Source organism: Vibrio cholerae ATCC 14035, from assembly GCF_000621645.1.
GTDB lineage: Bacteria > Pseudomonadota > Gammaproteobacteria > Enterobacterales > Vibrionaceae > Vibrio > Vibrio cholerae.
The window spans coordinates 1-57,671 of sequence record NZ_JHXR01000003.1; the positions used below are offsets into that span (position 1 = coordinate 1).

At 48.5% G+C, this 57,671-nt stretch carries 51 protein-coding genes, 1 tRNA gene, 2 rRNA genes and 1 other RNA gene (1 of these 55 running past the window's edge); 37 read left to right on the top strand and 18 right to left on the bottom strand.

Going from position 1 to position 57,671, the window contains the following annotated elements:
- Positions 1 to 184 precede the first annotated feature (184 nt).
- From rrf (T411_RS0103515) to rrf (T411_RS0103525), 3 genes are all read left to right on the top strand, one after another.
- A 5S ribosomal RNA gene (gene rrf / locus T411_RS0103515) occupies positions 185 to 300 on the top strand.
- Between the two features lie 48 nt (positions 301 to 348).
- Positions 349 to 424, top strand: a tRNA-Thr gene (locus tag T411_RS0103520).
- 42 nt (positions 425 to 466) lie between these two features.
- Positions 467 to 582: ribosomal RNA gene (rrf, locus tag T411_RS0103525) — 5S ribosomal RNA — on the top strand.
- A 58-nt stretch (positions 583 to 640) separates the two neighbouring features.
- Here rrf (T411_RS0103525) and T411_RS0103530 read toward each other — a convergent pair.
- The 5 genes from T411_RS0103530 to leuA all read right to left on the bottom strand — a co-directional run bounded on the left by T411_RS0103530 (position 641) and on the right by leuA (position 6,365).
- On the bottom strand, positions 641 to 1,432 hold the full coding sequence (locus T411_RS0103530) for a DUF547 domain-containing protein (RefSeq protein WP_000853568.1): 792 nt from the start codon (positions 1,430 to 1,432) through the stop codon (positions 641 to 643).
- Between the two features lie 100 nt (positions 1,433 to 1,532).
- A complete protein-coding gene (gene leuD / locus T411_RS0103535; protein WP_000012771.1) occupies positions 1,533 to 2,135 on the bottom strand; it encodes a 3-isopropylmalate dehydratase small subunit in 603 nt (200 codons plus the stop codon).
- Between the two features lie 15 nt (positions 2,136 to 2,150).
- Positions 2,151 to 3,554, bottom strand: coding sequence for a 3-isopropylmalate dehydratase large subunit (gene leuC, locus T411_RS0103540; protein WP_000030317.1), 1,404 nt, complete (start codon positions 3,552 to 3,554; stop codon positions 2,151 to 2,153).
- Between the two features lie 57 nt (positions 3,555 to 3,611).
- On the bottom strand, positions 3,612 to 4,703 hold the full coding sequence (leuB, locus tag T411_RS0103545; protein ID WP_000132138.1) for a 3-isopropylmalate dehydrogenase: 1,092 nt from the start codon (positions 4,701 to 4,703) through the stop codon (positions 3,612 to 3,614).
- A 111-nt stretch (positions 4,704 to 4,814) separates the two neighbouring features.
- Positions 4,815 to 6,365 (bottom strand): 2-isopropylmalate synthase, encoded by a 1,551-nt coding sequence (leuA, locus tag T411_RS0103550; RefSeq protein ID WP_001064847.1) that lies wholly within the window; start codon positions 6,363 to 6,365, stop codon positions 4,815 to 4,817.
- Between the two features lie 382 nt (positions 6,366 to 6,747).
- On the opposite strand from leuA, the gene T411_RS0103555 reads away from it, so the two are divergent.
- From T411_RS0103555 to ilvN, 7 genes are all read left to right on the top strand, one after another.
- Complete coding sequence (locus tag T411_RS0103555) at positions 6,748 to 7,383, top strand: TetR/AcrR family transcriptional regulator (RefSeq protein ID WP_000175326.1); 636 nt, start codon at positions 6,748 to 6,750, stop codon at positions 7,381 to 7,383.
- 129 nt (positions 7,384 to 7,512) lie between these two features.
- Positions 7,513 to 8,046, top strand: a complete 534-nt coding sequence (locus T411_RS0103560) for a phosphatase PAP2 family protein (RefSeq protein ID WP_001882150.1) — start codon at positions 7,513 to 7,515, stop codon at positions 8,044 to 8,046.
- Positions 8,043 to 9,131, top strand: coding sequence for an MJ1255/VC2487 family glycosyltransferase (locus T411_RS0103565; protein WP_001890261.1), 1,089 nt, complete (start codon positions 8,043 to 8,045; stop codon positions 9,129 to 9,131). Before T411_RS0103560 ends, T411_RS0103565 begins: the two co-directional genes overlap by 4 nt.
- A gap of 305 nt (positions 9,132 to 9,436) precedes the next feature.
- Positions 9,437 to 10,396, top strand: coding sequence for a transcriptional regulator LeuO (leuO, locus tag T411_RS0103570; protein ID WP_000884663.1), 960 nt, complete (start codon positions 9,437 to 9,439; stop codon positions 10,394 to 10,396).
- A 176-nt stretch (positions 10,397 to 10,572) separates the two neighbouring features.
- Complete coding sequence (locus T411_RS0103575) at positions 10,573 to 12,378, top strand: AMP-dependent synthetase/ligase (protein ID WP_000182819.1); 1,806 nt, start codon at positions 10,573 to 10,575, stop codon at positions 12,376 to 12,378.
- A 484-nt stretch (positions 12,379 to 12,862) separates the two neighbouring features.
- Positions 12,863 to 14,584: an acetolactate synthase 3 large subunit gene (locus T411_RS0103580; RefSeq protein ID WP_000425587.1), complete on the top strand. Its 1,722-nt coding sequence runs from the start codon at positions 12,863 to 12,865 to the stop codon at positions 14,582 to 14,584.
- A gap of 1 nt (position 14,585) precedes the next feature.
- On the top strand, positions 14,586 to 15,080 hold the full coding sequence (gene ilvN / locus T411_RS0103585; protein ID WP_001215918.1) for an acetolactate synthase small subunit: 495 nt from the start codon (positions 14,586 to 14,588) through the stop codon (positions 15,078 to 15,080).
- Positions 15,081 to 15,311: 231 nt separating this feature from the next.
- On the opposite strand, the gene serA is transcribed toward ilvN, so the two are convergent.
- The 5 genes from serA to T411_RS0103605 form a co-directional block, all read right to left on the bottom strand.
- On the bottom strand, positions 15,312 to 16,541 hold the full coding sequence (gene serA, locus T411_RS0103590; RefSeq protein ID WP_001151639.1) for a phosphoglycerate dehydrogenase: 1,230 nt from the start codon (positions 16,539 to 16,541) through the stop codon (positions 15,312 to 15,314).
- A 253-nt stretch (positions 16,542 to 16,794) separates the two neighbouring features.
- Complete coding sequence (rpiA, locus tag T411_RS0103595; RefSeq protein WP_000189749.1) at positions 16,795 to 17,451, bottom strand: ribose-5-phosphate isomerase RpiA; 657 nt, start codon at positions 17,449 to 17,451, stop codon at positions 16,795 to 16,797.
- Positions 17,452 to 17,560: 109 nt separating this feature from the next.
- On the bottom strand, positions 17,561 to 18,145 hold the full coding sequence (locus T411_RS0103600; RefSeq protein WP_000132452.1) for a 5-formyltetrahydrofolate cyclo-ligase: 585 nt from the start codon (positions 18,143 to 18,145) through the stop codon (positions 17,561 to 17,563).
- 3 nt (positions 18,146 to 18,148) lie between these two features.
- Positions 18,149 to 18,332, bottom strand: a non-coding RNA gene (gene ssrS / locus T411_RS1000000119990) — 6S RNA.
- 12 nt (positions 18,333 to 18,344) lie between these two features.
- Positions 18,345 to 18,653 carry a cell division protein ZapA gene (locus T411_RS0103605; protein ID WP_000070442.1) on the bottom strand — a complete coding sequence of 103 codons (309 nt, stop codon included), beginning with the start codon at positions 18,651 to 18,653 and terminating at the stop codon, positions 18,345 to 18,347.
- Between the two features lie 241 nt (positions 18,654 to 18,894).
- Between T411_RS0103605 and T411_RS0103610 the strand changes: the two genes are divergently transcribed.
- The 3 genes from T411_RS0103610 to T411_RS0103620 are packed head-to-tail and all read left to right on the top strand — an operon-like array spanning position 18,895 to position 21,940.
- The gene (locus tag T411_RS0103610) at positions 18,895 to 19,470 is read left to right on the top strand and encodes a YecA/YgfB family protein (protein ID WP_000042175.1); all 576 of its coding nucleotides are present in this window, start codon (positions 18,895 to 18,897) and stop codon (positions 19,468 to 19,470) included.
- Between the two features lie 20 nt (positions 19,471 to 19,490).
- Positions 19,491 to 20,699, top strand: a complete 1,209-nt coding sequence (gene ubiH / locus T411_RS0103615; protein ID WP_000132411.1) for a 2-octaprenyl-6-methoxyphenyl hydroxylase — start codon at positions 19,491 to 19,493, stop codon at positions 20,697 to 20,699.
- Positions 20,700 to 20,710: 11 nt separating this feature from the next.
- Positions 20,711 to 21,940: an FAD-dependent 2-octaprenylphenol hydroxylase gene (locus tag T411_RS0103620; protein WP_000983782.1), complete on the top strand. Its 1,230-nt coding sequence runs from the start codon at positions 20,711 to 20,713 to the stop codon at positions 21,938 to 21,940.
- A 100-nt stretch (positions 21,941 to 22,040) separates the two neighbouring features.
- Here T411_RS0103620 and T411_RS0103625 read toward each other — a convergent pair whose 3' ends face one another.
- Both T411_RS0103625 and ygfZ read right to left on the bottom strand, forming a co-directional pair.
- Positions 22,041 to 22,247: a DUF1107 domain-containing protein gene (locus T411_RS0103625; RefSeq protein WP_001235990.1), complete on the bottom strand. Its 207-nt coding sequence runs from the start codon at positions 22,245 to 22,247 to the stop codon at positions 22,041 to 22,043.
- 633 nt (positions 22,248 to 22,880) lie between these two features.
- Positions 22,881 to 23,852: a tRNA-modifying protein YgfZ gene (gene ygfZ / locus T411_RS0103630; protein WP_000384072.1), complete on the bottom strand. Its 972-nt coding sequence runs from the start codon at positions 23,850 to 23,852 to the stop codon at positions 22,881 to 22,883.
- 152 nt (positions 23,853 to 24,004) lie between these two features.
- Between ygfZ and T411_RS0103635 the strand changes: the two genes are divergently transcribed.
- Together T411_RS0103635 and T411_RS0103640 are read left to right on the top strand one after the other, a co-directional pair.
- Complete coding sequence (locus T411_RS0103635) at positions 24,005 to 24,265, top strand: FAD assembly factor SdhE (protein ID WP_000287742.1); 261 nt, start codon at positions 24,005 to 24,007, stop codon at positions 24,263 to 24,265.
- Positions 24,266 to 24,314: 49 nt separating this feature from the next.
- Positions 24,315 to 24,659, top strand: coding sequence for a hypothetical protein (locus T411_RS0103640; RefSeq protein WP_000925739.1), 345 nt, complete (start codon positions 24,315 to 24,317; stop codon positions 24,657 to 24,659).
- 24 nt (positions 24,660 to 24,683) lie between these two features.
- Here the strand turns inward: T411_RS0103640 and nadB are convergent, their stop codons facing one another.
- A complete protein-coding gene (gene nadB / locus T411_RS0103645; protein WP_001918879.1) occupies positions 24,684 to 26,291 on the bottom strand; it encodes an L-aspartate oxidase in 1,608 nt (535 codons plus the stop codon).
- Between the two features lie 505 nt (positions 26,292 to 26,796).
- On the opposite strand from nadB, the gene rpoE reads away from it, so the two are divergent.
- The 14 genes from rpoE (at position 26,797) to T411_RS0103715 (ending at position 39,166) form a co-directional block, all read left to right on the top strand.
- Positions 26,797 to 27,369 (top strand): RNA polymerase sigma factor RpoE, encoded by a 573-nt coding sequence (gene rpoE / locus T411_RS0103650; protein ID WP_001005346.1) that lies wholly within the window; start codon positions 26,797 to 26,799, stop codon positions 27,367 to 27,369.
- 31 nt (positions 27,370 to 27,400) lie between these two features.
- Positions 27,401 to 28,021, top strand: a complete 621-nt coding sequence (locus T411_RS0103655) for a sigma-E factor negative regulatory protein (RefSeq protein WP_000763844.1) — start codon at positions 27,401 to 27,403, stop codon at positions 28,019 to 28,021.
- Positions 28,018 to 28,968, top strand: coding sequence for a sigma-E factor regulatory protein RseB (gene rseB, locus T411_RS0103660; RefSeq protein WP_000734777.1), 951 nt, complete (start codon positions 28,018 to 28,020; stop codon positions 28,966 to 28,968). Before T411_RS0103655 ends, rseB begins: the two co-directional genes overlap by 4 nt.
- On the top strand, positions 28,965 to 29,435 hold the full coding sequence (locus T411_RS0103665) for a SoxR reducing system RseC family protein (protein ID WP_000988005.1): 471 nt from the start codon (positions 28,965 to 28,967) through the stop codon (positions 29,433 to 29,435). Before rseB ends, T411_RS0103665 begins: the two co-directional genes overlap by 4 nt.
- Positions 29,436 to 29,547: 112 nt before the next feature.
- Positions 29,548 to 31,341, top strand: a complete 1,794-nt coding sequence (lepA, locus tag T411_RS0103670) for a translation elongation factor 4 (protein ID WP_000680632.1) — start codon at positions 29,548 to 29,550, stop codon at positions 31,339 to 31,341.
- Between the two features lie 91 nt (positions 31,342 to 31,432).
- Positions 31,433 to 32,329: a signal peptidase I gene (gene lepB / locus T411_RS0103675; protein WP_000024072.1), complete on the top strand. Its 897-nt coding sequence runs from the start codon at positions 31,433 to 31,435 to the stop codon at positions 32,327 to 32,329.
- A 31-nt stretch (positions 32,330 to 32,360) separates the two neighbouring features.
- The gene (gene rnc / locus T411_RS0103680; RefSeq protein ID WP_001885893.1) at positions 32,361 to 33,038 is read left to right on the top strand and encodes a ribonuclease III; all 678 of its coding nucleotides are present in this window, start codon (positions 32,361 to 32,363) and stop codon (positions 33,036 to 33,038) included.
- Positions 33,031 to 34,005, top strand: a complete 975-nt coding sequence (gene era / locus T411_RS0103685) for a GTPase Era (protein WP_000774936.1) — start codon at positions 33,031 to 33,033, stop codon at positions 34,003 to 34,005. Before rnc ends, era begins: the two co-directional genes overlap by 8 nt.
- 69 nt (positions 34,006 to 34,074) lie before the next feature.
- Positions 34,075 to 34,800, top strand: a complete 726-nt coding sequence (gene recO / locus T411_RS0103690; RefSeq protein WP_001279493.1) for a DNA repair protein RecO — start codon at positions 34,075 to 34,077, stop codon at positions 34,798 to 34,800.
- The gene (gene pdxJ / locus T411_RS0103695) at positions 34,797 to 35,528 is read left to right on the top strand and encodes a pyridoxine 5'-phosphate synthase (RefSeq protein ID WP_000095365.1); all 732 of its coding nucleotides are present in this window, start codon (positions 34,797 to 34,799) and stop codon (positions 35,526 to 35,528) included. Before recO ends, pdxJ begins: the two co-directional genes overlap by 4 nt.
- Before the next feature lie 3 nt (positions 35,529 to 35,531).
- Positions 35,532 to 35,912 carry a holo-ACP synthase gene (gene acpS / locus T411_RS0103700; protein WP_000635065.1) on the top strand — a complete coding sequence of 127 codons (381 nt, stop codon included), beginning with the start codon at positions 35,532 to 35,534 and terminating at the stop codon, positions 35,910 to 35,912.
- A 256-nt stretch (positions 35,913 to 36,168) separates the two neighbouring features.
- Positions 36,169 to 37,461: a hypothetical protein gene (locus T411_RS0103705; protein ID WP_000621298.1), complete on the top strand. Its 1,293-nt coding sequence runs from the start codon at positions 36,169 to 36,171 to the stop codon at positions 37,459 to 37,461.
- 9 nt (positions 37,462 to 37,470) lie between these two features.
- The gene (locus tag T411_RS0103710; protein WP_001271116.1) at positions 37,471 to 37,881 is read left to right on the top strand and encodes a hypothetical protein; all 411 of its coding nucleotides are present in this window, start codon (positions 37,471 to 37,473) and stop codon (positions 37,879 to 37,881) included.
- Positions 37,874 to 39,166, top strand: coding sequence for a GGDEF domain-containing protein (locus T411_RS0103715; RefSeq protein ID WP_000132105.1), 1,293 nt, complete (start codon positions 37,874 to 37,876; stop codon positions 39,164 to 39,166). Before T411_RS0103710 ends, T411_RS0103715 begins: the two co-directional genes overlap by 8 nt.
- On the opposite strand, the gene barA is transcribed toward T411_RS0103715, so the two are convergent.
- Complete coding sequence (gene barA, locus T411_RS0103720) at positions 39,154 to 41,937, bottom strand: two-component sensor histidine kinase BarA (protein ID WP_000194270.1); 2,784 nt, start codon at positions 41,935 to 41,937, stop codon at positions 39,154 to 39,156. The genes T411_RS0103715 and barA overlap by 13 nt on opposite strands.
- Positions 41,938 to 42,108: 171 nt before the next feature.
- On the opposite strand from barA, the gene rlmD reads away from it, so the two are divergent.
- From rlmD to eno, 5 genes are all read left to right on the top strand, one after another.
- A complete protein-coding gene (gene rlmD / locus T411_RS0103725) occupies positions 42,109 to 43,431 on the top strand; it encodes a 23S rRNA (uracil(1939)-C(5))-methyltransferase RlmD (RefSeq protein WP_000090453.1) in 1,323 nt (440 codons plus the stop codon).
- 63 nt (positions 43,432 to 43,494) lie between these two features.
- On the top strand, positions 43,495 to 45,711 hold the full coding sequence (relA, locus tag T411_RS0103730) for a GTP diphosphokinase (RefSeq protein ID WP_000226858.1): 2,217 nt from the start codon (positions 43,495 to 43,497) through the stop codon (positions 45,709 to 45,711).
- 99 nt (positions 45,712 to 45,810) lie between these two features.
- A complete protein-coding gene (gene mazG, locus T411_RS0103735) occupies positions 45,811 to 46,626 on the top strand; it encodes a nucleoside triphosphate pyrophosphohydrolase (protein ID WP_000019246.1) in 816 nt (271 codons plus the stop codon).
- Positions 46,627 to 46,900: 274 nt separating this feature from the next.
- Entirely contained in the window at positions 46,901 to 48,538 is a 1,638-nt protein-coding gene (gene pyrG / locus T411_RS0103740) for a CTP synthase (protein ID WP_000210846.1), read from the top strand.
- A 78-nt stretch (positions 48,539 to 48,616) separates the two neighbouring features.
- Positions 48,617 to 49,918, top strand: coding sequence for a phosphopyruvate hydratase (gene eno / locus T411_RS0103745; protein ID WP_000036741.1), 1,302 nt, complete (start codon positions 48,617 to 48,619; stop codon positions 49,916 to 49,918).
- Positions 49,919 to 50,019: 101 nt separating this feature from the next.
- Here eno and T411_RS0103750 read toward each other — a convergent pair whose 3' ends face one another.
- Positions 50,020 to 51,231 carry a multifunctional CCA addition/repair protein gene (locus T411_RS0103750; RefSeq protein ID WP_001167849.1) on the bottom strand — a complete coding sequence of 404 codons (1,212 nt, stop codon included), beginning with the start codon at positions 51,229 to 51,231 and terminating at the stop codon, positions 50,020 to 50,022.
- 92 nt (positions 51,232 to 51,323) lie between these two features.
- Between T411_RS0103750 and T411_RS0103755 the strand changes: the two genes are divergently transcribed.
- Positions 51,324 to 52,913 carry an AAA family ATPase gene (locus T411_RS0103755; RefSeq protein WP_000281100.1) on the top strand — a complete coding sequence of 530 codons (1,590 nt, stop codon included), beginning with the start codon at positions 51,324 to 51,326 and terminating at the stop codon, positions 52,911 to 52,913.
- A complete protein-coding gene (locus tag T411_RS0103760) occupies positions 52,913 to 53,683 on the top strand; it encodes a general secretion pathway protein GspB (protein ID WP_000049003.1) in 771 nt (256 codons plus the stop codon). Before T411_RS0103755 ends, T411_RS0103760 begins: the two co-directional genes overlap by 1 nt.
- Before the next feature lie 91 nt (positions 53,684 to 53,774).
- Here T411_RS0103760 and T411_RS0103765 read toward each other — a convergent pair whose 3' ends face one another.
- The 3 genes from T411_RS0103765 to T411_RS0103775 form a co-directional block, all read right to left on the bottom strand.
- The gene (locus tag T411_RS0103765) at positions 53,775 to 54,383 is read right to left on the bottom strand and encodes a TIGR04211 family SH3 domain-containing protein (protein WP_000733229.1); all 609 of its coding nucleotides are present in this window, start codon (positions 54,381 to 54,383) and stop codon (positions 53,775 to 53,777) included.
- Between the two features lie 166 nt (positions 54,384 to 54,549).
- Positions 54,550 to 55,812, bottom strand: a complete 1,263-nt coding sequence (locus T411_RS0103770; protein WP_000404204.1) for an inorganic phosphate transporter — start codon at positions 55,810 to 55,812, stop codon at positions 54,550 to 54,552.
- A 142-nt stretch (positions 55,813 to 55,954) separates the two neighbouring features.
- Positions 55,955 to 56,635: a TIGR00153 family protein gene (locus T411_RS0103775; RefSeq protein ID WP_001911782.1), complete on the bottom strand. Its 681-nt coding sequence runs from the start codon at positions 56,633 to 56,635 to the stop codon at positions 55,955 to 55,957.
- Positions 56,636 to 56,840: 205 nt separating this feature from the next.
- Between T411_RS0103775 and T411_RS0103780 the strand changes: the two genes are divergently transcribed.
- On the top strand, positions 56,841 to 57,671 hold the 5' portion of the coding sequence (locus T411_RS0103780; protein ID WP_000447083.1) for a CYTH and CHAD domain-containing protein. The gene runs 687 nt beyond the window's last position; 831 of the gene's 1,518 nt are visible here — the first part of the coding sequence; its start codon is at positions 56,841 to 56,843; its stop codon lies beyond the right edge, outside the window.

Genomic DNA, 57,671 nt, shown 5'->3' on the forward strand with positions numbered 1-57,671 from the left:
AAGCGTTGTGAGGCGTTGAGCTAACCTGTACTAATTGCCCGTGAGGCTTAACCATACAACACCCAAGGGGTTTTGTAGTGGACTCAAAGCTAAGCGCATAAGAATGTGTGTGAGAACGAAGACAGCTTTCCAGAATTGTTGGTTATCACTTTTTAAGAAAAAGTGAAATCAAAAACAGAATTTGCTTGGCGACCATAGCGTTTTGGACCCACCTGATTCCATCCCGAACTCAGAAGTGAAACGAAACAGCGTCGATGGTAGTGTGGGGTCTCCCCATGTGAGAGTAGAACATCGCCAGGCTTTAATTTAAGAAACACGTTACTTATAACGTGTTTTAAATTTTTGTGTGCTGATATGGCTCAGTCGGTAGAGCGCATCCTTGGTAAGGATGAGGTCCCCAGTTCGATTCTGGGTATCAGCACCATCTATTTCGATGCTTAGCTCAAAGCTGACATCACAAAATTTGTTTGGCGACCATAGCACTTTGGACCCACCTGATTCCATCCCGAACTCAGAAGTGAAACGAAGTAGCGCCGATGGTAGTGTGGGGTTTCCCCATGTGAGAGTAGGACATCGCCAGGCTTGATTTACGAAGCCGCTGTAGATATACAGCGGCTTTTTGCATTTCACTTTTTCTAGTTTATTTCTTTTCTTTCGTATCGTTCAGTTTCCAATCATATTGGTAGTCGATTTTTCCTGAATAAAGGGATAGCTCAGGACGATACTGCGCAAGGTGAATAAGAAGCTCTTTTTTATTACCAAAATCAACGGCAAACCAGTCATAAATAGAGGAGAGGATTAAGGTGTCATTGTTCAATGTTGCTCCCTTACTGCTGTTGATAAAGGTATGTGCTGCGTTACTAAGTAGTCGTTCTGTGTTTTGTGCAGTAAAAGCTTGGGATTGCAGATTTGGGCAGCCTAGGCTGGCACAATTGACCGCATAATGGGTTCGTGGATCCTTCCAGATAGGGCGTAAAATTCGATGCTCGATGTCATTGAGGGTTAGGGTTTGTCCTGCCACAGTAAAAACTTTCTCATCCCACGGCCCAAAACTGAATAGGCCCCCTAGTTTGGTTATGGACGCGACTGGGTAGTTATCCAAAATTAATTTCACTGTCAGAGCGTTGTAGAGATTAACCCAATAAGCATATTGCTCTTGGCGGTTAAATTCTCTTGGATCCAATTTTGAAAGTTGATCTAAGTAATCATTGAGTAGCGTTTTATCTTCCTTTGTTACTTCTGCATAACGAAAGAGGGCGTTCTCTCCCACTTGGACAAGATTGCGATCGAGGATGCTTTGCCAAGCTTGGTGAGAGACGCTTGCCGTATTACTGTCGTTGCTCGCTTGCCAATAAGCCCAAAGCTCCGCCTTTGGCGCTGCGTATACTATGTTGGAAAAAATCAGAATAAAGAAAGCGAAGAGTGTTTTCATATCAGAGTAACCTTATCGTGAGATTGTGATTAGCTAGACCCGATGGCAACGCATTTTCTTTCGCGATAAAAAAGGCTGCCATTTGGCAGCCTAGAAATGCTTATTTTAAGAAGCTCGGTATCTTGGCTTCATACTCCGCAATTTTTGCTTCGTGCTGTAGAGTCAGGCCGATATTGTCTAAGCCATTAAGTAGACAATGGCGACGGAAATCGTCAATCTCGAAATGGTAGGTTTTACCATTCGCGGTTACGCTCAGCGCTTCTAAATCGACGGTAATAGTTGCTCCTTCCGTATCATGAACATAGGTAAAGAGCTCATCCACTTCTTGCTCGGTTAAACGAACGGGCACCATCTGGTTGTTGATCGAGTTACCATAGAAAATATCGGCAAAGCTTGGAGCAATCATCACTCTGATGCCGTAATCCGCTAATGCCCAAGGGGCGTGTTCGCGCGAGGAGCCGCAACCAAAGTTCTCTCTTGCGAGCAAAATGCTAGCGTCTTGGTAGCGAGGTTGGTTCATCACAAATTCTGGGTTGGCTTTTTCACCTGCATCGTCCAAAAATCGCCAGTCGTGGAACAGATGTTTGCCAAAGCCAGTGCGATTCACTTTTTGCAAAAACTGCTTTGGAATGATCGCATCGGTATCGACGTTGGCGGCATCAAGAGGAACGACTAAGCCGGTGTGTTGCTGAAATCCTGACATGGGGTTCTCCTTGAATTAAAACTGACGAATATCGACGAAGTGACCAGCAATCGCTGCAGCGGCTGCCATTGCTGGGCTAACTAAATGAGTGCGACCATCACGTCCCTGACGTCCCTCAAAGTTGCGGTTTGAGGTAGACGCGCAGCGTTCTCCTGGCCCTAAGCGGTCATTGTTCATGGCTAAACACATTGAGCAACCCGGTAAGCGCCATTCAAATCCTGCTTCAATAAAGATCTTATCTAAGCCTTCCGCTTCGGCTTGCGCTTTCACTTGTTCGGATCCGGGCACGATCAATGCTTGGACATGAGAGGCGACTTTTTTCCCTTTGGCTACCGCTGCCGCAGCGCGCATATCTTCGATGCGCGAGTTGGTGCATGAACCGACGAACACTTTATCGACCTTATAATCGGAGAGCATTTTGCCGGCTTCAAGTCCCATGTAAGCCAGAGCTTTTTCTGCTGAGCTGCGTTCAACAGGATCGGCAAACTGGCTAGGTGATGGGATTGGCTCATCAACGGCAATCACTTGGCCTGGGTTGGTACCCCAAGTCACTTGCGGTTTGATTTCACTGGCTTCAAGCGTCACGACGGCATCGAACTGTGCATCCTCATCGGTTTTTAATGTTTGCCAATAGTCGACAGCAGCATCCCAATCACTGCCTTGTGGGGCAAACTTGCGGCCTTTGATGTAGTTGAATGTAGTTGCATCAGGGGCAATCAAGCCTGCTTTCGCACCAAGTTCAATCGCCATGTTACACACGGTCATGCGACCTTCCATGGAGAGATCGCGAATCGCTTCTCCACAAAATTCCACGACATAGCCTGTACCGCCAGCGGCAGTTGTTTTACCAATGATCGCCAGTACGATGTCTTTAGCGGTGATGCCGGGAGCCACTTTGCCCCGCACTTCGATTTTCATCGTCTTAGCGCGGCCTTGCTTTAGGGTTTGGGTAGCCAGTACGTGTTCTACTTCTGAGGTGCCTATCCCAAAGGCAAGCGAGCCGAATGCACCGTGAGTTGCGGTGTGTGAATCACCACATACAATCGTCATGCCGGGGAGGGTAATACCAAGCTCAGGTCCCATCACATGCACAATGCCTTGGTACTTGTGGTTAATGTCGTACAGCGTGACGCCAAACTCTTCGCAGTTTTTGGAAAGCGTTTGCATCTGGATGCGCGCCATTTCACCTGAGGCATTGATGTCTTTAGTAGTGGTGGAGACGTTGTGATCCATGGTCGCAAAAGTTTTGCTAACTTGGCGTACCGGGCGACCTTTTTCACGCAAGCCATCAAAGGCTTGTGGAGAGGTCACTTCATGGACTAGATGACGATCGATGTACAGAATCGGCGTTTCACCCGGTGCGGCCACCACCACATGGGCATCGTAAATTTTTTCGTAAAGAGTTTTGGCTTTTGACATTGCTTCTTCCTTGAGCTCAGAGAGCTAAAGAGGAGTGGGGTAACCCCACTCTCAAACTTATGAATTCAAAATATAGCTTGCGATTTTATCGCCCATTGCTGAGGTCGATAGGGCTGGTTTACTGCCTGCGAGATCCGCCGTCAGTTCACCTGCTGCTAATGCTTGGCTAACCGCGTTTTCAATATCACGCGCTGCCGCTTCTTCACCTAAGCTGTAACGCAGCATGAGTGCCGCAGATAAGATCTGCGCGACAGGGTTGGCGATGTTTTTGCCTGCGATATCTGGCGCGCTGCCGCCCGCTGGTTCGTACAAGCCAAACTTGCTCTCATTCATACTGGCCGAAGGGAGCATGCCCATGGAGCCTGTGATCATCGCGCATTCATCAGAAAGGATGTCGCCAAAAATGTTCGAGCAGAGCATCACATCGAACTGTGCTGGATCTTTGATAAGTTGCATGGTGGCATTATCGATGTACATGTGTGAAAGCGAGACATCGGGATACTCTTTGGCAATTTCGCTGACCACTTCGCGCCACAGTATTGAGCTTTGCAGCACGTTAGCTTTGTCGATAGAGCAGACTTTCTTACGACGCAAGCGAGCCGACTCAAAGGCGATTCGCGCGATACGTTCAATTTCAAAACGGTGGTAAACCTCAGTATCGAACGCTTTTTCATGAGCGCCTTCACCTTCACGGCCTTTGGGTTGACCAAAGTAAATGCCGCCAGTCAGCTCACGTACCACCACAATATCGAAACCGCGAGCAGAGATATCAGCACGTAGGGGCGAAAAGGCTTCCAGACCTTGGTGGATCTGCGCGGGGCGCAAATTACAAAACAGTTGGAAGTGCTTACGCAGTGGTAGCAAAGCACCGCGTTCAGGTTGCTCGTTAGGTGGCAGATGTTCCCATTTTGGCCCTCCGACGGAACCAAACAAGACCGCATCCGCTTCTTCACAGGCACGCAGAGTGCTTTCTGGCAGTGGGCAACCATGGTTATCAATCGCAATACCACCAACATCGTGCTCTTCACGACTGAAACGAATGCCGTGTTTTTGCTCAATCGCATCCAACACTTTGTGGGCTTGTGCCATCACTTCCGGGCCGATACCGTCGCCGGGTAATACGGCAATTTTGTAATCTCTGTCTGTCATGCGAGTCCTTTATGATCGATTTTTAAGTTGTGTTTGTGTCGCCTAAGGTTCTTGAATACTGAAGCTACTCAGGGTTAGCAGTAACTTCAGTAGAGCTAAGGAGTATGAGCATTAAACCGTAGCGACGCTTTTTTTCTGTTTAATCTGGGCGATTTGATCCGCGCGATGAATGCTATTGATAACATGCAACAAGGCTTGACCGGAAGCTTCAACGATGTCGGTTGAGACGCCGGTACCGTGATATTTACGTCCTTTGTAGTTGGCGATGATATCCGCTTGACCAAGACCATCTTCACCTTCGCCTTTGGCGGTGAGATCGAATTTATCGAGTACAATCTCATACCCTGTGATGCGATAGATACACTGATATAACGCATCGACTGGACCATTACCAACAGCGGCTTCGCATTTTTCTTCACCGCCACACAGCAACTTAATACTGGTGGTGGCCATCACGCTACCCGATTGCACGCTCAAGTAATTGAGTTTGTAGAAGTCATCTTCTTCACGCAAATTAGAGAAATGCATCAAGGCCTCTAAATCGTAATCAAACACTTGGCCTTTGCGATCTGCCAGCTTCAAGAAGTCTTCATACAAGGCATCCAAATTGTATTCATTTTCGTTGTAGCCCATTGAATCCATATGGCTTTTCACTGCGGCACGCCCACTACGACTAGTGAGGTTCAGTGCTTGGTTTTTGAGGCCTATCGATTCGGGGGTCATGATTTCGTAGGTATTTTTGTTTTTGAGCATGCCATCTTGGTGAATGCCCGAAGAGTGGCTAAACGCATTGGCTCCGACAATCGCTTTGTTGCTTTGAATCGGCATGTTGCATAGCTGGCTGACAAGCTTGCTGGTACGGCTGATCTCGTCGTGTTTAATGCCTGTGGTTACCCCGAGCAACTCTTGACGGGTTTTGATGATCATCGCGATCTCTTCCAATGCGCAGTTACCCGCACGTTCGCCAATACCGTTGATGGTTCCCTCTACTTGACGAGCTCCCGCTTGAATAGCGGCAATCGAGTTGGCTACCGACATGCCTAAGTCGTCATGACAATGCACGGAGATGATCGCTTTATCGATATTGGGCACTCGGTTAAACAGCGTTTGAATAATGCCGCCAAATTCGCTCGGCACTGTGTAGCCGACCGTATCTGGAATATTGATGGTACGCGCACCGGCATTGATCGCGGCTTCGACCATACGGCACAAGTTATCGATAGGTGTGCGGCCAGCATCTTCACAAGAGAACTCCACATCATCCGTATATTGACGCGCATGTTTCACCGCTTTGACTGCCATTGCGACGACATCGTCATAGCTGCGGCGCAATTTGTCTTGTACATGGATAGTGGATGTGGAGATAAAAGTGTGAATACGAAAGGCTTCGGCGACTTTCAAGGCTTCTGCCGCGGCATCAATGTCTTTCGCAACGGCTCGCGAAAGGGCACAAACACGGCTATTTTTGATGTTTTTAGCGATGGTTTGTACCGATTCAAAATCGCCCGGAGAGGAAACAGGGAAACCTGCTTCGATAATATCTACCCCTAAGCGCTCCAGTGCGTAGGCGATTTGCAGTTTCTCTTTTACCGTCAGGCTGGCAGACAAAGCCTGCTCTCCATCGCGTAATGTGGTATCGAATATAATCACCTGATTGTTCATGTTTGCTTCCTCGCACTGAGAGTTAACGGCTAACTTCCTGAATATTGTTGTAAAAATCGGCTATAAAAAAACCCGCATCAGCTGCGGGTTTTTTATCTTGTGTGGTGTTTTTCGTCCACAGCCTACCCGCGTGATGGTTCCACGATCAGTAGTAGGCCTAGCAGGAGAGAAAAACGCATTGTCATCTGTAACAATCCACACAATTAAGTTAACAGATTAGTACCGTACTCGACACAATGCGTCAACCCCAAAGTTGATTTTTTATTCATCTTGATAAGTATTTGAGCGTAACACTGAGAAACGAGCAGTTGAAAAGGCAGGTAATTTGAAGAAAAAGTATCCGAGTATTTATAATTCATCGAATGATGAATAAGGAACTCTGATGACATTACGTAAAGTCGGCCGACCAAGCCAACAGACTCAAGCTCGTGACCAGTTGATCATGCATGCCCGTGAGCTTTTCTCTGTCATGCCTTATGACAAAGTATCGACACGTTTGATTGCGAGCAAAGCGGGCGTCGATATCAGTTTAATTCGCTATTATTTTGCGAATAAAGCTGGCTTATTTGAGACCATGTTGCGTGAAACTTTGCTACCGATGAAAGCGCAGCTCGGGTTGTTGGTTGCTGAGAGTAGTCACCAAAATCTGACCGATTTAATGCGTACTTATTATCGAGAAATGTTCAAAATACCGTATTTCCCACGTTTGATTATGCAGGTGATGAATACGCCTGGTAGCGATATGAAAAAGCAGTTGATTGAGAAAGTGGTTCTCGATATTACGCGTCCGATTCAGGAAACTTTGTTTGAGAAGCTGATTGAGCGAGGCGTGATTCGAGAAGGTATGGATCCGCAACTGTGCAAAATTTCTTACCTAAGTTTAATGATTTTTCCTTTTATCGCTCCGCCAGCCCTACTTAAGATTCATGGGGTTGAATTATCACAAACCTTCCTTGAAAGCTTGGTTGAGCACAACATTCAGCTAATGGAACAAGGGTTTATAACGAGAATGGGATAAGCTCTCAACATAGAGTGCATACCTAGGCTGACCGCTCGCTTGTCACCATTTCGACAAACAATTTTCACCTGACTGTCATTTGCTGCCGATAAGATCAAAGCATCACCTCACCAGAAGGAAGGATGTGTGATGAGAGCTATGGAACCGATCGCTAAACTCGATTTAGCTTTTTCATTACTCTGCTTACAGCATAAGTACAATACGCGAGTCGCGAGGCTCAGTAAGTCAATTTCTCATACAGGAGATGGGCATCTTTACGCGCTGATGGGCATTTTAGCTTGGTGGTTAGATGAGACTCATGGGCTGCTGTTTCTCGCGGTTGGCCTGCTTGCGTTTGCTATTGAATTACCGATTTATTGGTTGCTGAAAAACAGTTTTCAGCGCCGACGTCCACAAGAACTTTCTGCCTTAGTCACGGCTTATATCACGCCGAGCGATCGCTACAGCTTACCGTCGGGACATACCGCTGCCGCCTTCGTCATGGCGACATTAATTGGTTATATCTATCCTCATTGGTATGCCGTCGCACTTTGTTGGGCAGGTTTAATTGGCTTGGCGCGAGTGTTATTAGGCGTGCATTTTCTAAGTGATGTGATCGCTGGAGCTTTGCTTGGCATGGGCAGCGCAACCTATGCAATGAGCGTAATGGAGAAAAGCATTTGAAAATACTGTATGGCGTTCAAGGAACCGGGAATGGGCATATTGCGCGTTCAAGAGCCATGTGTGCGGCACTTAAGCAGCAGCAAGTTGATGTGGATTATCTGTTCTCAGGACGTCCTGTTGAGAACTATTTTTCAATGGAATGCTTTGGTGATTTTGCGACTCGACGAGGGCTGACCTTTGCCACCGAAAATGGCCACGTCAATTACGTTAAAACGTTACGTAAGAATAATCTGTTGCAGTTTTGGAATGAGGTGAAGCGCTTAGATCTTTCTGGTTATGACCTGATTTTAAACGATTTTGAGCCAGTGACGGCTTGGGCTGCCAAATTACAAAATATTCCCTGTATTGGAATTAGTCATCAGAATGCCTTCTTGTATCCAGTGCCATTAAAAGGTGCTTCTTGGCTGGATAAAGCGATCTTGCGGCATTTTGCGCCAGCCCAGTACCATTTAGGTTTACATTGGTACCATTTTGAACAGCCTATTTTGCCTCCCATTATTTATGCGCCGGAGCAGCCGCTGAGTCAGCAGAACTTTATATTAGTCTACCTTCCATTTGAAAATGTGAATGAAATCTGTGAGTTACTGTATAGATTTACCAATATTCACTTCATTTGTTATCACCCCGAGGTGCCAGAAAACGAGTTGACGGAAAATGTCGAACTGCGTCGTTTGCATCATGGTGATTTTCAGCATCATTTACACCAATGCAGCGGAGTGATCACCAGTGGTGGTTTTGAGTTGCCTTCGGAAGCTTTAGCGTTAGGCAAAAAATTATTAATGAAGCCATTGGCTGGCCAATTTGAACAGGTGAGTAATGCGGCAACCCTTGAAACACTTGGGCTGGCAAGTGTGATGGAGTTTCTTGACCCTGCCTGCTTACGTCTGTGGCTTGATGAGAAACAGGCTGAGCGAGTGATCTATCCCGATGTGGCTCACTTTTTAGTTGAATGGATTCTCAAGGGGAAATGGGAAAATAGTGAAGTACTTTGTCAGCAACTTTGGCAAAAAGTCGATTTCCCCAGTTACGCAATTTTGGGTAATGAACTGACTAACTCAATGAGTCCTTCGTTAAAACATTTTTAACGTGAATATTAGTGTTCAGTAAAGGATGTATCTATTGTTCAAATTAATAATTAATAAAAACCCATTAAAAATGCATTTTTATAGATTTTTATAAAAATTAATCGTATTGATTATTAAGGCTTTTTTAAAGTAATGACTAAAATAAACTGACTTTTTGTCAATGCTATTGCATAGCTTCGAATGATTAGCCGATATTACTCGCCATCCACCAAATATCTGGGCGGTAAATATTACAAACAGCGCTTATCTTTCCACTGGCGATTTATGCATATTTATCGCTAGTGACGACACTGTGAGGCATGCAAATGTTAGATAAAAAAGACGCAATGAGTGCCATTGCGAGTTACCGCATGGAAAGCACCCTCCGAGGCGTAGACCTCAATCTGTTAACCGTTTTTGATGCAGTAATGCAAGAGCAAAACATTACGCGAGCGGCACACAACTTAGGTATGTCACAGCCTGCGGTCAGTAATGCCGTGGCGCGTTTAAAAGTGATGTTCAATGATGAGTTGTTTATGCGCCAAGGGCGTGGCATTCAGCCAACCCAGCGTGCTCGCCAACTGTTTGGCCCGATCCGTCAAGCTTTGCAATTGATCCGTAACGAGCTACCGAGTTCAGTTTTCACACCGGAAACCTCAACGCGTCTGTTTAAGCTCGCGATCTGCAGTCCTTGCGATTTACGCTTTGCTCCTCAGATCATGGCATCGATTGATGAATTAGCACCGAGTGTACAATTGCATTTGGATGCAGAGTTTGATCGCCAAATCGCAGAGCGCATGCGTTATCAAGAAATTGATTTTGTGATTGATTACGCTCGATTTGATGATCAAGGTTTTTCAAGCACTGAGATTTTCCAAGATGAGTTGGTGGTGGTGGCATCAAAACTTCACCCTCATATCCAAGGAAGTATCACGGCCGAACAATTGAGTGCGGAAAAACACGCAAAATTGTCCAAAGTGCATGGGCAGCGTAGTTTCTCTGAACTGGCGTACCGTGATTTTGATTGCCAGTCTTATTACGAAGGCACCAGCCTGAGCAATGTGTTGTATGTGGTCGGTCAGTCTGAACTGGTGACCGTTGCTCCACGTTGGATGGCGGAAAATGCGGCCAATCGTGATGAGTTGCAAATCCTCGCTTTCCCATTTGCTGAGTCCAAAATCTCGGGTTATCTGAGTTGGCATGAGTCGAGTGAAAAAGACAAAGGCCATATCTGGCTGCGTGACCAACTGATGGTGATTTGTGGCGAAGTGGTCGCGAATCGCTGATCCTTTGTTCATTCTACGTTTCTAAAGCCTTGGGCAGTAAAAACTGTCCAAGGCTTTTTTGTTACAGAATGAGTTTTAATCGATAACTTTGACGTTAGTCAGTTGTGTTTTGGCCTTTGAAATGTACACTTGTGCGCTGAAAAAAGGCTTACAGGTGTAAGCTACAGGTAAGAGATATGACGAACTTAGATTTCCACATCGTTAAACGGATCCGCCAACGTATTGCCCAAGGGGGTGATAACGCCGCGCTAAAACATAAACAAAACGGCCAATGGCAAGCAATCAATTGGCACCAGTTTGGTGAACAATTGGATGAACTCTCGATGGCGTTGTTAGCTCAAGGCATCGGTGTACAGGACAAAATTGCGATTTTTTCCAACAACATGCCACGTTGGACGATTGCTGATTTTGCCGCCTTACAGATCCGTGCGGTAACGGTTCCTATCTATCCTACCAATACGCCAGAGCAGGCGGCTTACATCTTACAGAATGCGGATGTGAAAGTGGTTTTTGTGGGTGAGCAGGCACAATTTGATGCTGCACTCAGCCAATTTGAACAATGCCCAGAGCTGCGTCTGATTGTGGCTATGAATGCCAATATCGACCTCAAACAAGCCAGTTGTGCGATGCATTGGGATGAGTTTGTTGCTCAAAGTCACCATCAAGATCGAGCGCCGTTGGATGCCTTAATTGAGCAGGCCAACTATGACGATCTGTTTACCCTCATTTATACCTCCGGCACTACCGGAACGCCGAAAGGGGTGATGCTGGATTATCGTAATATCGGTGCTCAGCTAGAGGGACACGATCAGCGCCTGAATCTGACTCAAGAGGATGTCTCACTCTGTTTCCTGCCACTTTCTCATGTCTTTGAGCGAGCATGGACGGCGTATGTGCTTTATAAAGGTGCGACCAACTGTTACTTGCAGGACGTGGCTCATGTGCGTGAAGCTTTAGCTGAAGTCCGTCCAACCGTGATGTGTGCCGTACCGCGCTTTTATGAAAAGATCTTCTCAGCAATCCATGAAAAAGTCGTTAAAGCGCCGTTGGTACGCAAGGTTCTTTTTACTTGGGCTGTCAATATGGGGGCGAAAATGGCGGTGTGCCGTCAGCAGCAGCGCCAACCTTCTTGGATGCTTAAACAGAGCCATCAATTCGCTGACAAGCTGGTGTTAAGTAAGCTGCGCGCTTTGCTTGGGGGAAGAATCAATTTCATGCCTTGTGGTGGCGCTAAGTTGGATGAAACCATTGGCCGCTTTTTCCATGCGATTGGTATTAACGTCAAGCTTGGTTATGGCATGACCGAAACCACGGCCACGGTTTCTTGTTGGGATGACCACTGTTTTAACCCAGATTCGATTGGGCTTTCTATGCCGGGAGCTCAAGTCAAAATTGGCGAGAACAATGAAATTCTGGTTCGTGGTCCTATGGTGATGCGTGGCTACTACAAGCTCGATAAAGAAACCACCGAAAGTTTTGATGAGCAGGGTTTTCTGAAAACGGGTGATGCGGGTCATATTGATGAAAATGGTAATTTATTTATTACCGATCGCATCAAGGAACTGATGAAAACCTCAGGTGGTAAATATATTGCGCCGCAGGTGATTGAAGGGGCGATTGGTAAAGATCATTTCATAGAACAGATCGCGGTGATTGCCGATACGCGCAAGTTTGTCTCGGCTTTGATTGTGCCTTGCTTTGATTCATTGGAAGAGTATGCCAAAGAACTGAACATTAAATATCATGACCGTCTGGAGCTTATCAAACATAGCCAAGTACTGGAGATGTTTGAAAAGCGCGTTAATGAGTTACAAAAAGAGCTGGCGAAATTTGAACAAGTGAAGAAGTTTAGATTGTTGCCAAAAGCATTTTCGATGGACAGTGGTGAGCTGACACCGACCCAAAAACTGCGTCGTAAAGTGATTAACGATCGCTATCAGGATGAAATCGAAGAAATGTACCAAGATTCTCCGAAAAAATAGCGCGATCAAGCTATTATCTTGATGTTCTAAACACCTCTTGGCGAAAATCGCTCAGAGGTGTTTTTATATCTGCAATACTATGACCCATGCCCTTGCTACCTGAGGCAACAAGCTTCGCTCATGCCAATCACATTGTCTTTTGGTGTTGATGGAAGGGTGGGAGCCGATACTCCGGTGTGCTGACAAAATAATCTACTTTTTTTTAACTGCTCAATGGCTGTTCAACCTAAAAGCAAGGTAAAGGTTGAAATGGAATGCTTAATCACCGTCTTATTTTCGATTCTGCTGTAAAAGTGCGCAAATTGGGGTTAGACCAGTTGCTAAGAAAGCGTTACATTTGTTGCGTAACCTCGCGGCTGTTATGACAGACGCAGGACATAGCCGAAAGCGGAGCGTTTTCGAATTAGGCTACAAATAAGCCCTAAACTATGTAAAACCAACCCTTTTGCCGACCGAGCACAAGGTATGTTGGTAAGGAGACAAGATGGAAATGCTATCTGGCGCAGAGATGATCGTCCAATCTCTGATCAATGAAGGTGTGGAGCAAATCTTCGGATATCCCGGCGGTTCAGTACTCGACATCTACGATGCCCTTCACGAAAAAACAGACCAAATTAAACACGTTCTGGTTCGTCACGAACAAGCCGCAACACATATGGCTGATGGCTATGCGCGCGCCACTGGAAAACCGGGCGTAGTGCTCGTCTGCTCAGGTCCGGGCGCCACCAATACGGTGACTGGGATTGCAACCGCCTATATGGACTCGATTCCGATGATTGTGATCTCCGGTAACGTAGCCACTAATCTTATTGGTAACGATGCATTTCAAGAGTGCGATATCGTCGGCGTGTCTCGTCCCATCGTTAAACACAGCTTTTTGGTGAAAAAAGCCGAAGATATTCCTGAAACCATCAAAAAAGCGTTTTATATCGCGTCAACGGGGCGTCCTGGTCCTGTAGTGATTGACGTGCCAAAAGATGTGATGAGCCCGCTTAATAAGCTGCCTTATGAGTATCCAGAAACCATTAAAATGCGCTCTTACAACCCAACGACGGCTGGCCACAAAGGACAGATCAAAAAAGGGTTACGCGCACTGCTCGATGCGAAAAAGCCAGTACTGTACGTCGGTGGCGGGGCGATTATTGCTAATGCAGATCAGCAAATTCGCCAACTTGCAGAGGCTTTAAATCTGCCCGTGGTTAGTACTTTGATGGGATTGGGCGTTTTTCCTGGCACTCATAAAAACTCACTGGGTATGCTTGGCATGCATGGTGTGTATGAAGCCAATATGGCGATGCACAATGCAGATCTGATTTTTGGGGTAGGTGTGCGCTTTGATGACCGTACGACTAACAACCTAGAGAAGTACTGCCCCAACGCGAAAATCATGCATATCGATATTGACCCGTCATCGATTTCTAAAAACGTGAAAGTCGATCTGCCGATTGTTGGTTCTGCCGACCAAGTATTGGATGGCATGCTCAAGCTTCTGGAAGAGAGCGCTGAGCGCAATGATGCGGCAGCATTGGATAGTTGGTGGAATGAGATCCAAGTGTGGCGTGATCGTCAGTGTTTGGCTTATGAAACCTCAGCAGAACGGATTAAGCCTCAGCAAGTGATTGAAACGCTATATAAAATCACGGAAGGTAAAGCAATTTTGGCCTCGGATGTGGGGCAGCACCAAATGTTTGCGGCACTCTACTATCCGTTTGATAAGCCGCGTCAGTGGATTAACTCTGGCGGGCTAGGCACCATGGGTTTTGGTTTACCTGCGGGAATGGGCGTGAAATTCGCCATGCCAGAAGAAGAGGTACTGGTCGTGACCGGAGATGGCAGTATTCAGATGAATATTCAAGAGCTATCGACCGCACTGCAGTACGACATTCCAGTAAAAATCATTAACCTCAACAACCGTTTCCTTGGAATGGTGAAACAGTGGCAGGATATTATTTATCAAGGTCGTCACTCTAACTCATACATGAGTTCTGTGCCGGATTTTGCGGAGATCGCAGAAGCTTATGGTCATGTTGGGATCCGTATTTCTCACCCTGATGAGCTGCAAGCTGGGCTGGAAAAAGCGTTAGCGATGAAAGATCGTCTGGTGTTTGTCGACATTAATGTCGATGAAACTGAGCACGTTTACCCAATGCAGATCAAAGGCGAAGGGATGGACAAAATGTGGTTGAGCAAAACGGAGAGAACCTAAGATGAGACACATTATTTCACTGCTATTGGAAAACCAACCGGGTGCGCTGTCTCGTGTTGTCGGGCTCTTTTCCCAGCGCGGGTACAACATTGAAACGCTAAACGTATCACCGACCGATGACGAAACCCTTTCGCGGCTGAACATTACGACGAAAACCGATGAAATGCAGCTAGAGCAGATCCAAAAGCAGCTGCATAAATTGATTGATGTTTTGAAAGTGCAGGAAGTGACAGAGTGTGAACACATCGAGCGTGAGCTGATGCTGGTCAAAGTCAAGGCCTCTGGTTTTGCACGTGCGGAAGTAAAACGTACGGCGGATATTTTCCGCGGCCAGATTGTTGATGTCACAGCTTCACAATACACAGTGCAACTGGCCGGTACGAGCGAGAAACTGGATGCTTTTATTGAGGCGATTGCGGAAGTGACGGAAGTTATCGAAGTGGCACGAAGTGGTGTGGTAGGCATCGCGCGTGGTGAACGAGCGCTCAGAGCTTAGTTTATCCCCTTCCTACTTGAAGCTGCAGCGGTGTTGGCTACGTTCGTTCACCCCAATCACATAGTGTATCTATGCTTATGGGGATGAACTCACTTGCCGCCTACCTGCAACTCCAAGTCGTTTGGGTATAGTCTTTATAACTACAAGCAAAGCACAAATAAAAAACCAGCCGAAAGGCTGGTTGTTATATTCAGGATTCAGGATTGGTGAGCGATGTCGCCCACCAATCAATCAGTGCAGAATACGGGCGCGAATCGTGCCGTCGATCGCTTTAAGCTTAGTTAACGCTTCTTCAGAGCGAGCCGTTTCCACATCGATGACCACATAGCCGATTTCTGCGGTGGTTTGCAGATATTGAGCCGCGATGTTGATCCCTTCTTCGGCGAAGATGGTGTTAATTTGGGTCAAAATGCCCGGACGGTTGGCGTGAATATGCAGTAAGCGAGAGCAGCTGCGATGCTCTGGCAGTGACACTTCAGGGAAGTTGACACTAGAGAGCGTTGAGCCGTTATCTGAGTATTTAGCCAGCTTGCCAGCCACTTCAATGCCAATGTTCTCTTGTGCCTCTTGGGTTGACCCCCCCACGTGTGGTGTCAAAATCACGTTATCAAACTTCATCAGTGGCGATTCAAACGGCTCTTTGTTTGATGCCGGTTCTTCTGGGAATACGTCAATCGCTGCCCCTGCAATATGACCAGATTCGAGCGCATTGCACAGAGCCGGGATATCGACCACAGTACCGCGGGCGGCGTTAATGAAGATAGCACCCGGTTTCATGCGCGCAAACTCTTCCGCACCCATCATATTTTTAGTGCCAGCGGTTTCCGGAACATGCAGTGATATGACATCACACTTATTGAGTAGCTCGCTTAAGGTATGTACTTGGGTAGCGTTACCGAGCGAGAGTTTGCTTTCAATGTCATAGAAATATACGTGCATCCCCAAGTTTTCAGCAATGATCCCCAACTGAGTACCGATATGACCGTAACCGATAATGCCTAGGCGTTTACCCCGTGCTTCATAAGAGTTATCTGCACTTTTTTTCCAGATCCCACGGTGAGCAAGTGCGTTTTTCTCTGGAATGCCACGCAGTAACAGTAAAATTTCGCCGAGCACCAGTTCCGCCACACTGCGAGTATTGGAGAATGGTGCGTTAAACACTGGAATACCGCGTTTGGCGGCGGCATTAAGGTCGACTTGGTTAGTACCGATACAGAAACAGCCAATCGCCACCAGTTTCTCTGCCGCATTGATCACTTTCTCCGTCAGATTACTGCGCGAGCGGATCCCGACAAAATGCACATCTTTGATAGCTTTAATCAGCTCAGCTTCTTCCAGCGAGCCTTTATGGTATTCGATATTGCTGTAACCGGCCGCTTGCAAAACTTCCACCGAAGAGGGGTGAAGTCCTTCAAGAAGGAGGATCTTAATTCTGTCTTTTTCCAGTGAAACTTTGGCCATTTTATCGTCCTTAAAACTATGGGAAGGTGGGCTAACAGGCGCTTGGGTTCGAATGGTTCGAATTTTGGTCGTAATTTAGAAAAGCAAACGTTTTCCTTGTGCGCCTTCTGCTCACTAAATTAACAAACTTTTTTTGCTTTGGGTAAGAAAATTACGGAATAAGGCATAATTTTCTTAGAGAAAAGGATAAAAAACGGCACCCAGCGGTGCCGTTTGTAAGCAAATAACGGAATATGGGGGGAAATGCCCGATATTACTCTTCGATTTTTGCACCTTGTGGTGTGCCAGTGATGACCACATCAGCCCCGCGATGAGCAAAGAGACCCACGGTCACAACCCCTGCGATGCCGTTGATCTTGCTTTCGAGATCTTTGGGATGGGTGATCTTCATGTTGTAGACATCCAGAATAACGTTACCGTTATCGGTGATCACACCTTCACGATACACAGGATCGCCGCCGAGTTTTACCAGTTCGCGCGCGACATAAGAGCGCGCCATTGGGATCACTTCAACAGGCAGAGGGAAGTTGCCTAGAACATCGACCGCTTTAGTGCCATCGACAATACACACAAATTTTTTGGCAATCGCTGCGACGATTTTTTCACGCGTCAGTGCTGCACCGCCACCTTTGATCATGTCGCGTTCTGGGTTGATCTCATCAGCACCATCGACATAGATGTCCAGCTCCGATACATCGTTACAGTCATAAACACGGATGCCGAGTGCTTCCAGTTTCGCAGTCGAAGCAATTGAGCTCGAAACCGCGCCTTTGATTTCGTCTTTGATAGTGCCTAAAGCATCGATGAAGTGATTAACGGTTGAGCCCGTACCAACACCGACAATGCTGCCTTTTTCTACGTATTTCAGAGCAGCCCAACCGGCGGCTTTTTTCATTTCATCTTGAGTCATGCCTATCTCCTGAGTATCGATTTTCGGGTATGTTGCGCGGCGCGATTATAACCCCAAACCGGAAGCAGAAGTAATCACTTAGGCTGAGCTAAACTGAGCAATTGTTCGACTACCACTGCCAAACCTTGCTGGGGGTCACGATTTTTCGTAACGGAATATCCCAGCTTGCAGTGGGCAGTTGCTCGACTTGTTGGCAATCGTGCGCAAGACCAATCGGCATCGCGCCTTGCTGCGTTTTAAACCAAGGTGCGAGAGTGCGATCGTAATAGCCGCCACCCATTCCCAAGCGTTGGCCTGATTGATCAAACGCCACCAAAGGAGTACCGATAATATCGAGCTCTCGAACCGGGCAGATCAAACGTTGGTCGAGTTTAGGCTCTGCGATCCCATAGCGATTTTTGTTCATTGGTGTGTGTGCTTGGTAGTGCAGAAACAGCAAGTGACCTTTTGCGAAAGGGTGTAAAACTGGGAGATACACTTGTTTACCTTGCTGCCAAAGCCATTCGATCAGTGGTTGAGTATTGAGCTCACCATCATTGGCAAGATACAGGGCAATACGCTGCGCGGCAGTCACTTCCGGTAAGCTGGCAAAGGTATGGATAAGTTGTTGGCTGGCCGTCTGTTGCTCAAAAGCAGAGAGTGATTGTCGGCGTTGACGAATTTGCAGGCGTAGGTGTGTACGAGAATCTGTCATAGAGGGAACCCCGGGATGCCGTTGAGGATCGTAGCCCTTGAACCATCAGGTTCAAGGCGGATCAGTAATGGTAACCGCAGGCTTCTCGGTACAAGCCGAGCTTGCTCAATAGCTACCCAATACCAACCCTGTTATGTTGCTTATCGGCTCAGGGACATAAATCCGCTGACGAACACCCCAGGGTAAATCAATGCTGTGTTTATTGCTTTCCTGGCTTCACATTTTTCAATGCAGCTTCTAATGAAGCGGCGAGCTGTTCCATGCGCTCGCTAAGTTGTGACTGAGTGCCCGCATTTTCTTGCTGTTTCGTTTGTAACTCGTAACAGATATTGAGTGCGGCAATCGTCAACAGTTTCACCTCATTGGTGACTTTAGTTCGCTCTGCCATTTCTTTCAAACGATTATCGAGATCTTGCGCAGCTTGAAGCAAAGACGCTTCTTGACCTGCTGGGCAGTTTACCCGGGTCACTTTGCCCAAAATTTCAATGTCAACCGCTTGATTACTCATGATTAATGAACTCTTTTAGCATAACTAAAGATGAGTCAACTCAGGTGACCATCGAGGTGGAACTATAGGTAAACCCAAAACAAGATTCAAGCCTTTCCCGTCGCAACCCGAGAAATGGACGTTTGAAAACTCACGATTTGGACAATTTGTGCAAAAGCTAAGCACCAACTGCAGGCGAGCGTTTTCGCTCTGGCAATGAAGTGGTAGGATTGGGCTACCTTTCTCGGTTAGTGAATCCAATATGAGCAAAAATAGACTTCCTGCTTACCCAGCTTTAGCCAATGAGCTGCGTAGCGCTTCTCTCGGTATTAATCCTGCCGAGCTACAAGGGTTACTGACGGGGATGTTGTCCGGCGGTTTAAGCCTCAATGATAAAAGCTGGCAAGCCTTGGTTTTCGATTACACCAACGATGGCATGGGCTGGCCAATTGGTGCATTAGCCAGCGCAGAGCAGATTCTGCTGGCGATGAGTGCGCAGTTGGTGGATACCGATTTTGAGCTTTCATTACTCCTACCTGAAGGCGAGGGCGAGGAAGCCTTGTTTGAGCTCGCGGATGCGGTTGCGGAATGGATTAACCACTTTATTTCTGGATTAGGTTTGAGTGGCGCCAATCTGAAGCACGCCTCTGTTGAAGCGAAAGAAGCATTAGAGGATCTGGAAGAGATGTCGAAATTAGGCATCGATGAAGAGGATGACTTAGCCGAGCAAGCAGAATTATTGGAACAAGTGATCGAACATATCAAAGCCTGTGTATTGGTATTACATGCGGAATTTGGTGTCAAACCAGAGCAAGACACTAAGCCCACCGTTCACTAAGTCAACAGAAAGGAAGCGCAATGACGGACAGCCAGCAGCCCAATATCAGTAAGCCTATCAGTTTTGATGTGATCATTGCGGGGGGGGCAATGGCGGGGGCAACATTAGCGCTCGCGTTGCAGCACCTCAGCCAAGGTAAACTGAAGGTCGCCGTGATAGAGGCGTTTGCGACCGATCATTCTGCGCATCCCGGTTTTGATGCGCGCAGCATTGCGCTCTCCTACGGTACGGTACAAATCCTGCAGGAATTACAACTTTGGCCTAGCCTACAGCCTTTTGCGACTGCGATTAAACATATCCATGTCTCGGATCAGTCTCATGCAGGGATGACGGATATTCACTGTGAGACGCTTGGGGTTAGCGCTCTAGGTTATGTGGTTGAACTGGCGGATGTGGGGCGCGTTTACGCCGAGCGCATGGCTCAGTGTTCTGCCATCCAACAATTTGTGCCAAGCCGAGTGGTGAATATTACCCGTGAACAAGAGTCGGTCACGGTCCAACTCAACACTAAAGAGACCTTGCAAGGTAAGCTGCTTGTGGCGGCAGATGGTGCGCTGTCGACGTGTTGCCAAGCGCTGGGCCTTGCGATGCAGGAGCACGATTTTGAACAAGTCGCGCTGATCGCCAATATCACCAGCGCGCAACCTCATGCAGGGCGAGCTTTTGAGCGTTTTACACCGCATGGCCCTGTTGCCTTGCTACCAATGAGCCAAGATCGCTTGTCTTTAGTTTGGTGTCTGCCACCAGAGCAAGTTGCGCACTGGCTGCATTGCAGCGAAGCTGAGTTCTTACAAGGCTTACAACAAGCCTTTGGTTGGCGGCTTGGCGCCTTGACCCATGCAGGTGAGAGAAGTGTTTATCCACTGGTTTTGCGCTATCGTGAGCAAACGGTCTCTCACCGTTTTGCTATTGTGGGCAATGCGGCGCAAACCTTACACCCGATTGCAGGACAAGGTTTTAACCTTGGTATTCGTGATGTGGCGACTTTAGCCGAAGAGATTACGCGCAGCGACGATGCGGGTGAGTACGCGCTACTGCAGCGTTATTTTCAGCGTCGCCAAGCCGATCGCACGGCAACCATCAGCCTGACTACAGGATTAGTACACACTTTCTCGAATGACTGGTTAGCGATGCGAATGGGGCGTAACCTTGGTCTAATGGCGATGGATAATTTGCCGTTATTGAAAGCTCCGTTATTGCGCCGCACTCTCGGCATAGTGAACCGTTAATAGGTAAAAGAATGATGCAAAGCGTTGATGTTGTAATTATCGGTGGCGGTATGGTCGGCCTAGCGTTAGCGGCGGCTCTAAAAGAGAGTGACCTACGCATTGCTGTGGTTGAGAACCAATTACCGGAAGAGGCGCTAAACCCGCTGCCGGATGTGCGCGTTTCTGCCTTGAGTCGCTCAAGTGAGATTGTGCTGCGTAATCTTAATGCTTGGGCGGGCATTGAAGCGCGCCGCGCTGCGCCCTACATCGCGATGGAAGTGTGGGAGCAAGATAGTTTTGCGCGGATTGAATTTAAAGCCAATGAGATGACGCAGCCTAATCTGGGACACATTGTTGAAAACCGAGTCATTCAGTTGGCGCTGTTCGAGCAAGTTCAGCAGCAAGCCAATGTGACACTGCATGTGCCTGCGACCTGTCAGAGCATCGCCGTGGGTGAAAGCGAAGCATGGCTAACCTTGAGTAATGGCCAAGCCTTGAGCGCAAAATTGGTCGTAGGGGCCGATGGCGCAAACTCTTGGTTGCGTCGACAAATGGATATTCCTTTGACTCATTGGGATTATGGACACAGTGCTTTGGTGGCCAATGTGCGTACCAGTGATCCGCACAATAAAGTCGCGCGCCAGATTTTTACTGCCCAAGGACCGTTAGCCTTTCTCCCCATGTCTGAGCCGCATATGAGTTCGATTGTGTGGTCGACAGAGCCTTCACGCGCTGAAGCTTTGCTCAATATGAATGATGTGCAGTTTAACAAAGCGCTGACCGCAGAATTCGATGCACGATTAGGCCGCTGTGAAGTAGTGGGCGAGCGGCAGGCTTTCCCACTTAAGATGCGTTATGCCCGTGATTTTGTTGCGCCTCGGGTTGCTCTCGTCGGGGATGCCGCGCACACCATTCATCCGCTGGCTGGGCAGGGAGTGAACTTAGGTTTACTGGATGCTGCCTGTTTGGCACAAGAGCTGCTGAGCTTATGGCAGCAAAATCGCGACATTGGTGATGAGCGTAATTTGCGCCATTATGAGCGCTGGCGGAAAGCGGAAGCTGCCAAAATGATTGCGGCGATGCAAGGTTTCCGCGATCTGTTTGAGGGGGATAACCCTGCTAAGAAACTGATCCGTGGGATCGGCATGCGTCTGGTTGGTCAATTGCCGGGTGCCAAAGATGAAATCATGAAACGCGCACTAGGCCTGAAGGGCGATCTGCCTGAGCTGGCGAAGCAGGTTTGGTTAGAGCGTGCCTACTGATTGAATAAAAAGTTCAACAAATAAAAAGGGTTGGCAGTGCCAACCATTTTTACATTAAATCGCTTTATATTAAATCGAATGCTATTGAGTGTTTGCTTGTTTATGCATAAGCGCAACGCAGCTTCATGATCTCTTGATTGACTTCTTTTACGGTCTGATAGTGGCGCTGATCCGCTTTCTCTGGCAGCTTTAACTTGCCATTATCGAACTCGAATTTACCGACGCCAAAGATATAAATCCTACCTTTAAACAGACGGCTCACGTGTTTAGCAATCATACCTGGTGTATAGCGCTTAAACAGTCTCATACTTCGATCCTTGCGTTGTTCTGGCACTGCTTAGTATAGAAAAACCTAAACAAAAATAGTGTGATAGGTTTGGTGGAATAAGCAGTACTTACTGATTATTTGGAATATCTGTGCAGAATGAATCAAAACTGCAGTCAAATATCCAGAATCATGTGACCAAATTTACAAATTCTTCTGATGTTCTCAGCGGTAACTGATGAACAGCCCGTATTAAGCCAGCCTCTTATGACACTTTAAAGAATAGTCGTAAAAATTCTGAACAGGCAAGTTGATTGTAAAATAATTGTAAAAAAATGCCCGCATTTGGGCGGGCGAATAGTCACAGATGCATTACACAAAAAGTGGATAACTCGAATGCTCAGTTAATTCACTTTCTGTTGACGAGAGAGTGAGCAAACTTGGGTGCTCATTGCTCTCCTCAACGGTTTATAGCCTAGAGGATTGTTTTGGTTTTGACTATTTATGTTTTTAATTTAATTTTAAATTCATAAATAAGTATTGGTTTGTTTGAAGAGACTCGCGTGAAGATGCAACGAGCAATAGTGTGTTGCAGCGAAGCTGAGAAGGGAGCCTGATGAGGGAGAGTTTGAGCTGCCGATTCAGGCAGCTCAAGTCGGTTTCGATGAATGATCGCTATTCTTCACTGAGTGAATAGGGTAGCGGTTGGATATGCCAACGGGTGTCTGGTTGAGCAGCTAGACGCAGCTCGACATCGTGCTCAAGATCGTTGGGCAGGACGATCAAACCGATCGCTATTGAATCGGTAAAACGATAATAAGTCAGTAGTGCGCCCGCGCTACGCCAGTTTTCTCCGACAGCGCGTTCAAGAACCACCGGCTCATCTTGGCTCAGTGGCGCACTCAGATTACCTTTGACTATGTACATGGCGCGCTTATTGATGCCGCGATATTTGGCACGTGCCACAGTCTCTTGCCCTGTGTAACAACCTTTAGTAAAACTGATACCGTCAACGGCTTGCACATTGAGTGCTTGCGGAATGTGTTCATTTTGAGCCGTTTGGGTAACGACAGGCACGGCCTCTTCAATATCCATGCGTGTCCACAGCGATTGCTCGACATGCAGTCCTTGCCAAGCATTGACGTATTGCTCCGCCTGTTCGGCATTCACCAACAGCAGCCAGCGCTGTGGACTCATACGCACGGCTGTACCGCCTGCGATACGGCGTACATCGCCAGTCGTTTCACTCACAGTATCAATCCAAGCGTCGGCTTGACTGCCCATCACACCTAGAGCGATATCGCTGCTTTCGGCAATCGTCACTTTAGAGAAGATGGCGTATTTCTTCAGCTCGCGCAGTTCGACTTCCATCGCCGATTGCGGTTGAAACATCGCGTAGCCATCGTGATGATGAAACAAGCGAAATACCGACCATACCTTACCTTTGGCATCACAGTGTGCACCAAAGGTGACTTGCTGCTCTTGCAAAGAAACCACATTGCAGGTGACTTGGCCTTGCAGATACGCTTTTTTATCGGTACCGACCAGCGTGATGGCTCCCCATCCAGTGAGATGCGTGAGCATCAGTTCAGGGAGAGGATCGTGAGAAGAAAGATTGAGTACTGAAAAACGATTTTGCCAGTCCATGTTGTTCACCACTGAGGAAAAAAGTCTCGCTATGTTAATCTGGATCAACTTTTTTGTCAGCTTGAACAGGGACTGTGACTGAGTTACTAGTTGTCTGTCTGCACCCTTGTTACACTCCGAATCAAACAAAAACCATAAGGTGAGGAATACTGATGTACACCGCTGAACAAAAAGCGCGAATCAAATGGGCATGCCGTCGTGGTATGTTGGAGCTTGATGTGGTCATCATGCCATTTTTCGAAGAGTGTTTTGATTCACTGACCGAGTCTGAGCAGGACGACTTTGTGGCTTTACTGGAAAGTGACGACCCTGATCTGTTTGCTTGGGTGATGGGACATGGCCGCTGTGAGAATTTAGGCCTTGCTGCGATGGTGGATAAGATTGTCGCTCATAACCTCAGCAAAGTCCGTTAAGCTTCTGTTTATCCCTTCCTTTTACGCTCAGATCATCGCATTGCTGATTATGCTGTTGATGCTCTGGGCGTTATTCGTTTCTTCTATTCCCTTGGTGTTGGTGCCCTATTTTGCCGCTTGGATCTGGCGTGGTCATCTCCACAGCCAATGGATGCCGGCGAGTTTGGTCGGCAATGTGGAACTCACCTTTGCTGGCGTATTCGAGCAAGAGGGGCGGCGTGAGACCTTTCATTCGGTACATACGCTTTATGCTCCGCTGTTTATCTGCTTACAAGGGCAGGGCAAGCGTTGGTTTATCTGGCGTGATAGCTGCGATGAAAGCACCTATCGGCAATTGTTAGTGCGATTAAAACGGGAGCTCAATGGCTCCCGTGATCGTGCGCAGATCTCTTGATTGCTGTTGCAAGCGGAGAGAGCGTTATTTTTCCGGCACAAGAATCGTTGGGCCACTCTCTGCCAGTTGATCTGGATAGTCCAACGTGTAGTGTAAGCCGCGACTTTCTTTGCGTTGCATCGCGCAACGCACCATCAATTCAGCGACTTGCAGTAAGTTACGCATCTCAAGGAGGTTGTTTGACACACGGAAGTTGCTGTAATACTCGTGGGTCTCCTGTTGCAGTAGCTGAATGCGGCGCATTGCTCGTTCCAAACGCTTGTTGGTGCGCACGATTCCCATGTAGTCCCACATAAAGAGGCGCAGTTCGTGCCAGTTATGCTGCAAAACCACTTCCTCATCAGAACAGGTGACTTGGCTTTCATCCCAAGCTGGGAGTGACTCTGGCATGCTTGCGTTGGGCAACTGAGCAATGATGTCTTGTGACGCTGACCATGCGTATACCACGCATTCTAGAAGAGAGTTTGAGGCCATACGGTTTGCGCCGTGTAAGCCGGTGTAGCTCACTTCGCCAATCGCATACAACTGCTTAAGATCCGTTTGACCTTGCGGATTCACCATCACGCCACCACACGTATAGTGCGCCGCAGGAACGATGGGGATCGGTTCTTTGGTCATATCAATGCCCAAATCCATCAAGCGTGAGTAAATGGTGGGGAAGTGTTTTTCGATAAAGTCAGCAGGCTTATGGCTGATGTCGAGATACATACAGTCCGCGCCTAAACGCTTCATTTCAAAGTCGATCGCGCGTGCCACGATATCACGCGGAGCCAGCTCAGCTCGTTCATCGAAATCCGGCATAAAGCGGCTGCCATCTGGGCGGCGCAAATAAGCGCCTTCACCACGCAGCGCTTCGGTAAGTAGGAAGTTACGTGCTTCTGGATGGTATAAACAGGTTGGGTGGAACTGGTTGAACTCTAGGTTGGCCACACGGCAGCCCGCACGCCACGCCATGGCAATGCCATCACCAGAAGAAACATCAGGGTTAGAGGTGTACTGATACACCTTAGATGCCCCGCCAGTCGCCAACACCACAAATTTGGCGCGAATCGTTTCTACGTGTTCCGCATTACGATTCCATACATAGGCGCCAACGACTTTGTTGGCATCACCGCCGATTTTATCTTCAGTGATCAAATCCAGCGCATTGTGTCTTTCAAGTACCGTAATGTTGGGATGGTTGTGGGCGTTATCTTGCAAGGACGTCTGCATTGCCATCCCTGTGGCATCGGCAGCGTGCAAAATACGGCGATGGCTGTGACCGCCTTCGCGGGTCAAGTGGTAGCGTGGGTGGTCGTTATCGCTGTCCTCTTCTTTGTCAAAAGGTACACCGCCATCAATCAGCCACTGCACGCACTCTTTGGCATGCTCGGCAATAAAGCGCACGGTTTGTTCATCACAAATCCCAGCACCTGCAATTAAGGTGTCCTGCACATGCGATTCAATACTGTCCGATTCATCAAAGACTGCTGCAATACCGCCTTGTGCATAAAAAGTCGCGCCTTCACTGCGCGGCCCTTTGCTTAATACAATCACTTTTCCGTATTGAGCGACCTGTAAAGCAAGCGATAAGCCTGCTGCGCCACTTCCTATGACTAATACATCACATTGATGCTCTCGGTCTGCATTCATAAAATTGCCAATTCCCAAACTGTAGCGAGTCATCCAACTCGACATTTCTTTAAATTCCTCAAAGAGTTGTTTTCTTTAGAGGAAAAAAACACCGCATCGATTGAGCAGACATGCCACTGTGCACAATCAAGTGGCAAGAAATTATCGAAAAATTCGGATCGTTGATACGGTGTAAGTCCTGCTATTATCATCGCGCTAAATGCAATAGTTTGTAAATCTTATTGTCATGTTAGCGGTTGCACTCTATTAATCCGCTGCATTCACCACTATATAAAGAGTGAAGCGCACGTGATGTATGGGGAATACCTATCTACGCGAGAGGCAACGGGTGAAAATGCTGCCTTGATAAGGTTTTGAGTAAAATATTTCACCCAATAATGAACTTTCTCGATAATGCCGAGTCTCTAAAGGTGCTCATGCAAGTAGTGGTGTCAATATTACAATTCGCATAATGAGTACCCATATCTGAGAAGGTAGGGGAATAACAATAGGAGTGACCGCTCGAATGAACGAGCAACTGACCGATCAAGTGTTGATTGAGCGAGTTCAGAATGGGGATAAGCAAGCATTTAACCTTTTGGTTTTGAGATATCAAAATAAAGTGTGCAACCTTATTTCCCGGTATGTAAGCAATTCCGGTGATGTGGCTGATGTAGCGCAGGAAGCGTTTATTAAAGCGTATCGAGCCATTCCAACCTTTCGTGGCGAGAGTGCGTTTTACACTTGGTTGTACCGTATTGCTGTTAATACCGCGAAAAATCACATTGTTGCGCAAAGCCGACGCCCACCCGCAAGTGATGTTGATGCTGAAGAAGCTGAATTCTATGAAGGTGGTGACGCATTAAAAGAATTATCGAACCCGGAGAACATTACGTTGTCCAAAGAGTTGAAGAAGACTGTGTTCGATGCAATTGATGCGTTACCGGATGATTTAAAAACGGCAATGACGTTGCGCGAGCTTGATGGCTTGAGTTACGAGGAAATTGCGGAAGTGATGGATTGCCCTGTTGGTACAGTGCGTTCACGAATTTTCCGCGCTCGTGAGGCGGTAGAGAAGAAAATCAAACCTCTTCTGTAACGCAAATTCCGTAATGACTATGGTGAATAGAATGGCTGACAAAGAAAAACTTTCAGCACTCATGGATGGCGAGATGATCGACAATGAGCTGATTTTAGGATTGGCTCAGGATCAAGATGCACGTGACACGTGGAAAAACTATCATCTGATCGGTGATGTACTCCGTGGAGAGGCACCGATTCACAAAGAATGGAATATCGCTGAAAGTGTCGCCTTGGCGCTGGAAAATGAACCTGCGCACAATCCGCTACACCACTCAACGAACGTGATTGACTTGCAACAGGCAAGACTGGAAGCGCAGCCTAAACCGCAACAGGCTAAACGTCAGTTGCCTGCTTGGTTGTCTCAGTTTGGTCAAGTCGGTATCGCCGCTTGTGTCTCGTTGGCGGTTATTTTCGGCGTACAACAGTATGGCGGACAAAGCTCAGGCGTGGAAAATGAACTGCCTGTGCTGCAAACCATTCCTCTTGCTGGAAGCGCTGAGCCAGTGAGTTTGACTCGTGATTCGGTGGAAAAGCATGCGCCAGACAGCAGCATGCAAGAGCAACGTCGCCGCGTAAACGCCTTGCTGCAGGACTACGAACTGCAATTACGCCTAAACAGTGAGAATAGTGCTTCTCACCAACACCCAGTTGAATCGGTTGTGGAATGAAGAAACTTTTGATCAGTGCGCTGACACTGTTCTGTGTAAATTCAACTACCGCCTTTGCAGAGGCGTTGTTGTATCAGATGAATGAAGCCAGCCAACATCTCAATTACGAACTCTCATACATCTTGGTTAAGAAAAACAGCATTGAGCCCTTGTTGTATCGTCATGCTCGGCAAGATGATCAACAACTGGCGCATTTGGTGTACTTGAGCGGCCCCGTGCGTGAAGTGATCCGCCGTGGTGATGAAGTGAGTTACATCGAGCCGGGTGTCGAGCCTTTTACGATTGAATCGGGCAATATGGTGGCTCCAACCATCCCCATGTTGCACACGGATGTGGCGGAGTTGAGCCGCTACTATGACTTCGTGAAAGTCGGGCGCGCCCGTGAAGCGGGGGCAGCGTGCCAAGTACTGCGCGTGGTTCCGAAAGATGGTTTACGCTACTCGTATGTTGTCTGGGTCGATGAAAAAAGCCATTTGCCTTTAAGGGCGGATTTGCTGGATCGCGATGGCGAAGTGCTTGAGCAGTATCGCACCATTTCATTTTCGGTCAGCGAGCGTTTGGCCGAAATCATGGCAGGGCTAAACAAGGTGCAACTGCCTGAAGTCCTTAAGTTGCCAAAAGGCAGTGTGCAAGAGACCTTCTGGCAAGTCACTTGGGTTCCGGATGGTTTTCAAGCCATGGAGCTGAATCGTTATCGTATGGCAATGACAGAGCGTTTGGTGGAAAGCCAGATGTATTCGGACGGCCTGTTTAATTTCTCAGTGTATGTCTCTGCCAGTGATAACTACTCACTCAAAGGTCAGTTGGTTCGACAAGGCCGCCGTACTTTGCACAGTGTCGTCAAAGGTGAGAATGAAATTTCGGTAGTGGGCGATATTCCTCCTGCGACTGCGCAACGTATCGCTCAATCGGTGATGTTTGGTGTCGGTGGAGTGAAAGCGCAATGATGACGGCATTGGCTACGGTGACCAAAGTGGTACCCGCTCAACAAGGATTTCAAGTGACGCTGAGTTGTGAACAGCAAACCAGTTGCAGCAGTTGCCAATCCTCGAAAAGCTGCGGTACGGGCATCGTCTCTAAAGCGTTCGGTAACAAAACCCTATTCTGGCGTTTACAAACCACACAAGCCCTAGAAGCGGGTGAGGTGGTCGAGATTGGTTTGCCGGAAAAGAGCGTGCTGCAGTCGGCGGCGCTCGTCTATTTATTACCGCTGTTTTTCATGATGCTGGGTGCATGGCTTGGCGATCAATGGCTGGCCCCTATGTTGGGTTTTGGAGAGGGGATAGTGATCCTTACTGCACTGCTCTTTATTGCGCTCGGTGTATGGGTTGCCAAACATTATGCGAAAGTGCTGGAGCTACGCTCTCAGCAGCAAGTGGTTTTGTTACGAAAACTGGGTATCCCGGTTGCCTAAATTATGATGCGAACCCCAACGAAATTGGGTAGAATCGCCCAACTTGAATGAATAGCCGCCAACGCGGCTTTTCTATGTCCTTATTATTTAAGAGTTTAGTCATCCCAAACCTATGAAGCACATTCGTAACTTTTCGATTATCGCCCACATTGACCATGGTAAATCGACTCTATCTGACCGTTTAATCCAAGTCTGTGGCGGCTTGAGCGATCGTGAAATGGCCGAGCAAGTTCTTGACTCTATGGATCTGGAACGTGAGCGTGGCATCACCATTAAAGCGCAGAGTGTGACTCTCGACTATACAGCGAAAGATGGCCAAACCTATCAACTGAACTTTATCGACACCCCAGGACACGTTGACTTCGCGTACGAAGTATCACGTTCATTGGCGGCGTGTGAAGGCGCACTGTTGGTGGTGGATGCGGGGCAAGGCGTAGAAGCGCAAACCCTAGCAAACTGCTATACCGCGATCGAAATGGATCTGGAAGTCGTGCCCATTCTGAACAAGATTGACCTGCCGGCGGCAGAGCCTGAGCGTGTGGCGGAAGAGATTGAAGACATCGTCGGTATCGATGCGATTGATGCTGTGCGTTGCTCGGCGAAAACCGGTGTGGGCGTGGATGAAGTTCTCGAGAAAATCGTTTCTGCCATCCCTGCGCCACAAGGCGATCCTGATGCACCGTTGCAAGCGCTGATCATCGACTCATGGTTTGATAACTACTTAGGTGTGGTTTCTCTGGTTCGTATTAAAAACGGTAGCCTGAAGAAAAACGACAAGATCAAAGTGATGAGCACCGGCCAAACTTGGGGTGTGGATCGCTTAGGTATTTTCACACCAAAACAAGTGGATACCGATTCACTGGACACTGGCGAAGTAGGCTGGGTAGTGTGTGGTATCAAAGACATCATGGGCGCACCGGTGGGGGATACCCTGACCTTAGCGAAGAACGGTTGTGAAAAAGCGCTGCCGGGCTTTAAAAAGGTGAAACCTCAAGTGTATGCGGGCTTGTTCCCAGTCTCATCTGATGACTATGACAACTTCCGTGATGCACTGGGTAAACTGAGCCTTAATGACGCGTCGCTGTTTTATGAGCCAGAAACGTCGGCAGCGCTCGGCTTTGGTTTCCGTTGTGGCTTCCTTGGTATGCTGCACATGGAGATCATCCAAGAGCGTTTAGAGCGCGAATACGATCTCGACCTCATCACCACGGCACCAACCGTAGTGTATGAAGTGCTCAAGACCAACAAAGAGATCGTCTACGTTGATAGCCCAGCTAAACTGCCAGCCATCAACGATATCGAAGAGATCCGCGAGCCGATCGCGCGTTGTAACATTCTGGTTCCTGCGGATTACCTGGGTAACGTGATCACTCTGTGTATCGAGAAACGAGGTACTCAGGTGGACATGGTTTACCACGGTAACCAAGTGGCGCTGACTTACGACATCCCGATGGCCGAAGTGGTTCTGGATTTCTTTGACCGCTTGAAATCGACTTCTCGTGGCTACGCGTCACTGGATTACGGTTTCCAACGTTTTGAAATGTCGCACATGGTGCGTGTGGATGTGCTGCTCAACGGCGACAAAGTGGACGCCTTGGCGATCATTACCCACCGTGACAACTCGCAAACCCGTGGTCGTCAATTGGTTGAGAAGATGAAAGAGTTCATTCCTCGCCAGATGTTCGATATCGCGATCCAAGCGGCAATCGGTAACCACATCATCGCGCGCTCTACCGTGAAGCAGTTACGTAAAAACGTACTGGCGAAATGTTACGGTGGTGACGTGAGCCGTAAGAAGAAACTGCTGAAGAAGCAGAAAGAAGGTAAGAAACGGATGAAGCAGATCGGTAACGTTGAGCTGCCACAAGAAGCGTTCCTTGCCATTCTGCATGTCGGCAAAGACTAATTTCTTTGCTGGCTTCAGACTTATTGGTTTAACACATGAGTGAAAGGGTTTCGGCTCTTTCACTTTCGTATTTTTTAGATAAGGGAAGTCAATGGCGAACACATTCTCACTGATTTTGGTGATCGTAACTCTGGTCACCGGTATCGTCTGGACACTGGAAAAGCTGGTGTGGGCGAAAAAACGCCAACAGAAACAAGCTCATTTACAGGCGCAAACGCCCGATATGCCAGCCTCAGCGCTGGATAAAGTCGTGGCTCAGCCGTGGTGGATTGAAAACAGTGTCTCGATTTTCCCTGTTATTGCTTTTGTGCTGGTACTGCGCTCGTTCATTTATGAACCGTTCCAAATTCCATCCGGTTCGATGATGCCGACTCTGCTGGTCGGGGATTTTATTCTGGTTGAGAAATACGCTTACGGCTTGAAAGATCCGGTATGGCGCACTCAGTTAGTGGAAACGGGTAAACCTGAGCGTGGTGATATTGTGGTGTTCAAATACCCAGTGAACCCTGAGATCGACTACATCAAACGTGTGGTGGGGATGCCCGGAGATACCGTACGTTACAGCGCAGGTAAAGAGCTGTGTATTCAGCACCAAGGCGAGAGCGAATGCCAAGCAGTTAAACTCTCTAACGTGCAAGAGAGCGAGTTTTACCAAAATGAGATCCCCCTGATCCAGCTGAACGAACAGCTAGGTAAGGTTGAGCACAATATTTTGGTTAACCCATTGAGCATTGATAACGTGGCGAATTATCGCCCACGCAGTGGCGTGAATGAATGGGTTGTACCACAAGGGCACTATTTTGTGATGGGTGATAACCGTGACAACAGTGCTGACAGCCGTTTCTGGGGCTTTGTGCCAGAGCAGAATCTGGTCGGAAAAGCTGTGGCTATCTGGATCAGTTTCGAGTTTGAACGCGCTGAAGACAGCGTACTTCCACGCTGGATTCCTACCGGAGTACGATTCAATCGTGTTGGTGGGATCCACTAAGCCGGCATGAGCTGGCAATAACGTTGAGATTATGACACCTCCAATGAATAAATTAACAAGTAAGCTCGGTTATACCTTTAAGGAGACTGAGCTGCTTAATCTGGCGCTGACACACCGCAGCGCCAATGGTAAGCACAATGAACGTCTTGAGTTTCTGGGCGATTCAATTTTAAGTTTTGTCATTGCTGACGAGCTCTATCGCCGCTTCCCGAAAGTGAATGAGGGAGATATGAGCCGCATGCGTGCCACCTTAGTGCGTGGTAACACGTTGGCGGAGCTGGGTCGTGAATTCGATCTGGGAGATTACTTAAAATTAGGTCCAGGTGAGTTGAAAAGCGGTGGTTTTCGCCGTGACTCGATTCTGGCCGATGCCGTAGAAGCCATCATTGGTGCGATCTACCTCGATAGTGATTTAGAAACCGCGCGCCGCATTGTGCTGGAGTGGTATCAATGTCGCCTTGAGGAGATCAAACCGGGCGCATCACAAAAAGACCCGAAAACTCGTTTACAAGAGTTTTTGCAAGGCAGAAGAAAACCGCTGCCCGTCTACACTGTGACTAATATTAAAGGTGAAGCGCACAACCAAGAATTTACGGTTGCGTGTGAAGTTGCAGGTATGGACACGCCTGTGATCGGTAAAGGCACCAGCCGCCGCAAGGCAGAGCAAGCGGCTGCAGAAACGGCTCTGGAGCAATTAACTCATGGCTGATCAAGAATTTGATATCGATGCATACTTTGCTTCTCGCAGCGAAGGTCAAACGGCGACATCGACACCAGAGGACCAACACTGCGGCTTTGTCGCAATTGTCGGTCGTCCTAACGTGGGGAAATCGACCCTGCTGAATAACCTTTTAGGGCAGAAGATTTCGATCACCTCGCGTAAACCACAAACTACTCGCCACCGTATTATGGGCGTGGAGACCGATGGCAATTATCAGGCGATATACGTTGATACCCCAGGACTACACATTGAAGAAAAACGCGCCATTAACCGTTTGATGAACCGTGCGGCGTCAAGCTCATTGAGTGATGTCAACTTAGTGCTGTTTGTGGTGGAAGGTACTCACTGGACCGCCGATGACGAGATGGTGTTCAACAAGCTGCAAAAAGCCAACTTCCCGGTGGTGCTTTGTGTGAACAAGGTGGATCAGGTGAAAGATCGTAATGAAGTGATGCTGCACATGCTGGAGCTTTCTAAGCGCATGCAGTTTGTCGATATCGTACCGATTTCCGCTAAACAGGGTAAAAACACCGACGTGCTGAAAAAGCATGTACGCGACCATTTACCGAAAGCTGTGCACCATTTCCCTGAAGAGTATGTGACGGATCGTTCACAGCGCTTTATGGCATCTGAAATCGTGCGTGAAAAGCTGATGCGTTTTACTGGCGAAGAGCTGCCGTATTCGGTGACGGTGGAAATCGAGCGTTTCGATTACAACCCAGATACCGATGGTTTCCACATCAACGCCCTGATTTTGGTTGAGCGTATCGGCCAGAAGAAAATGGTGATTGGCAAAAACGGCGAGAAGATTAAAACCATCGGTCGTGAAGCACGTCTCGATATGGAAGAGCTGTTTGGCCGCAAAGTCTACCTTGAGACTTGGGTTAAAGTGAAATCTGGGTGGGCGGATGATGAGCGCGCCCTGCGTTCACTCGGCTATATCGACGATCTCTAAACACGAGAGGTGGCAACGGTGTTGCCACCTTTTTCATTTCTACCTTCAACTGCATGATAGAAAGGGAAAATGTCAGACGGACTGCAACGCTGTTTTGTTCTGCACCGCCGCCCTTACAGTGAATCGAGCTTAATTCTCGATGTGTTCAGTGAGGAGTACGGTCGAGTCACATTAATGGCCAAAGGTGCGCGCGGAAAACGCTCCAACCTCAAAGGTGCGCTACAACCTTTCACTCCTTTACTGCTGAAATGGTCGGGCAATGGCTCGATGAAAACCTTACGCCAAGCCGAACCAATTAGTCTCGGTTTACCGCTTTCTGGCGTCTATCTCTATTCTGCTATGTACATCAACGAGCTGGTGGATCGGGTGTTAATGCCAGAAGTCGCTAGTCCTGGGCTATTTCATGATTATCTGTTTGCGCTCACTGAACTGGCGCAAAGCACCAATCCAGAGCCAGCGCTACGCCGCTTTGAACTCGCTTTGCTTGCTGCGATGGGCTACGGCGTCGATTTTCTGCATTGTGCGGGAACGGGCGAGCCAGTTTCACCTGACATGACTTACCGTTATCGTGAACAAAAGGGCTTTATCGCTTCGGTACGTCGCGATAATCTCACTTTTCTTGGTAATGAGTTGATTGCGATCAGCGAGCGGCGTTTTACCAGCAAAGAACAACTGCAAGCGGCAAAACGCTTTACACGTTTAGCCTTAAAGCCGTATCTTGGCGGCAAACCTTTAAAGAGTCGTGAGTTGTTTCGTCAAACAACTCTACCTAGAGCACGGAGTACAGAAGAATGAGCTCAATTTATCTTGGTGTGAATATCGATCACGTGGCGACTTTGCGTAACGCACGCGGCACACAATATCCCGATCCAGTGCATGCAGCGGAAATTGCTGAACGTGCGGGCGCGGATGGCATCACCATCCATCTGCGTGAAGATCGTCGTCACATCACAGATCGCGATGTCCGTATTTTGCGTGAAACGCTGCAAACGCGCATGAACCTTGAAATGGCGGTGACGGATGAGATGGTCGAGATTGCGCTGCAAACTCAGCCAGAATACGTCTGCTTGGTGCCGGAAAAACGTGAAGAGTTGACCACTGAAGGCGGTCTTGATGTGCTAGGTCAGTTGGAGCGTGTCAAAGCGGCAACGGAAAAACTCACTGCGGCTGGCATTAAAGTTTCTCTGTTTATCGATGCCGATCGTGAGCAAATTGATGCGGCCAAAGCTTGTGGCGCACCTTTTATTGAGCTGCATACCGGGCACTATTCCGATGCGAAAAGCGATGTCGATCAGCAAAATGAGCTGAAGAAAATTGCAGCCGCAGCGGCTTACGCACACGATTTAGGCATTACGGTGAATGCGGGGCATGGCTTGACCTACCACAATGTCGCGGCGATTGCGGCCATTCCTGAAATTTACGAGCTGAACATCGGCCATGCGATCATTGGTCGCGCGGTATTTGATGGTTTAGCGAAAGCCGTCTCCGATATGAAAGCCATCATGGTTGCTGCGCGTCGATAACGTATGATCGTTGGACTCGGAACGGATATCGCTGAAATCGAACGGGTTGAGAAAGCGTTGGCGCGCTCAGGAGAAAACTTTGCGCGCCGCATTCTTACCGATTCTGAACTAGAGCAATTTCATGCTTCGAAGCAACAAGGGCGCTTTTTAGCCAAGCGCTTTGCCGCCAAAGAGGCAGCTTCGAAAGCTTTGGGAACCGGTATTGCTCAGGGGGTGACTTTCCATGACTTTACCATTAGCCATGATAAGTTGGGGAAACCTTTACTGACCTTGAGCGGTCAAGCGGCAGAGTTAGCCTCGCAGCTGCAGATTGAAAATATTCATCTTTCCATTTCCGACGAACGCCATTATGCGATGGCGACCGTGATCCTTGAACGCCGTTAATGCGGCGTTCATGCTTTGGTTCATTTCAAATCTTTCATTTTCTGACTATATTTTCCTTACGTGCTTAATTTTCCCCAACGGAAGAATGAGTTTTCTGACTCTTTGCACCCAACGGGTATTTTTGTCTCACCAATCACTAAAATGAAAGATATTGGGTGATGTCATTAATCATCAATGACGATCGAAATGGAGAATATTTCACTTGGCGTGCAGGTTGGCGCCGTGGTGGAAATCGCGCTTGCTTAGGGATAACCCAATGATACGAAGCCTTTTTCAAACACGCCTGATGAGCGGTGTTGTCGGTCTATTAGCCATGACGAGCGGTGCTGCCTTAGCGGCCGACTGGAGCGTTTCTGGTTATGGTTCGATTGGTTATAGCTATGAAAATGAAGAGAATCTCGGTTTCCTGCGCAACATCGCTCAGCCAGATGATTATCAACGCAACGGATCGTTTAAGCCAGATAGCAATATTGGGGTTCAGTTTGATCTGCAGTTAGATCCGCAATGGTCGGTGACCACTCAGTGGGTAATGAAAGAGCGAGTCGAGCAGCGCTTCGATGATATTACTGAGCTGGCTTTTGTGCGTTATACGCCGGATGAAAATTGGGATATTCGCCTAGGGCGCCTTGGGCTTAACGCCTATATCGCCGCTGACAGCCGACGGATTGACTACGCCCACCTTTGGTTACGCCCTCCCCAAGAGTTTTATGGCGGCATTTTCTATGATGCCATCGATGGGATTGATGTCACTTATCGCAGCCAATGGGATGAGATCACTTGGTCGTTAGGCGCGCAATATGGCCGAATTAAACAGAAACTGCAAAATACCGCTTCCAGCGAAATTTCTGCCACGCAATCCGATCAAACATTAGCTTTGGTGTTTTCACTCGAACAGGATCGTTGGTTTGGACGCCTCTCCTATGTGCATGTCGGGCAACTGAAGGTGGATCTAGACGGTAATTCTCTACTGGGTATTCAAGTCGTCAATCAACTGGCGCAAGCCGGGCTTGGCCCGATCAGCACCGAAGCGGCGCAGTTAGCTGAGCAAATCAATCTTCAAGAAGAAACCATAGAGTATTGGCAATTGGGTTTTGGCTATCGAGGCGATCAGTGGTCACTCCAATCAGAAATTTATACCATCCTTGGTGAGAAAGCCGTGGTTCCTGAAGGGGTCGGTGGCTACGCCATTGCTGGGTATACTCTCGGCAATGTCACACCTTATGTTATCTACGGTCGGTTTAACCCGAAAAATCCGCCCTACCAAGCGCAGTCTGATTGGGGGTTATCCCCTGTCAATGGCGCGCAATTGGCAGAGGTACAGAAATGGTTGATTGGTGGCATTAACTCCACTTACATCGATCAGCAGACGTTTTCACTCGGAGTCCGCTGGGACGTCACTGCTCAGATAGCTTTGAAAGCACAATATGATTACATCCAGATTGCCGATAATGGCTATGGATTATGGGCCATTCCTTTAGAAGCGGATTTGCAGGGTCTGCAGGGGCGGGATGTGCAGCTGTTTTCTGTCAGCGTTAACTTTGTGTTTTAGGAGGACTCAATGCGATATTGGTTACTCCTCATTCTTTTGCTGAGTCCATGGGTTTCGGCTTCCGCTGAATTGTATGTGGTTGCTAGCCCGAAGAGTCCGATTATGGAGATTAATAAGGAGCAGTTATCCGCTTTATACCTTGGACGTAATCGCGTGGTGGGCAACACTTACATTAATCAGGTGTTAGATCGGAGTGGTACGGTGCGTCAGCGCTTCTTTTTGCAGGTGACCAATATGCAAGAGAGCCAAATCAACGCTTATTGGGCCAAACTGAAATTCTCAGGGCGGCTGCGTGCGCCGGAATCTGTGGTGAGTGAACAAGAGCTGATTGCCAAATTAGAAGAGAATCCGTTCTCGATTGGCTATACCGATCAAGTGCCCAATGACGCGCTGAAAGTATTACTGGTGCTCTATGACTGATCAAACGCGCACTTCGCCACTGGTTAATCGCTTACTAAAGATGATTTCACTGTGTGCGCTTGGGTATTTGCTGATCATTTTGGCCATCATTATTCCACGCGGCATACAGAGTGTTGAGCAGCAAAAACAAGAGCTGGAAGAGAAGCTTGCGCTCTCCTTGAGTAACTCGGCGGCCATTGCACTGTATGTGAATAATTACGATATTGCCTCCGAGGTGATGGATGCGCTGCTGCTCCATCAAGAGATCAATGCGGTTAAGTTAGCCAGCGTGGATGGCATTGTCTTTGAACGAACCACCATGCCCACAACCTACAAAGAACAGAATTATTGGAGTGATGCGAACCGCTACCGATTAGATTCTCCCGTAGATGGTAATTTGATTGGCTATCTGATGATTCATGAGGATCATCAGGTAATTCGTCAGCAAGCCATTAATCAGATTCTTGATCAGATAGCCGTGGTTTTGATCCAGTTTCTCGTGACTTTTATTGCGCTTATCTGGATCGTTCGCCGCTTGGTCGGTAAACCCCTGACGGATCTTTCACAGGCGTTATCCGAAGTGCGGCCAGATCATGATCGCAAAGTGGCGGTAGCCGCAGAAGATCACCACAACGAGATTGGTTTGGTAGCCAAAAGCATCAATGAATTTATCGACGCTTCCCATCAAGCCTTGCTGCGTGAGCGCGAGCTGCGTCAACAGATTGAACGTTGGGAAAGCTACTATCGCACCATTGCCGAACAAGACACTCTGACGGGACTAAAAAACCGTTTAGGTTGTGAGAAGTTCGTGCTCCGCAAACAGCGTGCTAGCACCACCATGGTACTGCTATTGATTGATTTGGATGGTTTTAAGCAGGTGAATGATACCTTGGGGCATGCGGCTGGTGATGAGGTATTACGTGAAATCGCTAAGCGTTTTTATGCCTTGGCGCAAACGCACTTTTCTGATTTTGTGGTCGGACGGCTCGGTGGCGATGAGTTTGCTATTTACATTCCGCTTGATGAATTTGTTGCCGAATCTATCGAGCGGTTTGCGGCTCAGTTGATCGAATCCTCCTCTGAGCCGATTGCATTGGGTCAGCAGAGTGCGCAAGTGGGTTGCAGTATCGGGATTAGTCATATGAACAGTCTGCACATTGACTTAGAAAAACTGCTGCTACAAGCCGATAAAGCCATGTACTGGGTCAAATACAGAGGCAAACATGGCTATCATATTTATCGAATGGGGGAAGAGATCCTGCCTCTTCCCAGTGCGAAAGAACTCAAGCAGGATCAGTTCAGATAGTCGCGAGAGGCTTCGAGCACTTTCGCCATCTCATCTTGCAGCTCAAATAACTCAGGCTCTAACTCATCGATGCTCGCCCCATTGCGCAGCGCTTGCTCCAAACTGGCGCAGATTTTTCGCAGGCGCGGTACGCCGCTGTACGAACAACTGCCATGCAACTTATGGATATGATGCAGCAGATCGCTAGCGGGGTATTCTTCATCCTCAAGCGCAGTATTGACCACAGTTTCGACTTCCCGCAAATAATCGACCAACATCCCGAGCATCTCTTTGGCGAGATCCTCTTTATTGGCGGATTGGCGCAGCGCGACAGGCCAATCAATAATGGCCTCTTCTGCTGGCGGTGATGAGGGTAAGGCGTTAGATATGACCGCGGCACCATCGGGTGGAGTCACTTTCGCGACCTGTTTACTGCGCGTGTGCGGGCTCCAATGGACTAACACTTGTTGCAGAATATGCTCTTCAATCGGTTTGGTCAGGTAATCATCCATCCCCGCTTTCAGTAGACGGTCACGCTCGCCTGCCATGGCATGTGCGGTGACCGCAATGACTGGCGTATCACGATACCCTTTGAGCTGCTTGATCGCTTTACAAGCGGTCACTCCATCCATGTGCGGCATTTGAATGTCCATCAAGATGATATCGAACTGACGGCTCTGAGCTTGCTCAATCGCCTCCTGACCGCTGGTGCAAGAGACCACGTACTCAACCCGCTCTTGCAATAGCGCAGTGATGAGTTTGAGGTTGGCTGGATTATCATCGACCGCCATGACGCACAGCGGAAGCTTATCGGCTTGAGGTTTGGGCAAACTGGTATTGGCGAGTTGCGGCTGTTGCGCTGCCAAGGTTTGTAGCAGTTTTTTGCGAGATAAAGGCTTACTGATGCATTTTACTGGGTAGCGCTGCATCAATTGGTCGGCGAGCGCCAGTTCTGTGCTCGGCACACCGACAATCACATTGTGGGTCATGGCTAACGCACGCTGCACCCAAAGCTCCACCAAGGTCGGATTGGTCTCTTTACTTGGCGCTAAGTTGAGCAGTACATAGTCGTAAACGTGTTGCTCTTCCGGAATCGCTGAGCGGTACGTCACTTCTAAACCACTTTGGACCAGCGTTTGCTGCACAATCGCAGCGGCTTGCATATTGGGCTCAATCAGCAGTAAGTGGCGATGATTGAGCGAGTCCGCGTTATAACCGTCATTGAGAGGCAGCTCTGTGGTATGCAGGCGAAGCGTGAACCAGAAGGTTGAACCTTGGTGCAAACGGCTGGTGAGGCTGATTTCTCCGCCCATATGGCTGACCAGTTTTTGGGTAATCACCAGCCCAAGTCCTGTACCGCCATAACGGCGTGAAATACTGGCATCCGCTTGGCTAAAGGCTTGGAATAACTGAGCTTGCTGGCGCTCAGAAATGCCAATTCCGGTGTCGCGCACCATAAATTGTAGGTCGATCACATCATCGCGTAGCGCGCGCATTTCCACGCTCACGTCTATATTACCCCGTTCGGTAAACTTAATGGAGTTACCGACCAAGTTGGTCAAGACTTGCTGAATCCGTAGCGGATCGCCCACCACGCCGCGCGGAATTTTCGGGTCAATCTTGAGGGTGATTTCTAACCCTTTTTCATGCGCGCTGGTGGCTTGCAGATTAACCACCTCTTCCAATACTTCTTGGAATTCAAACGGAATATTCTCCAAAGCCAGCTTACCGGCTTCGAGTTTGGAAAAATCTAAAATGTCATTGATGATGGTGAGAAGGTTATTGGCTGATTTTTCAATGGTTTGTAGATAGTCTGCTTGGCTGTTGGTCAGCTGGGTTTTCAGCATTTGCCGCGTAAAACCAATCACACCATTGAGTGGGGTGCGCAGCTCATGGGACATGTTAGCCAGAAATTCGGATTTCACTCGTGCCGCTTCTTGAGCGCGCTTTTTGGCAATATCGAGTTCAACGTTTTGAATCTCAAGCTGTTCAAGGGTTTCTCGGAGATCAGACGTCGCTTGGTCGATACTGTGCTGCATTTCGACATGGTATTCGGAGAGCGATACCGCCATCGCGTTGATGCCTTTTTTCAGCGTATCCAACTCGCCGTGCATTTTACCTTCAATCCGCACATCCAAATGGCCGCGACGAATGCGGTCGACCATATTTTTCATGTGAGTGATTGGGCGAGTCACATCGTACATCAAGCGCGAAGCAAATACCCCTGACAGCAAAATCCCGATCACTAGCACTAAACCTGCGGAAAAAATTTCCTGATACTGTTGTAAACGCAGTGAGGAGAGATCCAGTTCTATCGCAATATAACCCATCACCGGTGTGGCGGGATTGGCATCGCCATTGTCGAGCACGGTGCGTTCAGAAATGATCGGCGTTCGTAATATCAGCGTGTTCTCGTCAATCGCGGAACTACTCAGAAACGGGATCGGCTTATCCTTGGGATACATCAGCTTTTCGAAATTGGGGTGGAAGTTCGAGGTGACAAACAGCTCATGATTGGCATCAAACACCGCGATGCTGCGTACTAACTTAGAATTCTTACGGTGGGCATAGCTGATAATGCGTCGCACCGATTCTCGGCTCTGCATACGCAGCGCATCTTCACTGGCGATCGCTAATGGCTCAATGATGCTGGCACCGGAATTGATCACTTGAGTTTCTAAATCGTGATAACGGTTAAAAGAGAACAGAGCGCTAAGCAGCAGACCAATAATCAGGGTAGGTGCCAAAGTGAGCGTCATAACGCGGGCGCGCAAGCCATATCTTTGAGTCATTATTGTCTAAACATTGTGGTGTGGATATGGGAAAATACCCCGCACAAATCGGATTGCGTGGGGAAACGTTGGCGTTAGCTTAATCAACTCCCTCATCTTCGACAATCTCCCCCGTGCAGAATAGTGATGCCGGGGCGAAAACAAATCTATTTCAACACTTGAGCACAGAGCATGGCACGTTTCTTTCAACCGAAAAAGCACAGCACGTTAGACACAAAGCATCAGCCGGTCACTATTGAACGGTTGGATCACCAAGGCAGCGGACTGGCCTTTTTACACAAGAAACCCTTGTTTGTTGACGGCGCTTTGCCGGGGGAAGAGGTGCTGATTCAGCTCACTGAAAACAAGAGCAAATACGCGCGCGGTCAACTGATTAAAGTGTTGAAACCCAGCGCTGAGCGTGTTGCACCTTTCTGTGCGCATTATGCGCAATGTGGTGGTTGTGATTTACAGCATCTTGACCGAGCGGGACAAATCCATCACAAGCAGCAAGCCTTAAGTCAATTAATGGTGAAGTTTGCAGGGCAGAGTCTTGCTCTGTCTGCGCCAGTTTGTTCTGATGATCAAGGCTACCGTCGTCGCGCACGCTTAAGCCTGATGTGGGATAAGAAAACTCAGCAACTACAATTGGGTTTTCGCCGCAAGCAGAGCAAAGCGATTGTTAATGTGACCGATTGCCCCGTGCTGGAGCCGAGTTTAAATGCGCTGTTGCCTGATTTGAACGCTTTGTTGAGTGAGTGGAGTCAACCTGAGCGGTTGGGGCATGTCGAATTGGTGAAAGGGGATAACACTCGCGTGTTGGTGCTGCGCCATTTAGGCGCGCTGATTGAGCAAGATCAGCAGCGTTTGACTGACTTTGCTTCGCAAAACCAACTAACCTTATATCTGATGCTGGAAGCCGGCGAGTTGCAACATGTGCAAGGTGAAGCGCCATACTGTGAAGAAACAGGCAGCCGCTTAAGTTTCTTGCCCAGCCATTTTATTCAGGTCAATCGCGCGGTGAATCAGCACATGGTCGCGCAAGCCTTGAATTGGCTTGAGGTTAGCCCACAAGAACACGTGCTCGATCTCTTCTGTGGCTTAGGAAATTTCACGCTGCCGCTGGCCAAACAAGCGCAAGCGGTGGTGGGTGTTGAAGGTGTTGATGAGATGGTGCAACACGCCACTCATAACGCGAAATTGAACCAAATCAATAATGTGGCGTTTTATCAGGCCAATTTGGAACAAGATATGACGAGCGCCTCATGGGCGCAGCAGAAATTTGCTAAAGTACTGCTCGACCCAGCCCGCGCAGGCGCAGAAGGGATTGTGGATCAACTCTCTGCGTTAGGTGCCAAGCGGGTTGTGTACGTGTCGTGTAACCCTGCGACATTAGCACGAGACAGTCAAAGCTTGCTGAGCCAAGGATTTCGCTTAGAGAAACTGGGGATGCTCGATATGTTCCCGCACACCAGTCATCTCGAGTCCATGGCTTTGTTTGTGAAAAAGGGCTAGCGATTGAACTCCTGATACGAGCGTCAGTCGAAGGCTAAAAATACAATTATTAGGACGATATCAATGGTTGCGGTACGAAGCGCACACTTAAACCCAGACCAACAGTTTGAGCTAGAAACATGGATAGCCAGCCTGACCCAAGAGGGGAAAACGGCCGCTAAATTAACCGCAGTGTATCGCGATTGCGAGCAACTGTTGGCGGGCAATCCACAAGGGCCTCTGCTGCTTTGGCGTGGGCGGGAAATGATCGAAATTTTGATCACCCTATCGATGGACCGCCCAACGTTGGTGGCGGCTTTGCTATTTCCGATCGCCACCAGTGGTGTGCTGGATAATGAGTCGCTTGAAGAGGGATATGGCCGCGAAGTGGTTAAGCTTATCCACGGCGTGGAAGAGATGGCGGCGATTGGCCAGCTCAACGTCACCATGCATGGCAGTGAAGCGTCAGCGCAAGTGGATAACGTGCGCCGTATGCTACTGGCGATGGTGGATGATTTCCGCTGCGTGGTGATTAAGCTTGCCGAGCGGATCTGCAACTTGCGTGAAGTGAAAAACGAGCCAGATGAAGTGCGCCGCGTGGCTGCCAAAGAGTGTGCCAACATCTATGCGCCACTGGCTAACCGCCTTGGCATTGGTCAGCTCAAATGGGAAATTGAAGACTACGCGTTTCGTTACCAACAACCGGATACCTATAAACAGATCGCCAAACAGCTTTCTGAGCGTCGCATCGTGCGTGAGCAGTACATTCGTGATTTTGTCAGCGACCTGCGTGCTGAGATGAAGCAATCCGGGATTAACGCTGAAGTCAGCGGTCGCCCGAAACACATCTACAGCATCTGGCGCAAAATGCAGAAGAAAAGCCTCGCTTTTGATGAACTGTTTGATGTGCGTGCGGTGCGGATTATTGCTGATAAGCTGCAAGACTGTTATGCCGCGCTTGGCATTGTGCACACTAAATACAAGCACTTACCGAACGAGTTTGATGATTATGTAGCGAACCCCAAACCGAACGGTTACCAGTCCATTCATACCGTGATTTTGGGGCCGGAAGGCAAAACCATCGAGATCCAGATCCGAACCAAGCAGATGCATGAAGAGTCAGAGCTTGGGGTAGCGGCACACTGGAAATACAAAGAGGGCAGCAGTGCAGCACGCAGTGGCTACGATGAGAAGATCACTTGGCTGCGTAAACTGCTCGATTGGCAAGAAGAGATGTCCGATTCGGGCGAGATGCTCGACGAACTGCGCAGCCAAGTGTTTGATGATCGCGTCTACGCCTTTACCCCGAAAGGCGATGTGGTTGACTTACCTATGGGCGCGACCCCGCTCGATTTTGCCTACCACATTCACTCCGAAGTGGGGCATCGCTGTATTGGCGCGAAAGTGGCAGGACGTATCGTACCTTTCACTCACAAATTGCAGATGGGCGATCAGGTTGAAATCATCACCGCCAAAGAGCCGAATCCATCACGCGATTGGTTGAACCCATCTCTTGGTTTCGTTCATTCAGGGCGTGCGCGCGCTAAGATTAATGCTTGGTTCCGCAAACAGAGCCGTGAAAAAAATCTCGAAGCGGGACGGGAAATTCTCGAAATCGAACTGGCGAAAATCGGTGCCAATCTCAAGCACGCCGAGGCGTATGCGCTCAAGCGCTTTAACGTCAATAGCGTGGATGAAATGTACGTTGGTATCGGCAGTGGCGATCTGCGTATCAATCAGATCGTGAACCATATCAATGCGTTAGTGAATAAACCGACCGCTGAGGAAGAAGATAAGCTCGCGCTGGAAAAACTGCAGGAAAACAAAACCCTAACACCGAATCGCCCGCATAAAGATGCGGTGGTGGTGGAAGGGGTCGATAACCTGATGACCCACCTTGCGCGTTGCTGTCAGCCAATCCCAGGCGATGAAATCCGTGGCTACATTACCCAAGGCCGTGGTATTTCGGTGCACCGCAGCGACTGCGAGCAGCTCGAGGAGCTTAGCCTTCATGCACCAGAGCGTATCATTGATACCGTATGGGGCAGTGGTTTTGTAGGCTCTTATCTACTGACCGTACGTGTTGAAGCGATGGAGCGCAGTGGCTTACTGAAAGACATCACGACTTTGCTGGCCAATGAGAAAGTCAAAGTGGCGAGTATGAAGAGCCGCTCCGACTATAAACGCCAAATCATCATCATGGATTTCGATCTTGAGGTGAACAACGTCGAAGCTTTAGCGCGCGTTTCTAAACGCATCGAGCAGATCAAAGATGTTATGTTGGTCAAACGCTTAGGTTAAATCCAACGCAAACAGCGAGGTGTGAAGTGAAAACTTCCACCTCGTTGCTTTTTCAACGTCAATACGTTTAGGCGCTCAATGCCTGATGTGAGGAAAGCCATGTCACACCCGATTGAACAACTCGAACAGATCATGCGCCGCTTGCGTGACCCAGAACAAGGTTGCCCGTGGGATAAAGAGCAAACCTTCGACACCATTGCACCTTACACCATTGAAGAAACCTTTGAAGTGGTGGATGCCATCACCCAGCGCGATTGGCCTAACCTGCGTGAAGAGTTGGGGGATTTGCTGTTTCAGGTGATTTTCTACAGCCAAATGGCCAAAGAACAAGGCTTGTTTGAGTTTCGTGATGTGGTGGAAACGGTCAATGAGAAACTGACCCGCCGCCATCCTCATGTGTTTGGGGATATCACCTTTGAAAATGACGCGCAAATTCACGCCAATTGGGAAGCGGAAAAAGCCAAAGAAAAAGCGCAAGCAGGCAAAAGTGAGCAAAGTATTCTAGACTCTGTACCACGTTCGTTGCCCGCTTTATCGCGTGCCCACAAGATCCAGAAAAAGTGTGCTCAATACGGATTTGATTGGGATAGCCTTGGCCCTGTGGTTGAAAAAGTGCACGAAGAAGTCGAAGAGGTGATGGAAGAAGCGCTGCAAGTGGATGTGGATACGCAAAAAGTCGAGGAAGAGCTAGGTGATCTTTTATTCGCAACCGTCAATTTAGTGCGTCATTTAGGTCATGATCCTGAAATGGCGCTGAGTAAAGCCAACGCCAAATTTGTGCGCCGTTTTCAAGGTGTCGAGGACAAAGCCAGAGCGAAAAATAAGCCGCTGCACGCGTACACTTTGGCTGAACTCGACGGATTTTGGGATGAAGTAAAACTTGAAGAAAAACAGGCAATAAAGTCATTTTCCTGACGGAGTGTGAAAAATAACAATCAATCTACAGTCAAGCTTAATGGTTGATTAAGCAGCAAATTTGTCTTGTGCGAAAAAAGAGCGCGCTTTGAGACAAAAGTGACTCAGATAATGTGCCCAACACAGTGTTTGCTTCAATTTGGTTTGATTTGAAGCAAAAAATAAAAAATTGAGTGTGATAGATTTCACGTTGTGGCAATGGGGGCCTTCTGGTATAGTTTCGTCCCGTCCAGAAGAAATCCATTTCCCTCATTCAACCAATTTCAGGTTAAACATGACGACAAATTATATTTTTGTTACTGGCGGGGTTGTATCCTCTCTAGGTAAAGGTATTGCAGCAGCATCCCTTGCAGCGATTCTTGAAGCTCGTGGTCTTAAAGTAACCATGATGAAGCTTGACCCTTACATCAACGTTGACCCGGGCACCATGAGTCCAACTCAACACGGTGAAGTGTTCGTTACGGAAGATGGCGCAGAAACCGACCTAGACCTTGGTCACTACGAGCGTTTCATTCGTACCAAGATGACCAAGCGCAACAACTTTACCGCAGGTCGTGTTTACGCTGATGTTCTGCGCAAAGAGCGCCGTGGCGACTACTTAGGTGCCACGATTCAGGTTATTCCTCATATCACTAACGCGATCAAAGATCGTGTGATTGCGGGCTCAGAAGGCCACGACATTGCTATCGTTGAAGTTGGCGGTACTGTGGGTGATATCGAATCACTGCCATTTATGGAAGCGATCCGTCAGCTTGCCATCGAAGTGGGTCGTGAGCACGCTATGTTCATGCATCTGACGCTGGTTCCTTACCTAGCGGCAGCGGGCGAAGTAAAAACGAAGCCAACCCAACACTCAGTAAAAGAGCTGCTTTCTATCGGCATTCAGCCAGACATTCTGGTTTGCCGTAGCGATCGTATGATCCCAGCCAACGAGCGTAAGAAAATTGCTCTGTTCTGTAACGTGCCTGAAAAAGCCGTTATCTCAATGAAAGACGTGGATTCTATCTACAAGATCCCACAACTGATCCGCTCTCAAGGGTTGGATGATTTGGTGTGTGCACGTTTTGGCATTAACGCGCCAGAAGCGGATCTCTCTGAATGGGAACAGGTGATTTACGAAGAAGCGAACCCAACCGGTGAAGTGACTATCGGTATGGTTGGTAAGTACACTGAACTGCCAGATGCTTACAAATCGGTCAACGAAGCCCTGAAACACGCCGGTCTGAAGAACCGTCTGAGCGTGACCATCAAATACGTAGATTCACAAGACGTTGAAACCAAAGGCACCGATGTGCTCAATGGTTTGGATGCGATTCTGGTACCGGGTGGTTTTGGCGATCGTGGTATCGAAGGCAAAATCCGTGCAGCGCAATATGCACGTGAAAACAAAATTCCTTACCTTGGCATCTGCTTGGGTATGCAAGTGGCACTCATCGAATACGCGCGCAACGTAGCGGGTATGGAAGGTGCACACTCAACCGAATTCAATAAAAACACCAAATATCCAGTGGTTGGTTTGATCACGGAATGGGTAGATGGCGAAGGCAATGTCGAAGAGCGTAGCGAAAAATCGGATCTGGGCGGCACAATGCGTCTAGGTTCACAGCTATGCCACCTTGAGAAAGGCACTAAAGCGTACGAGTTGTACGGTAGCGCAACCATTCATGAGCGTCACCGCCACCGTTACGAAGTCAACAACCTGCTGCGTCCTCAGATTGAAAAAGCAGGTTTGAAGGTTTCTGGTCTGTCAGCAGATAAGAAGCTGGTTGAAGTGATTGAGAACCCTGCTCACCCATGGTTTGTGGCAGCGCAGTTCCACCCAGAGTTCACCTCAACCCCACGCGATGGTCACCCTCTGTTTGCTGGCTTTGTAAAAGCAGCGGGTCAGTTCCAACGCGGTGAATTGAAGTAAAAGGATACGGGTAGCCACTTTAGCAGTGTGGCTACCCTTTTAGTTTTGACATTTAAATTCAATTGAGAGGAAACATTAATGTCTAAGATCGTTAAAGTTCTAGGTCGTGAAATCATCGACTCACGTGGTAACCCAACGGTAGAAGCAGAAGTTCATCTAGAAGGTGGTTTCGTTGGTATGGCAGCAGCTCCATCTGGTGCTTCTACTGGTTCTCGTGAAGCGCTTGAACTGCGTGACGGTGACAAGTCTCGTTTCCTAGGTAAAGGCGTTCTGAAAGCGCTGGCTGCGGTTAATGGTCCAATCGCAGACGCTCTGGTTGGCAAAGATGCAAAAGATCAAGCAACTATTGACCAAATCATGATCGACCTAGACGGTACTGAGAACAAGTCAAACTTCGGTGCAAACGCGATTCTAGCGGTTTCTCTAGCAAACGCGAAAGCAGCAGCGGCAGCAAAAGGCATGCCTCTATACGAGCACATCGCTGAGCTGAACGGCACTCCTGGCGTATTCTCAATGCCTCTACCAATGATGAACATCATCAACGGTGGTGAGCACGCTGACAACAACGTAGACATCCAAGAGTTCATGATCCAACCTGTTGGCGCAAAAACTCTGAAAGAAGCAGTACGTATGGGCGCAGAAGTGTTCCATAACCTAGCTAAAGTACTGAAGTCTAAAGGCTACAACACTGCAGTGGGTGACGAAGGTGGTTTCGCTCCTAACCTGAAATCTAACGCAGAAGCGCTAGAAGTTATCGCTGAAGCGGTTGCGGCTGCAGGTTACAAACTGGGTACTGACATCACATTAGCGATGGACTGTGCGGCTTCTGAGTTCTACGACGCAGAGAAGAAAGAATACAACCTGAAAGGCGAAGGTCGTATCTTCACTTCTAACGGTTTCTCTGATTTCCTAGAAGAGCTGACTGAGAAGTTCCCAATCGTTTCTATCGAAGACGGTCTGGACGAGTCTGACTGGGAAGGTTTCGCATACCAAACTGAGAAACTGGGTAAGAAAATCCAAATCGTTGGTGACGATCTGTTCGTAACTAACACTAAGATCCTGAAGCGTGGTATCGACAACGGTATCGCTAACTCTATCCTGATCAAGTTCAACCAAATCGGTTCTTTGACTGAAACTCTGGCTGCGATCAAGATGGCAAAAGATGCTGGCTACACTGCAGTTATCTCTCACCGTTCAGGCGAAACTGAAGACGCAACTATCGCTGACCTAGCGGTAGGTACTGCTGCAGGTCAAATCAAGACGGGTTCTATGAGCCGTTCTGACCGTGTTGCTAAGTACAACCAACTGATCCGTATCGAAGAAGCTCTGGGTTCACGTGCTCCTTTCAACGGTCTGAAAGAAGTGAAAGGCCAAGCTTAATTTTAAGCGAGCGCCTTCGCGACTGTTGACGATAACAGTCTCGCGATAAAAAACGCCCTGCATTGCAGGGCGTTTTGCTTTCTACGGTTGCAGGCAACGAACTACAGAGCCTCGATTGCCGATACGCGCCGTTTATCCAACTCTTCTTTGATCTGCTTGCCGTGAAAGCCATCCGCTATCACGGCTTGAACTGCTACCCCAAGGGCGGCTTGGTAGGCACGCAGGAAAATCTCACGCTGCGGATACGGCTCATTCTCTAAACCTAAACGGCCACGATGATCTGCTTCACAACACAGTAGCACTTGCTCAAGACGCTCCGGTTTGCGCCACACATCCAAAAGCCCCAGCACTTTCAGCTTGGTGGTAGGCTTTAACTCGTCCGCACGATGGATATTGGAATGCTGCGCGCACACCGCGAGCGCTAAATCACGAAACTCATTAGGCACGCGAATGCGCTCGCACAATGATTCAATGATATTAAGCCCAGTATGGCAGTGCAATTTATGGCTTGGCCATTCAGAAGGTGGCGTCACGCCTTTTCCTAAATCATGCACTTGCGCGGCAAAACGCACGGGAAGGGAATCAGAAAGTTGTGCGGCTTGCTTGGCGACCATTAGCGTGTGAATGCCGGTGTCGATCTCTGGGTGCCATTTTTCCGGTTGTGGCACGCCGAACAAGCGATCGATTTCAGGCAGCACCACCGCCAGCGCGCCACAATCACGTAACACCTGCAAAAACACTTCGGGATGATTCGTCGAGAGCGATTTATGCCACTCTTGCCACACACGCTCGGCGGTTAAGTGCTGCAACTCGCCCGATTGCACAATCTTCGCCATTAATTGCATCGTCTCTTCGGCAACGGTGAAACCTAGGTGATGCAGCTTAGCCGCAAAGCGCGCCACGCGCAGCACACGCAAGGGATCTTCCACAAACGCGGGCGAAACATGGCGCAGCACTTTCGCGGCGAGATCGCGCTGACCGCCATAAGGATCAATCAGTTGCCCAGAGTTATCTTGCGCCATCGCGTTGATGGTCAGATCGCGGCGCAGCAGATCGTCTTCCAAACTCACGTCTGGAGCATAGTGGCAAGCAAAGCCGGTGTAACCTACGCCGGTTTTGCGTTCGGTACGGGCAAGGGCATGTTCTTCTTTACTGTTCGGATGCAAAAACACCGGAAAATCTTTCCCGACAGCTTGAAAGCCTGCCGCTAACATAGCTTGTGGACTGCTGCCGACCACTACCCAATCACGGTCATAAACCGGAAGTTGCAGCAATTGATCGCGCACTGCGCCGCCAACGAGGTAAATTTGCATCGTAGAGTCTCAAAAAATTGCATCAATGACATTGGCTAATCTTAGTCAGCAATGATACGTTGCACCCACTGCGATGAATAGGGTCAACAAGCATGTATCTGAACTTCTTTGGGTTTGACGAACTACCGTTTTCTATCGTCCCCAATGCGCGTTATCTCTACCTGAGTCAGCGTCATCAGGAAGCCATAGTACACCTGCAAGCCGGATTGGGCGATGGCGGCGGCTTTGCCATGCTCACCGGAGAAGTCGGGACGGGAAAAACCACTGTCGCGCGAGCGATTCTGGCGAGTTTGCCGGGCAAAACGCGCGCGGGGATGATCCTCAACCCCACTTTTTCCGATTTGGAGCTATTGGAAGCGATTTGTGATGAATTTGAGGTCTGCTATCCGAAAAAAGCGACCTTAAAGAAACTTACGCAAGTACTGCATGAGTTTTTGTTGGCCGAGCACGCGCAAGGCATACAAGTGCTTTTGATGATTGATGAAGCGCAGCATTTGGCACCGGATGTGTTGGAGCAGCTACGCCTGCTGACCAATTTGGAAACCGAGAGCCATAAACTGCTTAAAGTACTGCTGATTGGCCAGCCCGAGTTGCAAGAAAAACTGCGTTTGCCGCAGTTGCGCCAGCTCGCCCAGCGGATCACTGGGCGCTACCATTTATTGCCATTGAATGAAGAGCAAACGGCCGACTACATCCGCTTTCGGATTGAGCAAGCCAGCGGTAACCCTGAGTTGTTTAATCGTAAAGCCTGTCAGTGGATTGCAGAGCAAACTCACGGTATTCCGCGCTTAATCAATCTGGTGTGTGATGCGGCGTTAAAGCAAGCGTATCAAGCGGGTGAACCAACGCTGAGCCTAGCGAGAATTAAGCTCGCCTGCCAAGAGGTGATGAGCTTTCAATCTTCTGTTTATCAAGTGGCCTCGGCCAAACCTCCTGTACCTAAGCTCTCTTATCTCTCCAGCGCATTGGGGGGGATAGCTCTGGCCGTCGTACTGACATGGCAGTTACCACCCCAGCTTGATCGGGTTATGCAACACTATTTTCCGTTACCTGAAGTGGTGCCGCCGACCGAACAGAGAGTTTTCCCGCAAGCGTTACGTAGTGCGTTACTCAACGCGACGAGCAGCGAGCATGCCCTTGAAACTCTGTATGCGGTCTGGGGCTATCAAGCCTCGGTGCTGGAGCAGTTTTGCCAAACTCAAGCAGATGCGGTGCTTTGGTGTGAAGAGCAGACGGGCGATTGGTCAACGCTACAAACTTACGATTTGCCCGCTGTACTCACTTTAATGATGGATGATGTGCCCACTTACGCGGTGCTGTATCGCTTAACGGGCGATCAAGCGGAGCTGTTGGTGGGAGGCGAACGTTATCGTATTGCCCGCCAATGGCTAGAGCCGTTATGGAATGGGCAATTTTCGCTACTTTGGCAGGCCAGTTTTTCTCGAACATTAAAGCAGGGAATGCAGGGAGCCGATGTAGCCTTGCTCGAGAGCAAATTGGCGCAAGTGTTGGGCGAACCTGAACGCCCGCGTGAGCAATTTGATAAGGATTTGTCGCGTAAAGTCGAGTTATTCCAACGTTGGCAGAACATGCACGTTGATGGTATCGCAGGAAGACAAACCTTACGCCGCCTTGAGTTATTGACCCAACAGCAAGCGCCGAGTTTGAAGGAGGAAGGCTAATGTCAAAAGTGATGAATGCCTTGAAGCAGTCTCAACAAAAGTATCTGCAAGCTCAGCCTGTCAGTCGTCGCACTTATACCGAGCAAGAACCCACAGCGATGACTCCGTCACGCTGGTTGCATTTAGCGCTGTGGCTCGTACCGGGGTTAGTGACAATAGGCGTGATGACTTACCAACGCTATGAACTAGTGCAACTGGAAGTGGCTAATCGACAAACCGAGCCGACAACGGTGCAAGTTGATGCGCCATTAGAGCGTTTAGCGTATCCCGAATTTCAGGATCTGCAACCTACCTTTGTCGAATCAGGACTCGATGAACCCTATCCAGAAGAGGATGTGACTGCGCTAGCCGACAACATTGTGGCTCCACCGGCGACAATCCAAGCTTCTGGTCAGCAAAGCGCGTCAAATAAGGCGTTGGGCGATCTCGATTTAACTCAGCTTTCGCCTGAATTAGCGTTACGCGTGCAGGCGATTATGCGCGATCAATCCAGTGAACCAGCCACCCCTAGCACACCAACCTCTGCGGCGGTGCCATTAACCCAGCACAGTGATCGTTATCAAGGGCAGCTTCCCGCACTGAATTTTCAGATGCACGCTTTTTCCAGTAATGAACAAAAACGCTGGATAAAAGTGAATGGAGTAGAGTATCGCGAAGGGGATATGCTGACACCAGAAGTGAAGCTAGAGAGTATCAAACCACAAAGCAGTGTGATTATCTTTGGCGGAGAGGAGATTGAGATCCCGGCACTGTATGATTGGAAAGGTTAGGGCATTGACCAACGCTTATTGCCCGACGATGAAAGAGAGCGAAAACAAAACGGTCACTTGCGTGACCGTTTTGCTATGCGATGAATTCCGCTTATGCCCATCCGGCAGGGTGGCGTTTACGGCGAGGAATAATATGTGGTAACACCAAGCCAAGCAGTAAACCGATACCAGCAACACCACCACCGTAGGTGAAGTATTTCAGTAACAGATCTTCTTTTTGCGTATCGAGTTTGGCGCGCAGTTCACGAATTTCGCTTTGTGAATCGGTCAACTGCTTGCTGATGTCGGCATAGTTACGCTCTAGATCGGCAATTTGTTGGTTACGCAGTTCAAGTGATTCCGCTAATCCTGCTTTTTCACTATCGGCATTTTGGCGAGCATTGGCTAACAGCTTTTTCACTTCCTCTAGCTCTTTTTCTAGCGCCGGTAAGCGCAGAGTATTGCTCACTTCACGAGTGATAAAACGGCTTTCAACCCAACCTGTACGGCCGCGCTCATCAGCAATATGGCTATAACCACTCTCTTTATTCACCTCAATCAGCTTCACCTTTTCTCCGGCGTCAATGCTGCCGAGAATGCGGTATTGGTTACTTGGGCCTGAATGCATGTAAGTAAAGAGTTTGTCCGCGATGTAGCGGTCTTGCGCGAACGTTGGTGCAGCCAACATGGAAAAGAGCACCATGCAGATCAGTTTTTTCACAGTAAATCCCTTATTTTAAAGATAGATTTGGCGATAAGTCTCATAAAGTTTGTGGCAAATAGTATGCAGTTTTAGCAAGCGCTGCAACAAAGAAGGGAGGCTAAGCCTCCCTTTCTGTGCGTTTGAGTCAATAATGACAGTTCGCTAACACTGAGCTTACTGCGGCTTAGCCGACAAACACTGCTTGAATCGCGTAGAAGAAAACCACGGCTAAGAGTGCGCCTGCCGGTAGAGTGACGACCCAAGAGGCAACGATGTTACGTACCACTCCTAAGTTCAGTGCAGCAATACCACGTGCGAAACCAACACCCAGTACTGCACCAACCAGAGTTTGCGTAGTTGAAATCGGTAAGCCTGTGCCTGACGCCAGTACAACGGTTGAAGCGGTTGCTAGCTGGGCTGCAAAACCACGGCTTGGCGTCAATTCTGTAATGCCAGTACCGATGGTTGCCATCACTTTGTGGCCTAATGTTGCGAGACCGACGACGATACCAAAACCACCCAGAGGAAGAATCCACCATGCGATAGAGCTCTTCGCGGCCACTTCACCCATGTGTTCAACAGTTGAAACCACTGCAGACAAAGGACCAATCGCGTTCGCTACGTCGTTTGAGCCGTGCGCAAAAGCCATAGCACACGCGGTGATCACCATCAGGATACTGAAGATGCTTTCCACACCCGCGAAACCATGGTCTTCATCGCGATTAGCGAATTTCTTCTGAATGTAGAGATAGCCGCCGACCATCACGATGGCAGAAACCACCGCGGACCACATCCAAGCTTCTGAGCTCGAAAGATGCAGGCCAACGTGTTTAAGACCTTTTTTGATGGTAACCAGAGCAATCACCATAGTGGTGATGAACATGTATACCGGCACGAAACGCTTGGCATTGATCAGCGGTTTTTCTGTATCGAAAATGAGGCGTTGTGCGCTGACAAAAATGAGGTACGCAAAGAAGCCTGAAATCACCGGAGTAATAATCCAACTGCCGACAATGCCTTTTACTGAGCTCCAATCGACCGCTTCTGTACCGACAGAAACGCACGCGAAACCAATAATAGCGCCGATGATAGAGTGAGTGGTAGAGACTGGCCAGCCCATGTAAGACGCCACCAGTAACCAAGTGCCTGCGGCAAGAAGCGCTGACATCATGCCGTAAATCAGCACATCGGGTTTATCTGCGAAGAGAGAGGTTTCAATCACCCCATTACGGATCGTTTCTGTCACTTCACCACCGGCTAAGTAAGCGCCTGCGAATTCAAAAATCATCGCAATAATAATGGCTTGTTTAACGGTGAGTGCTTTTGAACCTACTGAAGTGCCCATTGCATTGGCAACATCGTTTGCACCAATACCAATCGCCATCAAGAAACCGAAGACAGCTGCCACAATAATCAAGACGGTGCCGTAGTTCGCAAGGATTTCCATCGTAATACCTAGTTGTTGATAACAAGCGGAGCAACCCAAGCTTGTTTTTGACGCAGATAACGACCTTCAGCGTAGAAAATACTCATCGCCTAGCAGGTCGTCATACTGTGGTTGCTCTTCGTTATTTGGTTAACTTTTAAATTTAAGAACGAGAAAGCATAAGCTCTAAGCGAGCACCAACGCGCTGCGCTTGGTCGGCAATGCCGCCCACCCATTCCAGAATTTTGTACAAGAACATGACATCAATTGGATTCATTTTCGATTCGATGGCCATCAGCTGTTGGCGTAGGCGAATCTGCATGGAATCGGTGTCATCTTCAATCACATCCAGTTGATGGATCATTTCAGCCACGAGAGTTACCTCACGACCTTTGAATCCAGTTTCCAATAACTCGTCGAGCTCGTTGATCACATTCTGCGCTTGGTTAGCCGCATCTAAGCAACGTCTAACATAAGCAATGAAGTTTTCTTGGAGAGGCTCAGGGATGACAAGCTGACGGCCATATACGCGGCCCGCAATGTCTTTGGCGAGGTTTGCTAATTTATCTTGTTGAGTCAGTAGTTCCAGCATGTCACTACGATCAACCGGCATGAATAGACCGCGAGGAAGTTTAAGGCGGATTTCACGCTTTAACACGTCAGCTTCTTTCTCTAGGTGAGAAATTTGTGCACGAATTTCGCCCGCTTTTTCCCAATCACCTTTGTTACAAACTTCAAAGAAATTGATCAGGTGTGAGCAACATTCATTCACACACACTACGTGGCGTTGCAAAGGCTTAATCGGGGACTTTGCAAATAACCCCATGATTGTATTTACTGGCATGGTCATTCAACCTAATAACTATAACCTTGAAATAACATACACCATAATATGGTGAAATGTTGAGCGTTGGCTATAAAGGCGCGCATGTTAACCCAAACACCGTCGCAATAAAACTGTTTTAGATCATGATTGGGCCGATATTTCTCTCTTGCTCCGGTGTCTATAAGGCAATATCCTGTCGGCATCTGCATCGAAAGGGATAACTATGGAAACCGAGATAGAACTGAAGTTTTTTGTTTCTCCAGATTTTTCAACCATCTTACGCGCGAAGATTTCTGAAACCAAAGTTCTTCAGCACAGCTGTCGGGAGTTAGGAAACACGTACTTTGATACCCCCGATAACTGGTTGCGTCAGCATGATATTGGACTGCGCATCCGTCGTTTTGATGAGGTGTATATCCAGACGGTGAAAACCGCAGGTCGTGTGGTCGCCGGTCTACATCAGCGTCCGGAGTTCAATGCCGAACATCACAGTAATGAGCCCGATCTTTCGTTGCATCCTGCCGATATCTGGCCGCAAGGAAAAGAGCTGACTCAGCTACAAGCCGAACTCATGCCGCTCTTTTCGACCAACTTCACTCGTGAACAGTGGCTGATTAGCATGGCTGATGGTAGCCAAGTGGAAGTCGCCTTTGATCAAGGTCTTGTGGTGGCGGGTGATCGCCAAGAGCCGATTTGTGAAGTGGAGCTGGAACTTAAGTCTGGTCAAACCGATGCACTGTTTACCTTAGCGCGCCAGCTTTGTGAGCATGGCGGTATGCGCTTAGGGAATCTTAGCAAAGCCGCTCGTGGCTATCGCCTCGCTGCCAATTATTCGGGCGATGAAATTCAACCCATGGCTTTGGTCAGTGTCGATAAAAATGACACTGCCGAGTCTTGCTTTATCCGTGCACTGGAACATGCGCTGGCGCACTGGCATTACCATGAGCAAATCTATACCGAACGTGAAAACGTGGCGGCATTGCACGAAATTCGTCATGCAGTGAGTTACCTGCGCCAACTGCTTTCCGTCTACGGCGGCATCATTCCGCGCCGC

Coding starts and splice junctions, on each gene's coding strand:
- T411_RS0103530 (WP_000853568.1), bottom strand. CDS start 1,432: ATGAAAACACTCTTCGCTTTCTTTATTCTGATTTTTTCCAACATAGTA.
- leuD (WP_000012771.1), bottom strand. CDS start 2,135: ATGTCAGGATTTCAGCAACACACCGGCTTAGTCGTTCCTCTTGATGCC.
- leuC (WP_000030317.1), bottom strand. CDS start 3,554: ATGTCAAAAGCCAAAACTCTTTACGAAAAAATTTACGATGCCCATGTG.
- leuB (WP_000132138.1), bottom strand. CDS start 4,703: ATGACAGACAGAGATTACAAAATTGCCGTATTACCCGGCGACGGTATC.
- leuA (WP_001064847.1), bottom strand. CDS start 6,365: ATGAACAATCAGGTGATTATATTCGATACCACATTACGCGATGGAGAG.
- T411_RS0103555 (WP_000175326.1), top strand. CDS start 6,748: ATGACATTACGTAAAGTCGGCCGACCAAGCCAACAGACTCAAGCTCGT.
- T411_RS0103560 (WP_001882150.1), top strand. CDS start 7,513: ATGAGAGCTATGGAACCGATCGCTAAACTCGATTTAGCTTTTTCATTA.
- leuO (WP_000884663.1), top strand. CDS start 9,437: ATGTTAGATAAAAAAGACGCAATGAGTGCCATTGCGAGTTACCGCATG.
- T411_RS0103575 (WP_000182819.1), top strand. CDS start 10,573: ATGACGAACTTAGATTTCCACATCGTTAAACGGATCCGCCAACGTATT.
- T411_RS0103580 (WP_000425587.1), top strand. CDS start 12,863: ATGGAAATGCTATCTGGCGCAGAGATGATCGTCCAATCTCTGATCAAT.
- ilvN (WP_001215918.1), top strand. CDS start 14,586: ATGAGACACATTATTTCACTGCTATTGGAAAACCAACCGGGTGCGCTG.
- serA (WP_001151639.1), bottom strand. CDS start 16,541: ATGGCCAAAGTTTCACTGGAAAAAGACAGAATTAAGATCCTCCTTCTT.
- rpiA (WP_000189749.1), bottom strand. CDS start 17,451: ATGACTCAAGATGAAATGAAAAAAGCCGCCGGTTGGGCTGCTCTGAAA.
- T411_RS0103600 (WP_000132452.1), bottom strand. CDS start 18,145: ATGACAGATTCTCGTACACACCTACGCCTGCAAATTCGTCAACGCCGA.
- T411_RS0103605 (WP_000070442.1), bottom strand. CDS start 18,653: ATGAGTAATCAAGCGGTTGACATTGAAATTTTGGGCAAAGTGACCCGG.
- T411_RS0103610 (WP_000042175.1), top strand. CDS start 18,895: ATGAGCAAAAATAGACTTCCTGCTTACCCAGCTTTAGCCAATGAGCTG.
- ubiH (WP_000132411.1), top strand. CDS start 19,491: ATGACGGACAGCCAGCAGCCCAATATCAGTAAGCCTATCAGTTTTGAT.
- T411_RS0103620 (WP_000983782.1), top strand. CDS start 20,711: ATGATGCAAAGCGTTGATGTTGTAATTATCGGTGGCGGTATGGTCGGC.
- T411_RS0103625 (WP_001235990.1), bottom strand. CDS start 22,247: ATGAGACTGTTTAAGCGCTATACACCAGGTATGATTGCTAAACACGTG.
- ygfZ (WP_000384072.1), bottom strand. CDS start 23,852: ATGGACTGGCAAAATCGTTTTTCAGTACTCAATCTTTCTTCTCACGAT.
- T411_RS0103635 (WP_000287742.1), top strand. CDS start 24,005: ATGTACACCGCTGAACAAAAAGCGCGAATCAAATGGGCATGCCGTCGT.
- T411_RS0103640 (WP_000925739.1), top strand. CDS start 24,315: ATGCTGTTGATGCTCTGGGCGTTATTCGTTTCTTCTATTCCCTTGGTG.
- nadB (WP_001918879.1), bottom strand. CDS start 26,291: ATGAATGCAGACCGAGAGCATCAATGTGATGTATTAGTCATAGGAAGT.
- rpoE (WP_001005346.1), top strand. CDS start 26,797: ATGAACGAGCAACTGACCGATCAAGTGTTGATTGAGCGAGTTCAGAAT.
- T411_RS0103655 (WP_000763844.1), top strand. CDS start 27,401: ATGGCTGACAAAGAAAAACTTTCAGCACTCATGGATGGCGAGATGATC.
- rseB (WP_000734777.1), top strand. CDS start 28,018: ATGAAGAAACTTTTGATCAGTGCGCTGACACTGTTCTGTGTAAATTCA.
- T411_RS0103665 (WP_000988005.1), top strand. CDS start 28,965: ATGATGACGGCATTGGCTACGGTGACCAAAGTGGTACCCGCTCAACAA.
- lepA (WP_000680632.1), top strand. CDS start 29,548: ATGAAGCACATTCGTAACTTTTCGATTATCGCCCACATTGACCATGGT.
- lepB (WP_000024072.1), top strand. CDS start 31,433: ATGGCGAACACATTCTCACTGATTTTGGTGATCGTAACTCTGGTCACC.
- rnc (WP_001885893.1), top strand. CDS start 32,361: ATGACACCTCCAATGAATAAATTAACAAGTAAGCTCGGTTATACCTTT.
- era (WP_000774936.1), top strand. CDS start 33,031: ATGGCTGATCAAGAATTTGATATCGATGCATACTTTGCTTCTCGCAGC.
- recO (WP_001279493.1), top strand. CDS start 34,075: ATGTCAGACGGACTGCAACGCTGTTTTGTTCTGCACCGCCGCCCTTAC.
- pdxJ (WP_000095365.1), top strand. CDS start 34,797: ATGAGCTCAATTTATCTTGGTGTGAATATCGATCACGTGGCGACTTTG.
- acpS (WP_000635065.1), top strand. CDS start 35,532: ATGATCGTTGGACTCGGAACGGATATCGCTGAAATCGAACGGGTTGAG.
- T411_RS0103705 (WP_000621298.1), top strand. CDS start 36,169: ATGATACGAAGCCTTTTTCAAACACGCCTGATGAGCGGTGTTGTCGGT.
- T411_RS0103710 (WP_001271116.1), top strand. CDS start 37,471: ATGCGATATTGGTTACTCCTCATTCTTTTGCTGAGTCCATGGGTTTCG.
- T411_RS0103715 (WP_000132105.1), top strand. CDS start 37,874: ATGACTGATCAAACGCGCACTTCGCCACTGGTTAATCGCTTACTAAAG.
- barA (WP_000194270.1), bottom strand. CDS start 41,937: ATGACTCAAAGATATGGCTTGCGCGCCCGCGTTATGACGCTCACTTTG.
- rlmD (WP_000090453.1), top strand. CDS start 42,109: ATGGCACGTTTCTTTCAACCGAAAAAGCACAGCACGTTAGACACAAAG.
- relA (WP_000226858.1), top strand. CDS start 43,495: ATGGTTGCGGTACGAAGCGCACACTTAAACCCAGACCAACAGTTTGAG.
- mazG (WP_000019246.1), top strand. CDS start 45,811: ATGTCACACCCGATTGAACAACTCGAACAGATCATGCGCCGCTTGCGT.
- pyrG (WP_000210846.1), top strand. CDS start 46,901: ATGACGACAAATTATATTTTTGTTACTGGCGGGGTTGTATCCTCTCTA.
- eno (WP_000036741.1), top strand. CDS start 48,617: ATGTCTAAGATCGTTAAAGTTCTAGGTCGTGAAATCATCGACTCACGT.
- T411_RS0103750 (WP_001167849.1), bottom strand. CDS start 51,231: ATGCAAATTTACCTCGTTGGCGGCGCAGTGCGCGATCAATTGCTGCAA.
- T411_RS0103755 (WP_000281100.1), top strand. CDS start 51,324: ATGTATCTGAACTTCTTTGGGTTTGACGAACTACCGTTTTCTATCGTC.
- T411_RS0103760 (WP_000049003.1), top strand. CDS start 52,913: ATGTCAAAAGTGATGAATGCCTTGAAGCAGTCTCAACAAAAGTATCTG.
- T411_RS0103770 (WP_000404204.1), bottom strand. CDS start 55,812: ATGGAAATCCTTGCGAACTACGGCACCGTCTTGATTATTGTGGCAGCT.
- T411_RS0103775 (WP_001911782.1), bottom strand. CDS start 56,635: ATGCCAGTAAATACAATCATGGGGTTATTTGCAAAGTCCCCGATTAAG.